At 30.0% G+C, this 57,671-nt stretch carries 50 protein-coding genes (1 of these 50 running past the window's edge); 10 read left to right on the forward strand and 40 right to left on the reverse strand.

The genetic code is table 11. The annotated features are described in order from the left end of the window. Nucleotides 1-275: transposase (locus tag CPJCM30710_RS06880; RefSeq protein WP_212903438.1), on the reverse strand; the 275-nt coding region annotated here is incomplete at its 3' end. Nucleotides 276-792: 517 nt separating this feature from the next. Between CPJCM30710_RS06880 and CPJCM30710_RS06885 the strand changes: the two genes are divergently transcribed. Then, nucleotides 793-1,557, forward strand: coding sequence for a hypothetical protein (locus CPJCM30710_RS06885; protein WP_212903439.1), 765 nt, complete (start codon nucleotides 793-795; stop codon nucleotides 1,555-1,557). Between the two features lie 160 nt (nucleotides 1,558-1,717). On the opposite strand, the gene wecB is transcribed toward CPJCM30710_RS06885, so the two are convergent. The 5 genes from wecB to CPJCM30710_RS06910 all read right to left on the reverse strand — a co-directional run bounded on the left by wecB (nucleotide 1,718) and on the right by CPJCM30710_RS06910 (nucleotide 7,340). Further along, nucleotides 1,718-2,845, reverse strand: coding sequence for a non-hydrolyzing UDP-N-acetylglucosamine 2-epimerase (gene wecB, locus CPJCM30710_RS06890; protein WP_212903440.1), 1,128 nt, complete (start codon nucleotides 2,843-2,845; stop codon nucleotides 1,718-1,720). Beyond that, complete coding sequence (locus CPJCM30710_RS06895) at nucleotides 2,842-3,960, reverse strand: polysaccharide biosynthesis C-terminal domain-containing protein (protein WP_212903441.1); 1,119 nt, start codon at nucleotides 3,958-3,960, stop codon at nucleotides 2,842-2,844. The genes wecB and CPJCM30710_RS06895 overlap by 4 nt, the downstream gene beginning before the upstream one ends. A 430-nt stretch (nucleotides 3,961-4,390) precedes the next feature. Continuing rightward, on the reverse strand, nucleotides 4,391-5,011 hold the full coding sequence (locus tag CPJCM30710_RS06900) for a response regulator transcription factor (RefSeq protein ID WP_212903442.1): 621 nt from the start codon (nucleotides 5,009-5,011) through the stop codon (nucleotides 4,391-4,393). A 336-nt stretch (nucleotides 5,012-5,347) separates the two neighbouring features. Further along, nucleotides 5,348-6,154: a sugar-phosphatase gene (gene yidA / locus CPJCM30710_RS06905; protein WP_212903443.1), complete on the reverse strand. Its 807-nt coding sequence runs from the start codon at nucleotides 6,152-6,154 to the stop codon at nucleotides 5,348-5,350. 559 nt (nucleotides 6,155-6,713) lie between these two features. Next, a complete protein-coding gene (locus tag CPJCM30710_RS06910; protein ID WP_212903444.1) occupies nucleotides 6,714-7,340 on the reverse strand; it encodes a hypothetical protein in 627 nt (208 codons plus the stop codon). 527 nt (nucleotides 7,341-7,867) lie between these two features. Between CPJCM30710_RS06910 and CPJCM30710_RS06915 the strand changes: the two genes are divergently transcribed. Next, nucleotides 7,868-9,460 (forward strand): peptide chain release factor 3, encoded by a 1,593-nt coding sequence (locus CPJCM30710_RS06915; protein ID WP_212903445.1) that lies wholly within the window; start codon nucleotides 7,868-7,870, stop codon nucleotides 9,458-9,460. A gap of 290 nt (nucleotides 9,461-9,750) precedes the next feature. Here the strand turns inward: CPJCM30710_RS06915 and CPJCM30710_RS06920 are convergent, their stop codons facing one another. The 3 genes from CPJCM30710_RS06920 to CPJCM30710_RS06930 form a co-directional block, all read right to left on the reverse strand. After that, nucleotides 9,751-10,743 carry an acyltransferase family protein gene (locus CPJCM30710_RS06920; RefSeq protein WP_212903446.1) on the reverse strand — a complete coding sequence of 331 codons (993 nt, stop codon included), beginning with the start codon at nucleotides 10,741-10,743 and terminating at the stop codon, nucleotides 9,751-9,753. A gap of 274 nt (nucleotides 10,744-11,017) precedes the next feature. After that, a complete protein-coding gene (locus CPJCM30710_RS06925; protein ID WP_212903447.1) occupies nucleotides 11,018-11,878 on the reverse strand; it encodes a Cof-type HAD-IIB family hydrolase in 861 nt (286 codons plus the stop codon). 463 nt (nucleotides 11,879-12,341) lie between these two features. Continuing rightward, entirely contained in the window at nucleotides 12,342-12,716 is a 375-nt protein-coding gene (locus tag CPJCM30710_RS06930; protein WP_212903448.1) for a desulfoferrodoxin, read from the reverse strand. A gap of 380 nt (nucleotides 12,717-13,096) precedes the next feature. On the opposite strand from CPJCM30710_RS06930, the gene CPJCM30710_RS06935 reads away from it, so the two are divergent. Then, on the forward strand, nucleotides 13,097-13,339 hold the full coding sequence (locus tag CPJCM30710_RS06935; RefSeq protein ID WP_212903449.1) for a hypothetical protein: 243 nt from the start codon (nucleotides 13,097-13,099) through the stop codon (nucleotides 13,337-13,339). 240 nt (nucleotides 13,340-13,579) lie between these two features. On the opposite strand, the gene CPJCM30710_RS06940 is transcribed toward CPJCM30710_RS06935, so the two are convergent. Next, entirely contained in the window at nucleotides 13,580-14,515 is a 936-nt protein-coding gene (locus CPJCM30710_RS06940) for an LCP family protein (protein ID WP_212903450.1), read from the reverse strand. A 308-nt stretch (nucleotides 14,516-14,823) separates the two neighbouring features. Next, nucleotides 14,824-17,118, reverse strand: coding sequence for a right-handed parallel beta-helix repeat-containing protein (locus tag CPJCM30710_RS06945; RefSeq protein WP_212903451.1), 2,295 nt, complete (start codon nucleotides 17,116-17,118; stop codon nucleotides 14,824-14,826). 404 nt (nucleotides 17,119-17,522) lie between these two features. On the opposite strand from CPJCM30710_RS06945, the gene CPJCM30710_RS06950 reads away from it, so the two are divergent. The 6 genes from CPJCM30710_RS06950 (at nucleotide 17,523) to CPJCM30710_RS06975 (ending at nucleotide 21,648) form a co-directional block, all read left to right on the forward strand. Further along, nucleotides 17,523-18,362, forward strand: coding sequence for a metallophosphoesterase (locus tag CPJCM30710_RS06950; RefSeq protein WP_212903452.1), 840 nt, complete (start codon nucleotides 17,523-17,525; stop codon nucleotides 18,360-18,362). A gap of 130 nt (nucleotides 18,363-18,492) precedes the next feature. Next, nucleotides 18,493-19,584 carry a radical SAM protein gene (locus CPJCM30710_RS06955; RefSeq protein ID WP_212903453.1) on the forward strand — a complete coding sequence of 364 codons (1,092 nt, stop codon included), beginning with the start codon at nucleotides 18,493-18,495 and terminating at the stop codon, nucleotides 19,582-19,584. A gap of 146 nt (nucleotides 19,585-19,730) precedes the next feature. Further along, entirely contained in the window at nucleotides 19,731-19,916 is a 186-nt protein-coding gene (locus CPJCM30710_RS06960; RefSeq protein WP_212903454.1) for a hypothetical protein, read from the forward strand. A 60-nt stretch (nucleotides 19,917-19,976) separates the two neighbouring features. Next, nucleotides 19,977-20,822, forward strand: a complete 846-nt coding sequence (locus CPJCM30710_RS06965; protein ID WP_212903455.1) for a hypothetical protein — start codon at nucleotides 19,977-19,979, stop codon at nucleotides 20,820-20,822. A gap of 49 nt (nucleotides 20,823-20,871) precedes the next feature. Then, nucleotides 20,872-21,135 carry a PqqD family protein gene (locus tag CPJCM30710_RS06970; RefSeq protein ID WP_212903456.1) on the forward strand — a complete coding sequence of 88 codons (264 nt, stop codon included), beginning with the start codon at nucleotides 20,872-20,874 and terminating at the stop codon, nucleotides 21,133-21,135. 51 nt (nucleotides 21,136-21,186) lie between these two features. After that, the gene (locus CPJCM30710_RS06975; protein ID WP_212903457.1) at nucleotides 21,187-21,648 is read left to right on the forward strand and encodes a S24/S26 family peptidase; all 462 of its coding nucleotides are present in this window, start codon (nucleotides 21,187-21,189) and stop codon (nucleotides 21,646-21,648) included. Nucleotides 21,649-21,856: 208 nt separating this feature from the next. Here the strand turns inward: CPJCM30710_RS06975 and CPJCM30710_RS06980 are convergent, their stop codons facing one another. The 5 genes from CPJCM30710_RS06980 to CPJCM30710_RS07000 all read right to left on the reverse strand — a co-directional run bounded on the left by CPJCM30710_RS06980 (nucleotide 21,857) and on the right by CPJCM30710_RS07000 (nucleotide 25,869). Beyond that, nucleotides 21,857-22,219, reverse strand: a complete 363-nt coding sequence (locus tag CPJCM30710_RS06980) for a lasso peptide biosynthesis B2 protein (RefSeq protein WP_246503483.1) — start codon at nucleotides 22,217-22,219, stop codon at nucleotides 21,857-21,859. 81 nt (nucleotides 22,220-22,300) lie between these two features. Further along, a complete protein-coding gene (locus CPJCM30710_RS06985; protein ID WP_246503484.1) occupies nucleotides 22,301-22,591 on the reverse strand; it encodes a lasso peptide biosynthesis PqqD family chaperone in 291 nt (96 codons plus the stop codon). A gap of 20 nt (nucleotides 22,592-22,611) precedes the next feature. Beyond that, nucleotides 22,612-23,562, reverse strand: coding sequence for a phosphoenolpyruvate carboxykinase (ATP) (locus tag CPJCM30710_RS06990; RefSeq protein ID WP_212903458.1), 951 nt, complete (start codon nucleotides 23,560-23,562; stop codon nucleotides 22,612-22,614). An 87-nt stretch (nucleotides 23,563-23,649) separates the two neighbouring features. Next, entirely contained in the window at nucleotides 23,650-23,802 is a 153-nt protein-coding gene (locus tag CPJCM30710_RS06995; RefSeq protein WP_212903459.1) for a hypothetical protein, read from the reverse strand. Nucleotides 23,803-23,913: 111 nt separating this feature from the next. Beyond that, on the reverse strand, nucleotides 23,914-25,869 hold the full coding sequence (locus tag CPJCM30710_RS07000) for an asparagine synthase-related protein (protein ID WP_212903460.1): 1,956 nt from the start codon (nucleotides 25,867-25,869) through the stop codon (nucleotides 23,914-23,916). Between the two features lie 387 nt (nucleotides 25,870-26,256). Here CPJCM30710_RS07000 and CPJCM30710_RS07005 point away from each other — a divergent pair, with 387 nt between their 5' ends. Continuing rightward, on the forward strand, nucleotides 26,257-27,945 hold the full coding sequence (locus tag CPJCM30710_RS07005; protein WP_212903461.1) for an ABC transporter ATP-binding protein: 1,689 nt from the start codon (nucleotides 26,257-26,259) through the stop codon (nucleotides 27,943-27,945). Nucleotides 27,946-28,103: 158 nt separating this feature from the next. Here the strand turns inward: CPJCM30710_RS07005 and CPJCM30710_RS07010 are convergent, their stop codons facing one another. The 24 genes from CPJCM30710_RS07010 to CPJCM30710_RS07125 form a co-directional block, all read right to left on the reverse strand. Further along, nucleotides 28,104-29,321, reverse strand: a complete 1,218-nt coding sequence (locus CPJCM30710_RS07010) for a nucleotidyltransferase domain-containing protein (RefSeq protein WP_212903462.1) — start codon at nucleotides 29,319-29,321, stop codon at nucleotides 28,104-28,106. Nucleotides 29,322-29,347: 26 nt separating this feature from the next. Continuing rightward, the gene (locus tag CPJCM30710_RS07015; RefSeq protein ID WP_246503485.1) at nucleotides 29,348-29,812 is read right to left on the reverse strand and encodes a DapH/DapD/GlmU-related protein; all 465 of its coding nucleotides are present in this window, start codon (nucleotides 29,810-29,812) and stop codon (nucleotides 29,348-29,350) included. Between the two features lie 85 nt (nucleotides 29,813-29,897). After that, entirely contained in the window at nucleotides 29,898-31,091 is a 1,194-nt protein-coding gene (locus CPJCM30710_RS07020) for a glycoside hydrolase family 88 protein (RefSeq protein WP_212903463.1), read from the reverse strand. Nucleotides 31,092-31,201: 110 nt separating this feature from the next. Continuing rightward, nucleotides 31,202-32,410: a glycosyltransferase gene (locus CPJCM30710_RS07025; RefSeq protein WP_212903464.1), complete on the reverse strand. Its 1,209-nt coding sequence runs from the start codon at nucleotides 32,408-32,410 to the stop codon at nucleotides 31,202-31,204. A 41-nt stretch (nucleotides 32,411-32,451) separates the two neighbouring features. Next, nucleotides 32,452-33,666: a glycosyltransferase gene (locus tag CPJCM30710_RS07030; RefSeq protein ID WP_212903465.1), complete on the reverse strand. Its 1,215-nt coding sequence runs from the start codon at nucleotides 33,664-33,666 to the stop codon at nucleotides 32,452-32,454. Nucleotides 33,667-33,688: 22 nt separating this feature from the next. Further along, the gene (locus CPJCM30710_RS07035) at nucleotides 33,689-34,849 is read right to left on the reverse strand and encodes a polysaccharide pyruvyl transferase family protein (RefSeq protein ID WP_212903466.1); all 1,161 of its coding nucleotides are present in this window, start codon (nucleotides 34,847-34,849) and stop codon (nucleotides 33,689-33,691) included. A 3-nt stretch (nucleotides 34,850-34,852) separates the two neighbouring features. Then, nucleotides 34,853-35,890 carry a glycosyltransferase family 2 protein gene (locus CPJCM30710_RS07040; RefSeq protein WP_212903467.1) on the reverse strand — a complete coding sequence of 346 codons (1,038 nt, stop codon included), beginning with the start codon at nucleotides 35,888-35,890 and terminating at the stop codon, nucleotides 34,853-34,855. Nucleotides 35,891-35,926: 36 nt separating this feature from the next. After that, nucleotides 35,927-37,186 (reverse strand): ABC transporter ATP-binding protein, encoded by a 1,260-nt coding sequence (locus tag CPJCM30710_RS07045; RefSeq protein WP_212903468.1) that lies wholly within the window; start codon nucleotides 37,184-37,186, stop codon nucleotides 35,927-35,929. A gap of 21 nt (nucleotides 37,187-37,207) precedes the next feature. Next, nucleotides 37,208-38,026: an ABC transporter permease gene (locus CPJCM30710_RS07050; protein WP_212903469.1), complete on the reverse strand. Its 819-nt coding sequence runs from the start codon at nucleotides 38,024-38,026 to the stop codon at nucleotides 37,208-37,210. 146 nt (nucleotides 38,027-38,172) lie between these two features. Further along, entirely contained in the window at nucleotides 38,173-38,781 is a 609-nt protein-coding gene (locus CPJCM30710_RS07055; RefSeq protein WP_246503486.1) for an acyltransferase, read from the reverse strand. A gap of 214 nt (nucleotides 38,782-38,995) precedes the next feature. Further along, on the reverse strand, nucleotides 38,996-40,189 hold the full coding sequence (locus tag CPJCM30710_RS07060; RefSeq protein ID WP_212903470.1) for a glycosyltransferase: 1,194 nt from the start codon (nucleotides 40,187-40,189) through the stop codon (nucleotides 38,996-38,998). 57 nt (nucleotides 40,190-40,246) lie between these two features. Beyond that, nucleotides 40,247-41,308 carry an EpsG family protein gene (locus CPJCM30710_RS07065; RefSeq protein ID WP_212903471.1) on the reverse strand — a complete coding sequence of 354 codons (1,062 nt, stop codon included), beginning with the start codon at nucleotides 41,306-41,308 and terminating at the stop codon, nucleotides 40,247-40,249. A 33-nt stretch (nucleotides 41,309-41,341) separates the two neighbouring features. Further along, nucleotides 41,342-42,496, reverse strand: coding sequence for a glycosyltransferase family 1 protein (locus tag CPJCM30710_RS07070; RefSeq protein ID WP_212903472.1), 1,155 nt, complete (start codon nucleotides 42,494-42,496; stop codon nucleotides 41,342-41,344). Nucleotides 42,497-42,533: 37 nt separating this feature from the next. Further along, on the reverse strand, nucleotides 42,534-43,442 hold the full coding sequence (locus CPJCM30710_RS07075) for a glycosyltransferase family 2 protein (RefSeq protein ID WP_212903473.1): 909 nt from the start codon (nucleotides 43,440-43,442) through the stop codon (nucleotides 42,534-42,536). Nucleotides 43,443-43,480: 38 nt separating this feature from the next. Further along, nucleotides 43,481-44,539, reverse strand: coding sequence for a glycosyltransferase (locus tag CPJCM30710_RS07080; RefSeq protein ID WP_212903474.1), 1,059 nt, complete (start codon nucleotides 44,537-44,539; stop codon nucleotides 43,481-43,483). A 69-nt stretch (nucleotides 44,540-44,608) separates the two neighbouring features. Continuing rightward, nucleotides 44,609-45,661: a glycosyltransferase gene (locus CPJCM30710_RS07085; protein WP_212903475.1), complete on the reverse strand. Its 1,053-nt coding sequence runs from the start codon at nucleotides 45,659-45,661 to the stop codon at nucleotides 44,609-44,611. 33 nt (nucleotides 45,662-45,694) lie between these two features. After that, nucleotides 45,695-46,825, reverse strand: coding sequence for a glycosyltransferase family 4 protein (locus CPJCM30710_RS07090; protein ID WP_212903476.1), 1,131 nt, complete (start codon nucleotides 46,823-46,825; stop codon nucleotides 45,695-45,697). A 204-nt stretch (nucleotides 46,826-47,029) separates the two neighbouring features. Further along, a complete protein-coding gene (locus CPJCM30710_RS07095; RefSeq protein WP_212903477.1) occupies nucleotides 47,030-47,725 on the reverse strand; it encodes an HAD family hydrolase in 696 nt (231 codons plus the stop codon). Continuing rightward, on the reverse strand, nucleotides 47,722-48,702 hold the full coding sequence (locus CPJCM30710_RS07100) for an ATP-grasp domain-containing protein (RefSeq protein WP_212903478.1): 981 nt from the start codon (nucleotides 48,700-48,702) through the stop codon (nucleotides 47,722-47,724). Before CPJCM30710_RS07100 ends, CPJCM30710_RS07095 begins: the two co-directional genes overlap by 4 nt. 17 nt (nucleotides 48,703-48,719) lie before the next feature. Continuing rightward, on the reverse strand, nucleotides 48,720-49,316 hold the full coding sequence (locus CPJCM30710_RS07105; RefSeq protein WP_212903518.1) for a sugar transferase: 597 nt from the start codon (nucleotides 49,314-49,316) through the stop codon (nucleotides 48,720-48,722). A gap of 19 nt (nucleotides 49,317-49,335) precedes the next feature. After that, nucleotides 49,336-50,481, reverse strand: coding sequence for a DegT/DnrJ/EryC1/StrS family aminotransferase (locus CPJCM30710_RS07110; protein ID WP_212903479.1), 1,146 nt, complete (start codon nucleotides 50,479-50,481; stop codon nucleotides 49,336-49,338). A 171-nt stretch (nucleotides 50,482-50,652) separates the two neighbouring features. After that, complete coding sequence (locus CPJCM30710_RS07115; RefSeq protein ID WP_212903480.1) at nucleotides 50,653-52,065, reverse strand: polysaccharide biosynthesis tyrosine autokinase; 1,413 nt, start codon at nucleotides 52,063-52,065, stop codon at nucleotides 50,653-50,655. Nucleotides 52,066-52,199: 134 nt separating this feature from the next. Next, on the reverse strand, nucleotides 52,200-54,116 hold the full coding sequence (locus CPJCM30710_RS07120; protein WP_212903481.1) for a polysaccharide biosynthesis protein: 1,917 nt from the start codon (nucleotides 54,114-54,116) through the stop codon (nucleotides 52,200-52,202). Between the two features lie 417 nt (nucleotides 54,117-54,533). Beyond that, nucleotides 54,534-57,671, reverse strand: partial view of a GH36-type glycosyl hydrolase domain-containing protein gene (locus tag CPJCM30710_RS07125; protein WP_212903482.1) — the final stretch only. 5,514 nt of this gene lie beyond the right edge of the window; 3,138 of the gene's 8,652 nt are visible here — the last part of the coding sequence; its start codon lies off the right edge, out of view; the stop codon is at nucleotides 54,534-54,536.

Here is a 57,671-nt window from a genome sequence, read left to right on the forward strand (position 1 = left end):
AACCATCTATAGGCTAAGTTGACTTCTATATCTCTCACTAGCTGCCTTTCGGAGCGTATGCCGTAAAGGTATCCTATAAAAAGTATCTTAAATAAAACAACAGGATCTACTCCTGGACGACCATTTGTATGACAATACAAATCGTTAGTTAAATCTCTAATAAATGAGAAATCTATGTATTTATCTATTTTTCTTAGCAAGTGATCTTGAGGAACTAATTGTTCAAGCATAACCACTTCAATCTCACATTGTGCTTCTTTTCTTTCTCGTATCATTTGAATAACTCCTATGAAATAAAATTCTATACTTTTAATTTTACTTCATAATTGAGTGAAAACAAAGACTGCTATTCAACAGTGTTTTTATATCTCTATTTTTTATTTCTTTATTTCTTATTTCTTACGTCTGCTCTTTCTTTCTTTTTCTCCATAATAATAGTAAGAATTATAACCATATCCTGCTTTAACATCTACTTTATTCAATACAACACCCAATATATTAGCATTTACTGAATCAACTACTCACCACCTACGCCAACTCTCACAGGTGGGAACTTGAAACTAATAAATATTAATATATTCTCCCACCCAAGCGTAAATTACACTAAGGCTATCTACTTATCTAGTACTATATACTTAATAACGTACAGAATCTAATTTACACAATATTACATAACTTCTTAATTTTCCAGTACGTAAATATAAATAAAATTAGAGGGGTAATATTTAACTTTTAGTAAATTTATACTATAATATAACATATCGACATATATACATAATTGGAGGGATTAATTTGTCAGACATAAATATTGATAGAATTTTAAGTGATTTTGAATCAAAAAAGAAAAAAGAAAGTGAACTGAAATTAAAAAATAAAAAGGAAACACTTGACAATTTAGATGAAATTAAAAACCTATTACATGACAATATACGTATAAATAACGTTTTGTCCGAATGTACAAAACTTAGTAAAGAACCTAACTTTGTTAGTGATTTCTTTGGTATGTTTTGGCCTATCCATTATACACTAATTTGGATTGTTATTAATTATAGTATATTTAGTATTTTAGATTTTAAATCTAAGCCTTTATTTATTGGATTAGTATTAATAGAGTATATTACATTTTATTTACTTGTAACCGTAAGAGGATATCGTAAAATAAACTTAGAAATTACAGAATTCTTTCAAGAATATGGAGAATCACTAAAAGATAATATACCATTGCTAGTACAACAAAAAATTTCTAATCAAAAAAGAATCTTCAATCTATTACCAGATGAATTTATAAGTCATATTAATTCTTACAATGACGACTTATATTATTTGTGTGTTAAGGACACATATTTAGGGAAGTATTTTAAAAAATCACACTTTTTAAAAGATGATATAGTTTTAAAGGAAGTTTCTTATTATGAGAACTTATATGTAGCTAATTTTGAAGAATGGCGACGTGAATTCAACCGAACAGTTACACAGATACAATCAGTGTTACATAAATCGAAAAAAAAGAGTGAGGTAGAAGAGAAATTACATAGTGAAAGAACTTTAGTGGGATAAATAACATATTTAAAATGTATAAGAAAAAAGCAGATTTATATTCTGCTTTTTTTATACAAAATTAATTTATTTCTTTCCCCAAATTGGATTATATCTATAAATTTACTAAATAAATAATCATTTAAATACTTTACAATACTGATAAATTATAAACATTGCATTAATCCTTTTTCCAGACTAATTCATTTATTATCTTTGTATAACTTTGAATAATTTTAACAACCTTAACAGATACATTCTCATCAATATAATCCTCAGCTAATACTGTCTTTTCATTGTTTTCATACATTGCTCTACTCAACTCTACAGCTTGCACTATATCTTTTTGAGTTATACCTCCAATTACAACAGTACCTTTATCAAGCACTTCTGGTCTTTCAGTACTTGTTCTTATTAATATTCCTGGGAATCCTAATATTGCTGATTCTTCACTTAAAGTTCCGCTGTCAGAAAGTACACAAAAGGCATTCATTTGAAGCTTGTTATAATCCAAGAATCCAAAGGGTTTTAATTGTCTTATCAGTGGATTGAATTTAATATTCTTATCTTCAATCCTCTTCCAGCTTCTTGGATGGGTTGAATATATTATAGGCATCTTATATGTTTCAGCCACTGTATTCAAGGCTTCTACTAATGAGAATAAATTCTTATCATTATCTATATTCTCTTCTCTATGAGCACTTACTAATATATAATTATCTTTTTGAAGGTTTAACTGTTGAAGCACATTAGACTTCTCTATCTTATCCATATTCTTTGTTAAAACCTCCTGCATAGGAGAACCAGTAACAAATATATGTTCCTTTCTAATTCCTTCACTCAAAAGATATCTTCTGCTGTGCTCTGTATATGCTAGGTTTATATCGCTGATATGATCTACTATCTTTCTATTGATTTCTTCTGGAACATTCTGATCAAAACACCTATTTCCAGCTTCCATATGAAAAATTGGTACCTTTAATCTCTTTGCAGAAATTGCACTTAGGCAGCTATTTGTATCCCCTAAAACCAATAATGCATCTGGTTGTTCTTTTTTTATTATCTTATAGGATTCGGCTATTATATTTCCCATGGTTTCTCCAAGATCTTTACCCACTACCCCTAAAAAGTGGTCAGGTTTTCTAAGCTCAAGATCTTGAAAAAAAATATCGTTTAACGTATAATCCCAATTCTGTCCTGTGTGCACAAGTATATGATCAAAGTATCTATCACAGGCTTTAATCACTTCTGATAATCTTATTATTTCCGGTCTTGTTCCTACAATGGTCATTACTTTGAGTTTTTTCACTGCTTAACCACCTCACTAAAATAAGTGTCTGGCTGTTCTTGGTTAAAAATTTCATTTGCCCAAAATAATGTTATAACTTCCTCTTCTCCAATATTCTCAATGGAATGAGTATATCCTGATGGTATATCTACAACTTCAGGACTTTCCCCAGTAACTCTATATTCAATTACTTTATCCTCATCAATTTTTCTAAATCTGATTATAGCCTCTCCCTGAACTACAATGAACTTTTCTACTTTTGTGTGATGATAGTGATTTCCTCTGATTATTCCCTTAAAAGTCTTTGAAACAAACATTTGCCCAAATTCCTTTGACTTAACTAACTCAGTTAGCCACCCTCGATTATCTGCCTTCTTATTCAACTTGTATGAAAAGTTATCTTCTTCTAGGTAAGATAGATATGTTGAATACAATACCTTTGTAAAGTCGTCTTTCATATTGGGTATTATTGAAGTATCTCTTATCTCTCTAAAACTTTTTATTTTACTTACAATCTCTCCTAATGTTGTCTTATATACAGTTTCTACAGAATAATAATAATTCTTTGACTCTTCATTACTATCTAAGCTTTTAATCAATGTACTCACTACATCATCTATATAAACTAAGGTTAACTCCTTATTTTCATCTGAGATCCAAACCTCTTTATCTCTTGCAATATTGTAACAAAATGTAGCAACTGCAGAATTATAGTTTGGTCTGCACCACTTTCCAAATACATTGGGTAATCTATAGATAAAAATCTTTGCTCCTGTTTTTTGTGAGTATTCCTTCAATCTTTCCTCAGCAGCCTTTTTGCTCTGACCATAAGGATTATCTAATTCTGCCTGTATGGAAGAAGTCATTAGTATAGGTGTTTTCATATTATTATCTATAAGAAACTGAGCTATCTCTCCTGTTAACTCCGAATTGCCTTGAAAAAATCCCTTCTCATCCTTAGGCCTATTAACTCCAGCTAAATGAAATATAAAATCTGCAGCTTTTATATATTTATAAAGTTCTTCCTTTGAGTTTTCCACATCATAAGTTATTATTTCATGCTGTCCATCCTCATTTAGCTTTGTCACAAAATTCTTTCCTATAAAACCTTTTGCACCTGTCACTAAAACTTTCATTATATTTCCTCTCAAACTTATGAAAACTTTACTTCTTATAATGTATATATTTTTTAAATAAATTTATTCCTATAGTTAATGAAAGTCACGTCCAAAAGACAAAATGAAAAGGCATAGAGCTCTTTTTCTTAGTGATTTTCACCTTGATGAAATGACAGCAAATAAGATGTTAAAATTCAAAGTGAAACTTAACAGCCTATGTAGCATATTTAGATAGCCTAATCTTTTCTAATTATTTTATAGACTCTAACAATAGTATTATAGATAAACAACCTCATAACTGAATTGACTAGGAATTAAAGTTATTTATCTTTAGTACTAAAAATATTATCTAATCTATTAAAATTCTTCTATATTTAAAATATTATTATCTTTAAGTCCTATAAATACTTACAGGGTAAATAATATGTTCTGCTTAAGAGTGGTTGTTTTAATTTCTTATAATATTTGCAGCATAGATAAAGTGTATTACTTGGCAGCGGTGGCTTAAATTGAGCTTTGTTAGTATGTTGCTTACATGTTTTTTCACTGTACTTTCTGATATCAAAAGGTTCTGACCTATTTCTTTATTGCTTAAGCCTTTGGCTAGTTCTACAACAATTTCCTTTTCTCTTTCTGTTAATTGATTAAACAACTTAATTGCCTTATTATTTCTACTGTGTGATATTATCCCACTATCATAATACTTCTTTCCTCGCAATATACACTTAACAGCATACAAAATCTCATCTCCATAAGCCTCTTTTAGTATATATCCATCAACTCCATATTCCTCAGCTTGTAAGAACTCCATTTCAGATATATACTCTGCTAATATGATATATTTACAATTCCTTAAAATTCGTTTTCCTTCTTTTATTAAATCCAAACCACTTTTCCCACCTAATTCTATATCTACTAATACTAAGTCTGGATTTTCTTTTCTTATAATAGATATGGCTTCAATGATATTTCCACTTTCAAAAACTTCGAAGTTTTCTTCACTACACTCCAACATTGCCTTTAATCCGTTTCTTATCATTGGTTGACTGTCAACAATTAATAACTTCATTTCCATTACCTCCCAGAGCTTCTTACAACTTTAATACGTAGAGATATGTGAAATTGAGAGGGTAATTTTATGATTTTAGTAAATATATTATAAAATTCTTTCTATTTTTCTTTAGCAAAATTACAGCATATAAAAAAATTGGCAGGCGAACTATATTTTATTTTTTACTCTTTAGGTATAGTAATTAAACTGACCGTCCTAAATTACATTTTGAATTCATCTATAATTATTCAATTTTATAACTGGTCTAAAGAGTAAAAAAACAACCTCTATACTACCTTTAAGATAATACAGAGATTGTATGTAACTTATAAATTCAACTATGAAGTTGTATGTCTAGCATGCTAAAACAAACTTTTTGATTACGTGAGCTACTCCATCATCTTCATTTGTCTTTGTGATATAATCTGCTGCTTCCTTTACTTCTGCAAAGGCATTACCCATAGCTACTCCTAAACCAGCAAATTGTATCATGTGAAGGTCGTTACCTGCATCTCCTATGCATATAACCTGCTCTTGCTTTATACCAAGATGTTCTGCTAGTGCCCTTACTCCTTCTCCTTTGTTGGCTTCTTTGTTCAAGAACTCTAAGAAGAATGGTGCACTTCTTACTACAGTGTATTTTTCATAGACTTCCTTAGGAAGATTTTTTATTGCCTCTTCTAATACTTCTGGTTCATCAACCATCATTATCTTTATGATGTCCTCATCTTCTTTTACATTGCTATAGTCTACCTCAAGTACTGGTATTCCATTTATTTCTCCTTCATGAAGAGAATACTTTGAAATTACTGGAGTTATGCAGCCATCATTTGAGAAACCATGTATGTTTACCCCAACCTCTTTACTTACATCATATAAATATTTTAAGTCACTACCTTTTAAAACATTTCTTGAGATTATTTCTTCTGTTTTTGAATTTTGAACTAGTGAACCATTAAAGCTTAATACATAGTCATTTTCATTTACCAAATCTAGTTCTTTTAGATATTTTGTAATCCCTGCTATTGGTCTTCCTGAAGCTAGAACTACTTTAACACCCTTTGTCTTTGCTCTATGAATAGCTTTTTTTGTTTCCTCAGAAATAGTCTTGTCCTCTTTTAATAAAGTTCCATCCATATCAACAGCTATTAATTTATACATACCCCTAACTCAACTCCTATATAATTACTTTTATTGAAAGTAAACAGGCTTGTCCTTAATGAATTTCAATTCATAAACTTATACCTTGCATACTCTCTAAAATTCTAAATTAATTTCAATATTAAAGATAAACAACTTTAATCCTTAATCAATTCTGGAAAATAGCCTCGACATGCAATGCTTTTTCCAGAATTATAGATTGGGTTATGAAGTTGTTTAGCTATATCTTTATTATAACATTTCAGAATTTTATAAATTTATTAAATATTATTTACCCAAAGTAATTATACCAAATTAACTTCAAAAGGCAACGTTTTCAGAGTTGTTTTTATATAAAGATAAACAACTTGAGTCTTTAAACAATTGATGTTAAATAAAATTTAATAGGCATCGAGCCTATTAAATTTGAGCCAGATTTTGCTTCGTGAAATGGCAGCAAATAGCCTCGACATGCAATACTTTTTCTAGGATATATAGTTATGAAGTTGTGTATCTATAATAAAAGAATAAGGCAGTACATTTTAGCACCACCTTACTCTTAATTTAACAATTCATGTTTTTATTGTACAAGTATGTTTTTTAAGGAATCTATTTGTTTTTGAATTGAAGTAGGTAATTTACTTTTATCTATATATGCAAATATACCTAAAACATCATCTTCAAAATCAACATTCTTAACCATTACATATGGATTTTTAACTGTTATTAGAGACTGATCTTCATCTATAGTTACATACTGACTTTCATGCTGCTTTAAAACACTCATCACTGTTTTATTGGCAAGCTTAACCCTTCCTAGATAAGCTTCATTAAGTTTTAAAATAAGATTATTTTGTTGTGGATATGCATCTAATATGAGCTTATATTGAGAAGGTACTATATCTAAAACCTTTGTATTTACATATAGATTTACTTTTTTATCTTTGATCTCTGACTTGAAATCCTTAACTTGGTTAGTTGATGCTATAAGTTCATCTAATCTATTCTCATCAATCCTAATTCTTGCTGATAAATCACTAATATTTACTTTTGCTGATTGAAATAGTATATCTTGTGCACTTCTATCTACAGTGCCACTATAAGGTTCAACCTTCTTTTCTGGAGTCAACATAAGCAATGCCCCCCCTATCAATAAGATAATTAAACCTAAAATAATCAAAAATATTATACTGCCTTTTCTTTTCATACTTACCACCTTACTTAAATATTTTCCATATTATTGTCTACCTTTATTTTTTTTATATTCCTAAACTATAAAAAAATAATCATCTTAATATAATTATACAACTTTATAATCGAATATTAAATTCAGGATGCACAAGTTCATATTAAATTAAAAACTTAGAAAAAATATTGATTGCTGAGGCTAAATGCCCTTTCAGTGCTATTTTTCTAAATTTTATTAAAGATTAAAGTTACTTATCTTTAATAAGTATAATTCTTACAGCCTCCTAATCCTTGAAATATAAACTGTTACTTGCTATAATTAGTTTGTTTTGATTCTTATTATTATGTTTACAACTTAATGATATTGAAGATAAATTTATTGAGCATAATAAAATTGAATAAGTGCATATCATATTTAATTTTAGCCAGATTTCACTTTGTGAAATGAAAGCAAATAAATCTTACAATATTAAATATAATTATGATTCTACGGTTAGGTCTGCCTATCGCAGACCTTTTTTAACATTTAAAAAGGAGGAATTGGGATTGGTTGATTTAAGACAAGAGATAGAAAAAAGAAGAACCTTTGCTATAATATCTCACCCCGATGCTGGTAAGACAACACTTACTGAAAAGCTGTTATTATACGGAGGTGCAATTAGACTTGCAGGTTCTGTTAAGGCTCGAAAGGCTTCAAAACATGCTGTTTCTGACTGGATGGAAATAGAAAAGCAAAGAGGTATTTCTGTTACTTCATCTGTAATGCAATTTAACTATGATGGCTACTGTATAAACATACTTGATACTCCTGGACACCAGGACTTCTCAGAAGATACATATAGAACTCTTATGGCTGCTGATAGTGCCGTGATGGTTATTGATGGTGCAAAAGGAGTTGAGGAACAGACAAGAAAGCTGTTCCACGTTTGTGCTTTAAGAGGTATTCCAATATTTACCTTTGTAAACAAGATGGATAGAGAAGCTCAAGATCCATTTTCGCTTTTAGAAGATATTGAAAGAGAACTTGGAATTAAATCATATCCAATGAACTGGCCAATAGGTTCCGGTAAAGACTTTAAGGGAGTTTTTGAAAGAAATAATCATACAGTTCAAGTATTTGGTGGCGGAAACCACGGACAAACTGAAGTTAGCTCAACGGAAGGCGATGTTTCTGACCCAATCTTCAAGGATTTACTTGGAGAAACACTTCATTCAAAACTTATGGATGATGTTGAACTTTTAGATATAGCTGGTGATGATTTCGACTTAGAAAAGGTAAGACATGGTGAACTTACTCCAGTATTCTTCGGTTCAGCCCTTACAAACTTTGGTGTAGAACCGTTCCTTAAGGATTTCTTAGGGCTTACATCATCACCACTTCCAAGACAATCAGATCAAGGAGAAGTTGATACCTTTGAAGAAGGCTTTTCAGCTTTTGTATTCAAAATTCAAGCTAATATGAACAAAGCTCACAGAGATAGAATTGCCTTTATGAGAATATGTTCAGGTAAGTTTGAAAAGGGTATGGAAGTTAACCACATACAAGGTGGAAAGAAGCTTAAACTTGCTCAACCTCAACAATTCCTTGCTCAAGATAGAGAAATCGTTGATGAAGCTTTTGCAGGAGATATCATAGGTGTATTTGATCCTGGTATATTCTCCATTGGTGATACCCTATGCTTGAGTCCTAAGAAGTTTAAGTTTGAAGGAATACCTACTTTCGCACCTGAACACTTTGCTAGAGTTAGACCAGTTGACACAATGAAGAGAAAGCAATTTGTTAAAGGGGTAACTCAAATTGCTCAAGAAGGTGCTATTCAGGTATTTAAAGAACTTCATGTTGGTATGGAAGAAATCATTGTTGGAGTTGTTGGTGTACTTCAATTTGAAGTTCTTGAATATAGATTAAAGAGTGAATACAACGTTGATATTAAGATGGATAGACTTCAATATAGATATGTTAGATGGATTGAAAATGAAGATATCGATGTAAACAGCTTAAACTTAACTTCTGATACTAAGAAAGTTAAGGACTTTAAGGATAGAAATCTTTTAATATTCCAAAATGATTGGGGTATAAGCTGGGCTCTTGATCACAATAAGGGCTTAGTTCTTTCTGATATAGGCAAAACTGAGTAATAATAAAAACCTGATGGCTTGTGCCATCAGGTTTTTCATATTCATTACTAAAGATAAAATTTTATCCTTTATTGATAAAATACGTATTAGTTATTATAGTTATAAAGATAACCAGCTTCAATCCTTAATGAATTCAATTATGAAGTGGTTTATCTGTAATACAGCTTTGTCATAATAAAAAGTTGATACTTTCTTTATTAAAAAGATATATAATCAATAGAACATAGCATTTTACATATTATCTGCTATTTGCTATGACAAAGCTGCAGTATTATCAAATGAAATTGTAGTTAGGCATATCTAACCTTAATACCTTTTCCTTTAAAGACAAGCTGCGCAATCTTATGTCTATCTACTATAATCAATGAGAATAGTACAGGAATTAATGTACCTATTATAGTGTACGTAATATATCCAAAATTAACTTTGCTTAATAAGAAAGACTCTAATGGTTTATGGAGATACATTACTATCAATGAATTTTTACCAGTGTATAATAGAAATCTTCTCAGCCTTCCTTCTACTAGTATACTACTGAAGGATATTATACATATTGTAAATATAAGTGGTACAACCAAGTCTAGTACAACAAACTTAAACTCTGAAAACTTTAAGTTTAAGAAGTAGTATATACCAAGTTTTAAGTTTAGTTCATAAAATACTACACATAGTATTAGACTTATTAAGAATGTACTCTTTTTTGTTATAATAGATATACAATCATTCATAACATAACCTATTGCATAATATGGTATAGCAACCATAAGTACGTCAATGTTCCATGGTAAATACATACTAGTCGTTATATTCTCAACAGCATCTGGTATTACCTTCAATGAGTAAGCATGACCAGCCAAGTAAAGAAGGACAATAAGAGCTGTGAAATATGGTTTTTTAATATACTTTTTACCATAGTTGAAAATAACTTTTGTTAAAAACAAACAAGGGACGAACCAAAAAACTCCCGGTATTGCTTTTCCGCTGTAAATATGCCTCCACCCATAGAGTATTACATTCTCCAATGATAAATCTTGTGGATATGCTAAAAAAGTAAATGCCATATCAACTAGTGAAAAAGTAAGATACGGAAGAAAGAATTTCTTTATTTGCGCTTCTAAATTAAGACCATCCTTAAAAAGCATACCACTTATTATAAAGAAAGCTGGCATATGGAACCAATAAATCATAGGTGCGTATTCAAACTCACTATGAGACAGCACCACTGAAATAATCAAAAACCCCTTAGCGATATCTAAATAATCAATTCTTTTTAAAGATCCCATCTTTAAAACCTCCTATCTAAATCTAGTCTTCCTAAATTTATATGTAGTTTATGTAATCTGCAGCTAAATACTTTATGAATTTTTAAAACATTGACTAACATCACTAAACCTAAAAGGAGTTACCCCTTATTTAAAAATATAACAAAGTAACCTTAAGATTACCTTAAAGAATTGTGACTTAAAAATTAACTTTAAGGACACATACGCTCAAAAAAGGCATCTGCAAAAATACAGACACCTAAAATATATATATTAGTTTAACATATTAATAGTATTATAGTAATACTATTTCTTCTTTTTTATTATTTTCCTCTAATATAAACTTATTAATTGCTTTTGCAACTCCTGCATTAGTATTCTTATCTGTTATATAATCTGCTGCCTTTTTAATTTCCTCTGAGGCATTTCCCATAGCTACTCCTAACCCTGCATATTCTATCATGGAGAGATCATTTTCACTATCTCCTATACATATAACTTCTTCCCTCTTTATACCTAATACTTCTGCTAATCTTTTTACTGCTGCACCCTTTGAAGTTCCTGCACTCATCACCTCAAAGTTATCTGGACCAGAGCTTACAACCTCAAGGTCATGATATTGTCTTAACTCCATTTTAGCCTTCTGCAGCTTTTCTGTATCCTCATGTTCTATACATATTACCTTTAATATATTTCCCTCATACTTTTCAAAGCCTTCTCTAAGATCTATACCTTCATCAAATTTAATTTTATATTCTTCTGCACTGTGTTTATTGGTTATTTTATAACTATTCTCTTCATTTATAACTATTTCCGAGATAACGGTATCAAAAGTATTTAAATATGTTAGTAGCCCATGTTTCTTAACAACGTTATATATTTTAACAAATTGATCTTTGTTTAAAACTGATTGATAAATTACTTCTTCTTTATCCTTCTCTCTTATATATGCACCATTAGAGGATATAATAGGAGCCTTTACACCAGTAAGATGTGAGTAATACTTTGCTGAAGTAAATAATCTTCCTGTAGTTATTGCAATTTTCACTCCCATTTCTGTAGCTTTTTTTAAAGCTTGTTTGTTTTCTTCACTTACTGTATGAATATCGCTTAAAAGAGTACCATCCATATCTATACAAATTAATTTATATTTCATACGTTCTCATCCTTTCGAAAATATTTTATCTCTAAAGTTATGTAGGCTTAAATTCTAATAAATTTAGCTTTTTCTTGAATATATTAGCTGTAAAGTGCTTTATATTTATTATTATATCAAAACAACTGAAATTTTACCCAACCTTTAAGGAAATTAATGTTAACATATTGTTACTTCTAACTTAGCCACTTAAAAAGTAAACTCTGACTAAAGATAAACAACTTCAATCTTTAAACAATTCATGAAAATAGCCTCGACATGCAATGCTTTTTCAGGAATTATAAGTTTAATTATGAAGTTGTATATCTATAAAACAATAACTACACAACTTTATAACTGAATTTATAATTTAAGTTTAATACCTTGGTAGTTTATTACTTTATATTTATTTTATAATTTAAATTTAAAAGACCAGTATTGAGCATTATGTTGATAGCTCAATACTGGTTTTTCTAACTAAAGGTTATGCTTTCCACAATCCATGTAGATTGCAGTATTCTCTTACTGATATAATTCCGTCTTCAATTGGAAAGAATGCTTGTGGCTTTTCACCTGGTTTTAAGTTCTTTTTATAAACTCTATTAGTAGTTATAACTTCAATCCATTCAATAAAGTGTTCTGCAACCATTGGGTGTTCCACTGATCCAACTTTGACAATTATACCGCCTTCAACTTTATCTATAACGGGTACATGTTTTTCTTTTGCACCATCAGATGTATTCTCTACCTTAAGGGTCATTGGCTGACCACAACAATATAATGTTCCGCCAGCTTCATGAGCAACTTCAACGATATTTCCACATTTATCACATTTATAAACTTGATTTATTTGAGTCATCATTCTCCCCCCTAAATCTTTATAAACATATTCGTAATTATTATCAAACGATAACAATTACTTACAATATATTATATACTATGCAATTTATATTAACAATATATTTTCTGAAAATTGAAATAATAACTATAGATGCTTTTATCGTATTTCTCTCATTTATATTGATTCAGTACTCTATTTATGCATGTTTTTATGTTTTTATGTTCTTATGTTTTTATGTTTTTATGTTTTTATGAAGATTAAATATAATCGACCATTATGTATTCTAAGGTACGCAACTTTAATCCTTAACTAATTCAGTTATGAAGCTGTGTATCTATGGAAGCTATTCTCTATGGTTGAGTTATATTTTTAAGTACTATTTTGAAAGGAGTATTATTATGACAAAAGAAAAAAATAAACCAAAAGAAGCTCTTATCCCTAATAAGCCTACTTTACCAAATGAACCTTATCTCCCTGATGAGAGAGACTTCTATAAACCTGATGAACATTCATTAAAGTCTAAATCTAAAGTTGACGATTCATACAGTCCCTTACCAAGTCCAGTTGAAGATGATATAGTGAGCCAGAATATTGCATATAATGAATTTGATTATACTGATAAAACTCTATGGAAAGATTAGAGCAATTTTTAAAAAAGTCACTTTTTTAATGTTTTCTACAGTAAACTAATTTGCTGATGGAGCAAAACTTAGTTGAACTTAACAATAAAAACAACCCACTTGTGTTTATTAATTTTCAGAGAAAACTACAAGTGGGCTATTATTTTATGTTTAATCGTATTTTTATAATTTAATTTTTTAGTAAAACTTTGAAGAACCTTATATTTTATAACTTTATTCTATTAAAATGCATTAATAATTTTAAGAATCACCATAAATAAATTCATGCAACCTTTTTATATTTTGTTCTTTATCCCATTGCAAATAATAAACTCCATTAATAGTAGAATCCTGCCAAGTACCATCTATAGGTAACCTTAATTCCTTAATATTTTTATCTTTCATCAAAAGTATTTTATTAAGCAATATCATTAATTCATTAGAATTAAGACTTGTTTCTACATAAGACGTGGCTGTTGATACTAGTTGAGGGTACTGTATACTGTTGCTAGTTTTAAGTTTATTGTATATTGATGATATAACATTTCTTTGTCTATTGGTTCTATTAAAATCACTATCAATACTTCTAATTCTAGAATATGCTAAAGCCTCAGTTCCATTAAGTAGTTGTAATCCTGGTGTTGTTACAGGCTTGTGCTTATGATTTTTATCTCTTTTACTTAATCCTGAATTTATATATTGTATTTCTTCTTTATTAATATTAATCTCTACTCCACCTAACAAATCAATAATTTGTACTAAACCAGTAAAATCAATTTTAATAAAATCTTTTATATCTAAATTGTAGTTGCTGTTTATAACCTTAATACTCTCAACAGGACCACCATAGTGATATGCATAATTAATTTTGTTAACTTTATCTTCTCTAAAATTAATATAGCTATCTCTAAGAATTGATGTAAGTTTTATCTTATCATTTTTTTCATCTATTGATAATACCATTATTGTGTCAGAAGCCAATTCTTCCTTATCAATTCCAAGCAAAAGGATATTCGTAACTTTTTTCTCCTCACTTTTACGTTCTATTTTTTCATTAATTTTTAGATTATCTTCACTAACTTGAATTGGAGAATACTTCACTTTATTTATTTTTTTATAGAAATAATAGGATAACGACATTGCAGTTGCAATAATCAATAAAATTCCAATAAATAATATCTTTTTGTTTTTCTTCATAACAAATAATCCTTATTTATTCATTTACTATAGTTTTTGATACATGTATATTATATTTGACATATCAGTTATTCCAATAAATTATTGCTTGGATTAAAATTTGGATCAGGAGTGTCATTCATAACTTACCAATAATACTAAAAATCGCTCTAAGCTTAGAATAGAATTTGATAGGTAGGAGCCTATTAAATTCGAGCCAGATTTCGCTTCGTGAAATAGCAGAAAATAAAACCTAAAGATTAATAGACTACATACCTATTAATCTTTAGGTTTTATTAATATTTACGGATTGAAATGTTTTAGCTTTACTATGGGATTATAACGTTATGCTGGTTAACATCAGTTGGTTTTAAATTTAAGTTACCACTTTTAATAACATTATTTACAATAGTTGCTATGCTATCTGCACTAGAACTCATTGTATTTATAGATGAATTTTCAAATAAACAATTTAACACTGTTAGAACTTTATTTGTTGACGAAGTAGTTAAACTGGTGCCTATAAAGTGACAATTTAAAAAATTACATTTATCAATTGAAAGAGGCAAATAACTTTTTGCATCAAAATAACAATTTCTGAATTCAGTTTTACCATGACCAATATAATTATTAATATTTATATCTTCTCCAATTCTATCTGGTGCATTACCTTTAATAAAATTACAATTACTATATATTGCCCCTGGCAAAGAAACCATGAAATAATTTACTACTGTCATATTTTCCACTATTGTAGGTTTTCCCGTATATCCTAGCTCATTGGTAGCATTAATTCCGTAACCGTACCCTTGTATATACACATTTCTTATAACCCCACCACGCATCAACAATGAAATAGCAGTTGATGTTGTATCTGCTTTTTCTCTGTAAAAAAGAAGTCCATCTATAGTAACACCACTATAGCTACTCCTAGTAACACACCAACCACTACCTGCGTTGGTAATAGTTATAGGAGTTCCTTTTTTCATTAGTGATAATTGAAAAGTATCATTGGTTCGATTCACTACATAATATATCTTTGTTTCCGATAATTCTGGTGGTAAAGTTCCCGATCCTTTCTCTACTACAACTTCCGCATCATTGCCCATATCATGATTTTTTATAGTAAATATACTACTATTAACATTAACAGTAGGTTGACCAACCCAACCACTTGATGTTGTTCCATATAGCATACCACCATAAAATATACAGTTCGAAATAAGCGCTCTCTTAGATCCTCTGAAATTAAAATTTGCACTAACAAGAATATTATTACTTACTATTAGATCCTCGATACTAGATTCTGTCCACAAACTTGTTCCTTTATCAAATATATTATTAGATATTATCATTTTCTTTCCAAATCCACTAACTGTTGCCAAAGATGGCGACTTAAAATGGTTATTTGTTATAAATACATTCCATCCATCTGGATTAGTAATGTCCCCTCTAGCGTTATTATAAAATATATTATTGTTTATAAATATATCTTCGTTTACTCTTAAAAATGGCGCACTGGGATCAAGTGGATCTGGAGCTCTTCTTATATTCATTGTACCTTCCATAACTTCTAAATCAATACCATAGGAAGGTAAAGTGCCATTAATATGATGAATTTTATTATTCAGTATATGAACGTTGTTACCGCCTGTTACAGAAATACCTTGTCTTCTACAATTATATATATCACAATTTTGTATAACTGTATGCTCAGAAGCCTCATCAAAGCTGTATTTTTCGCCTAAATCAAAATTTTTATAAATATATGATACATCAAAACCATCACCAGTCATGTCGCATACTTCAACATTATCAATGCAAATATTTTTTGATGCATACATTCCAAATCCATGACCAGATTCATGGGTATAATACTGATTATCTATGGTTATATAAGGTCTATTAACATTAGTAGGATCACTCCAGGTAGGGTCAATAGCTTGTACACTAACTACAATAATCATTTTATTTACTTCATCAATTGTTCCAAACCACCCTCTGCCACTTGGAGAATTAAAATCACCATTAGTTCTAAAATTAACAAACTTCATATTGTTATCATACTGATAAAAAGAATATACTGATGTTTTTATATGACTACTTGGATGAGCTCTCCAGAATGATAGAAGACCTATATTATCTCTTCTATTAATAATTGTTGAACGTATTTTTGTTGGATCATTGTTTAATGTGCCATCTGCATTAACTCCTCCAGGCTCCATAAAAACTTTTAATTCAGTAGCATGCTCATTCCTATCTCCAACAACTTTGCCACCACGCACCGTAATATCGTGAGTATATTTAAACCCAAATATTAGATACCAAGGACTTGTATTTGGCTGCATCTTTACAACGGTATCTTTTCCCATTTTAAAAACCATATTACTGGGAATTTGTATACTACCAGAAGCAAATGTGCCGTTTCTTTCATATTGAACATCAACTAGATATACCCCGCTGGATAATATCACCTCATTATAACCATTTTGTGAAGCCCAGTTTAATGCATTATTTATACCAGCTCTAGTTTGTACCGCATTAGTACCATCATTGAAGATTCCCCATCTAGTTAGTTCTATTTCATATGCATTTCCAACATTATTATTTGAAGTTGTAGTCACATGAATTCACACCCTTATTATTTATCTTTTATATTATATTGTTTTTTTGTCCTATTATTTAAGGTCAATATTATCTTATTATTTTACTTATAATCATGTGACATTTTTTTTCATATTTCAACAAAACAAATGTTTAAGCTTACTATTTTTCTTTCATTCTGGATTTTTACCAACATAAAGTATGTAATACTATGAATAAATTAATCACCCTTTTATTTATATCCAACAAATTTCATATTACATCTTTAATATCATATATAATATTTTTCAATATCCATGTTAAAATATTATATATAAGTTTATTGGTAATATTAACCAAAACCAATTCACTTGCCTTATATATAAAATATACTTTAACCTAAATATTTTATTTACAAGTGTTAAGTAAAAACAAGGAGTATGTTATGAAAATGCTAAAAGCATTCTTTTTTGTCACACTTTTAATAATTTTTCTATACTTACAAAATAATTTACTAAAGATTACACGTATTAAATTATCGTTTGATAAACTTCCAAAAAGTTTTAATGGATATAAAATAGTTCACTTATCAGATTTGCACGGAAAAACTTTTGGTAGAAGTAATAATAAATTGATATCTACAATAAACAAAGAAAAGCCTGACTTAATAGTCATTACTGGAGATTTGGTGGATGTCCGATATTTTAATGATAATGAAACAATAAATTTCTTAGATCAAATAAAACAGATAGCTCCGATATATTACGTAACAGGCAATCATGAACTTGCCAAAGGAAGGTTCACTCAATTAGAAAAAATCCTAAAGAAAAAGGGTGTAAAAATTTTAAGAAACTCTACTGATATGATTAAAAAGAACACTGAAGTTATTGCCTTAATAGGCATAGATGATCCCATTTTAACTGATGTAACTGATAATAATATTAATCGTAAACTCTTATCTATGAAACTTGAAAAATTACTAAAATCAACTCAACAATCTACTTTTAAGGTATTACTTTCACATAGACCTGAACAATTCTCATTGTATGCTGAATATAATATTGACTTAACCTTTACGGGGCACGCTCATGGTGGACAAATAAGATTACCTTTTACAGATGGTCTAATTGCACCCAATCAAGGTTTTTTACCTAAATACACAAGTGGCAAATATACGCTTAATAATTCTACTATGATTGTAAGTAGAGGTCTAGGTAATGGTTCAATTCCAATAAGACTTTTCAATAGACCTGAAGTTATCGTTACAACATTATACCGTAGATAAATGAAAGAATAAAATACATGCATATCTCAGAATATCAGAGAGTATAAATGTTAAGAACTTTAAAAACAGCTAGATTAGAATAGTGTTTACCAACGAGAATAAATATGTTTAAGAAAGGATTGGTTAAATAATGAGTACAACATGGGGTCAGCTTGGTAACAAACTAATAAATCAGGCAAAATCAAAAAAAATACCTATTGCTGGTCAGTTTGAGCTAACTTCTCGCTGTAATCTTAAATGTAAAATGTGTTATGTTGCTAGACCTATAAATGATAAAGAGGCAATGCATAGTGAACGCTCTGCTGAAGAATGGATACGCCTTGCTCATGAGGCTCGTGATGAGGGTATGCTGTACTTACTACTTACTGGTGGAGAAATATTTATACGCCCTGATTTTAAAAGAATTTATGAAGAAACTTCTATGATGGGTTTTAATATAGAGCTCTATACCAATGCAACAATGATAACTCCTGAGATAGCAAAATGGCTTAGCCGTATACCACCCTCGAGGATAGGGATTACAATGTATGGCGCTTCTCCTGAAACTTATGGAAAAGTATGTGGTAATGCTAACGGCTTTGAGTCTGCAGTTCGTGGAATTGATTTGCTTCTATCGAAAGATATAAATCTATGGTTAAAAACAACTGTAATACAGGATAATGCTAAGGATTTTGATGAACTTGCTGAATTTGCTGAAAAACGCGGTGTAGAATTTGGTATTGTTAATTATATTTCTCCAAGACGTGAAGACTGTAGCACTTGCCCTGAATCCCACCGTTTATCTCCTAAAGAATTAATTGAGTATGAGCTATATGTGGACAAGTATTTTAGAGATAAACCAAAAGAAACACTAAATAAGAAACAAGCTGATGAGTGTTCTAATATAACTGATGTTACTGATAAGAAACTAATTGAAAATAAAAATGATGCTTTTAAATGTCCATCTGGTAAATGTGCCTTTTGGGTAACCTGGGATGGAAAAATGACTCCTTGTGCGCTGATGAATAACCCACACTCCTCTCCATTCGAAAAAGGGTTTTCAGCAGCCTGGAATGAACTACAAGATCTTTGTTCCTCTGTTCCGATCTGTAGAGAGTGCGATCAATGTTCTTTAAAAGACTACTGCATGTCCTGCCCTGCACGACTTCAAGTAGAAACAGGATTTTATGATAAACCAGCCCAATATCTTTGTGAGCTAGCTAAAATAAGGAAAAACTTATAAATTACTTATTGTTTTATAAATTCAATAACAACACAAAGATAGTCTAAATGTATCACTAATAGTACTATTTTCAAATTTATTTATAATCAAATTCAAGTGAAGCATAAATAAAAAATTTAAAAATATATAGAAAGGGGAATATTTTAATGAAAAAATATGTTAAACCTACCTTTGAATTTGTTGAGCTTAGAATTGAGGAAAGAGTAGCTCGCTGTGTTAATGACCCTCTACCACCTAGCGGTAACGGAGATACCAATTATTTTGGATACGGTAATAGCTCTGAACTTCCAGGTAATCATCCTGGATGTGTATACCACTGCCCACAGTGTTAAATCATATTTTGTTTTTAATGAAAAATTATAAAAAATAATGAACAAAGAGGTGATTTTTAAATGTTTAGATATGATATTGGAGATATACCTATTGAAATGACAGCTTCTGATCCGTGTATATTAGACAGCTTTAATTCATTTTTATCATCTCGTATAGAAAATCCTGATTTGAAAATTCACCTTAATAATTGTACTAAAATTAATAAACCTGAAGGCAAGATATTGATGAATGAGTGGATAACATGGTGTCAAAGCCCTTATGATAATGAATTCTTTATTTACATTTGTGAGGAAAGACCTGATGAAATTACGTATATGCTTAATGTAAATAATAATTGGAATAATGCTACTATTACGTTTCTAAAAAATAAACTTAATAGTAAATATATTATCACAGGTGCTTTTGGTGAAATTGTATTCCGCAACCGAATTTTGTTTCATCAGGGTATTGTAATACATGCCTCTGCCATTGAATTGGAAGGTAGCGGTGTTCTGTTTTCTGCTCCATCAGAAACTGGAAAATCTACTCATGCAAACCTATGGAAGATACACAGGGGTGCAAAAATTATCAATGGAGACCGCCCTGCAGTAAGAGTAAAGGATGGTATTCCCTATGTATATGGTACTCCTTGGAGTGGTTCATCAAATGAATTTATAAATACACATGTTCCTCTTACAGCTATTGTAATGCTGGAGCAAGCTCCCCAAAACTCTATCCGACGTCTTGATAATCATGAAGCAGTACTCCGACTTATGCCAAGGTGTTTCTTACCCTATTATGATGATAAACTAATGGATATCGCAATAGATAATTTAGAAAAGATTATTACTTCAACTCCTGTTTATTTATTGAAATGTACACCAGATAAGGAAGCAATGGAGCTGGTTTATCATAGCATATTTTAAATTATCCTCTTATTTATATTAAGTATATTATATTTTGAGGAGTGATTTTATGAGAATAAAAAAAGGATTTATACTCCGTGAGGTAGCTGACTCGTGGATAGTAGTCCCTATCGGAGAGAGAGTAGTAGAATTTAATGGATTGATGACTCTAAGTGAGAGTGGTGCATTACTATGGCGTAATCTAGAAAAAGGTTCTGATATAAACGAATTGGTATCGTCTATTTTAGAAGAATATGATATTGATGAAGCGACTACAAGAGCCGATGTACAAGAGTTTATTTCTGCAATACAAGAGAAAGGACTATTAGAATAAAAATTTATTATAATGAAGACCTGACAGTCAATCAATGGAGTTGGTATAATAATGGCTAAGGTAGTAAAACAAGTAAAATCAGAATTAATATTTCCTATTATAAAAGAGATATTAGACACAGGAAAAAGTACGCGGATAACTGTAACAGGCCTGAGTATGTACCCTTTTTTGAGAGAGCATATCGACAGTGTAGAATTATCTAATACAAGTTTTATCAATATACATCGTGGTGATATCGTAATGATATTAAGAGACTCTAATGAGTATGTAATGCATAGAGTATACAGAAAAGAAATAGATTGTTTTTATATAGTTGGTGACGCCCAACAGTGGATTGAGGGGCCCCTTCGTCCTGACCAGTTAGTTGCCATAATCATTGCAGTTTGGCGAGAAAATAAAAGAATAGAATGTATAAACATTTGGTGGAGACTGCTTTCCTCAGTATGGTTACTGCTTCTTCCTCTCAGATGTTTTATCATAAGAACCTATCCTAAAATACGTAAGTTAATATAATCTTTATAATAATAATTAAAGGAACAGATGACTGTTCCTTTTTATAATTTATCTACAAATATCCTTCTTATCACCTGACAGAACTACTATTGCATCACATTTTTTAATACTTTCATTAACAACTAATAATCTTCCCGAATTATGAAATGAAAAAATCTCCAAAAATAGTAAAAAATTATGACTATACAACATTGCTGTATAATCATAATTAAGTTAACACATCATTAGAAAATTTAGCCACCTCTTTAAAATCTTCACGTCTATATCCACCAGTTACAATCACTTGTCCACACCTAAGCCACGCATGGGCATTTATATTTTTGCTTCCCTTCTTGGCTACACCAAGGTATAAAGTACTATATATTTTACGTCTTTTGAGCATATTCTGAGCCGTAAGGGCCTGCACCAGACATTTACTTTCCCATGGAGTATATTTACTGGCCTGATTTACAGCCCAGGCTACTTTTTTAATTGTCTTATAATGTAAAACATCTATTTCATGAGGAGATTCTTTCATATATATACCGATATAACCCTTTATTTTATTAAAAGGCATCATTTTGATAATCATACGAGCCATACCACACAGTAAGAAAGCCTCAAAAAACAACACTTTCTCTTTAAATTAATTTTTATAAAGGTTCTTACTTTTCTACTTAATTGTGATAAATTCAGCATTATTCAATTCTTCTAAAAACTTAAGAGTACTATGTTCACAAGTTGCAGCATCTACATCGTACTCCTTCATTAGGTGTGAAACTATCTCTCTTACAGAACATGGCTCAGATATAATATCCCATATGCTGCTTCCAACTTCATTTAAAATAAAATACCGCCCGTTATCTAAGTCCATCATTGCCTTTTCTCCATCAATATCAGTTGTGTCAATACCTGACTTTTTAACTACTACTGTGTCTATATCTAAATTTGGCCTTATCATCATACTTAGCCTCCCTTTTATACTTATATAGATTTTCTATTGATAGATCTTAATGTTTTAGTTATAAGTTCAATTTGTTGTTCAACAGAAAAGCTATTTTTGGGCCTTATAACCCTATATAAAGGTATCTTTTTTACAATATCAATACAATTTTTGAAATAAGATGGACTCATTCCAACATAGCTAGTTAATTCAATACGATATATATTTTTAAGAAGTACTTTTAATTTTTCACTTCCGACAATCTCGTTAATACTCACATTATTTACTTCTCCAACAGTCAATTCAAACACAGCTCCTAGAGATACTGCTTCTTTAAAAAAATCATTACATACAGGTATAGCATATTTATCTCTATCACTATCTATCATAATAAACTTATCCGTATCATAACCCATTTTTTCCATAGCATCCTTACATAGTTTTTGCTGAGGATAACCTGGATTAATTATAGAGACTCCATCAATTCCTTTTGATGTAACAGAAACGTCATCAGCCAGAAAAGCATAACCTTTCTCCCTAAAAGCAGCGGTTAATGTTGATTTACCTGTACCGCTTTCCCCTGTAAATATTACACCTTGTCCATCCACTATAACTGTGCTACCATGTATAGCAACCATATCTCTTTGAATTAACAGCATACCAAAAGCACTTCCGAGTAGAAATATTTTTATATATTCCATATTACCATTAAGATAAGGCTCTACTATAATAGTATTGCCATTATATATATAGTAGTTGGCAACCTCTTTTATACTAAACCACATTTCATTTTTTCTAAACCTATACATTTGACCATTTTCTAATTCATGTCTTATATCTTTAGGCATTACCCCATAAGAAATAGTTACATCGGCATAGTCATCTTCTTTATTACTTACTGGTAACAGCTCTGGCAGGAAAATCTCAGACTTAATATCCATTCCATAAACTTTATAAGTATATTTTCTTACTATTTCATTATCCAGAATCATCAGCAATTCTCCATTATTAAATATTATAGAAATGTCTCAAAAGGCATCTTACTGCCTTTTGAGACATAAATTTCATGTAATTAATATCTAGGAATGCTTTTGCCAATCATGAGGATCGCCATTTTCATCATATACTTGAGTCCAAATTCCATCATGATCGTCAGTTTGTTTCCATGTTGATTCTGTGTTTTGAATCCTTAAATCCCATATTTCAGGATTACTCCAGTTTTTCTTTTCCATAAATCCCCCTCCCTTCAATAAATAATATTTATATTTTTCTTTATTATAAAGTCACATTATTAATATTAAATAATATGACATCATAAGAAAGAAAATGTCCTATTGTTAGCATTAAGTATACTTATAAAAATCCTTAAGAAAATATGAAAAAATAAAACTAATTATAATCATACGTATTGAGTACCATTTCTTTTCATCCGGTATATCTCTTATAGAGGATAATTCTTTTTTTAGTTTGTCTACATCTATATATGCATTAATATTACTATCACTTAAACATGCCTCTAATTTATCATATATATGTTCCCATTCGGGTATAAGTCTCTGAATCCAGTCTGCACTTTGTAGCCCTCTAGTAGATCTATTAAGTCTTACTTTATCAGGTAATATTCCCTCCATAGATCTACGTATTAGATATCTTTCGTGACCATTTCTTACAAACTGTTCAGTAGGTAAGCTAAGACAAAATTCTATAACTCGTTTATCTCTTGTAGGATCTCTCTTAACTATTCCATTAGCTAAAGAAAGTTTTGTTTCCATTGTACCAATATGAGAGAAGGCTACTGGATTAACAATCTGCTTATGAGTTTCATATAAATCATAATATCGCTGTGTACGCTGGTTTAAATTTTCTTCATCAAATCTCTTCTCTACATTCCACTTTTTAGCTAACTGAGAATTTACAGGTACTTTAGAAAATCTATCATAATTTTTATTCAATTTATTACTTACTGCTTTTCTAAATTTATAAGGTAAAATCATTTTGGTTACAGCTTTACTTACTATATACGGATGTATATTCTTCAATTTACTGTAAGATCTTATTTCCTTTAATAGTGTTAAAATTCTTCCCTCTCTGTATAATGTAAGTGCATGAATAAAAAAATCTCCATAGGAAATAGTACAATTTCCATACTGTCCATCCAATAAAACCTTACATCCATTTTTTGATGCGGTTTCTATAATTTCATTGTACCAAAACAAATTTTCAATAGTCTTATAGGGTTGTTCCAATATATTTATAAAGGACTCTATATTTGTCAATGAATGCTTTCCTTCACTTCTGCAATAGGTCACATCTATATTATCAACACTATTACTAATAGCTTCTATAAAATCACTTTCATCTGCAGTATAGCATTTAGATAAATTATCTTTATATTTCAACATAGGAATGGAACTAAAAGCTTTTAATTTTTTGCCTTCCTGCGACAGCTTGTTTGCTGCTATACATGCAACTGAACCAGAATCTAATCCTCCACTTAACATTATTCCTACTTCATTGCTGCTGCGTAAGCGACAGTGTACAGCTTCGAAAAAAACCTTTTTGAAAGCCTCATCATATTCCTCATCAGAATTTAATCGCAATGGTTGTACTTCTTTTAAGGGATTCCAGTACTGATTTTTCTTAATTCCTTCGCTATCTAAGGTAATGGTATATGCTGGTGGTAACTGATAAATATCTTTATATATAGTCTCACTGCATTCAGATTCATGAAGCACCCCTTGTAAAGCTAGAAAATCTGTAACCCATCTTTCATTTAAATTTACATCCTTATCATAGACAACAAATAATGGCTTAATTACAGTGCAAAAGGCAAAGATATTATTTGAGTAATAATAATAAAAAGTTCTTTTACCTACATGATCTCTTGCACAAAAAAGTTTCTTCTTTTTTTCATCCCATATAGCAAAAGCAAAATCCCCCAATAAAAACTTTGGGCAATCTTGCCCCCATTTTTTATAAGCTAATAGTATTAGTTCACTATCAGTTATACATTTATTAGGTTCCTCTGATATATCAAGTAATGCAAATAGTTCAGTACGGTTATCAATAATTGCATCTGCTGTAATAGTGAGGCCAGTACTTTCATCAAACAATGGCAACTTTTCTTTCTCTGATTCAATAGTAATATATTGAATGCCACAACCAAAAAATACTTGATTTCTAAAACATATATCCTTTGAATCTAATTTATATATATCTAACTTATCTATCATAGCTTTTCCATTTTCTAATGAAACAGGTTTACCATCCATATGTATAATTCCGCATACTGCACTCATTAGTTACCCCCCTCTGAATTAAAAAGTATCTAGTAATATCTTAAAGTCACTATAATTATTAAAAATTATTGTAACAATGTATTGTACATAATTTATTAATAAATTATTCCTAATTTGCTTATATTTTTTAAAATAATTTAAACAAGAAATTATAGTAATAATACATTAATTTACAAATAAGTTGTAAATAGTCTATTTATATTTTTAGTAATCTTATTTTATAAATTATATATATTTTGTGTATAAAACTTGATATGTAAAAACAATCCCATGTTTTAAATTTTTTACATATAAGTTCATAACAGCTAATATATTTCTATTGATGAAAATTTCTAATTATTAATGTATTTAATGTTGCCAACTTATAACATAAGGAGGATATTAAATTTGAAAGATATTTTTTATAAAATAAGATGGATAGCAAAATATATGCGTCCATTCATTCCTCATATTATAGTAATAATAACTCTTGGAGCTATATTATCACTGAATAACATATACTTGGCGCTTGTGTCAAAACAGTTGATTGATTCTGCTACACATGCACAATCAGATAAAATGGTACAATCTTTAATAATTCTTGCAACTATTTTAATTGTAGATGTAGGTACTCAAGCCTTAGTTTCAATACTATCAACACATACCTATATGAAAATGTGCAGCAATATACAAAAGAGACTTTATACTTGTCTTACAGATACTAAATGGATGGAGTTATCAAATTACCATAGTGGAGATATTCTAACAAGAATGACCAATGATGTTGATACATTAGCAAACGTACTTGTTAGAACATTTCCAAATATTATATCACTAATAGTATTATTGATTGGATCCTTTGTAACCCTCTTATCTTTTGATCCATCTTTGGCTATCCTTGCTTTAATACTTGCACCTGTACCAATTTTGTTTAGCCGCTTTTACGGACGTAAACTAAAAAATCTGTATATAAAGACACAACAAATAGAAACTAAATACCGTTCTTTCATTCAAGAATCCATTCAAAATATGGTGATTATTAAATCCTTTTGCCAAGAACAAAACAATATTTTAAAGCTAAATACTTTGCAAAAAGATAGACTAAAATTAGTGTTATCACGAAACAGTCTAAGTACAATTTCAACCTCTATATTTTCACTAGGTTCCTGGGTGATTTTTTTTCTAGTATTTAGTTGGGGATCAGTAAATATTTCTAAAGGTATTATTACCTTTGGTGAACTTACTGCCCTCTTACAACTTGCTTCAAAAATACAGTATCCTTTTTCTGGGCTTGCCTCTTCATTACCACAATTAGTTTCAACCTTTGCTTCATCAGAAAGGTTGATGGAACTTGAAAATCTTAATCGTGATTTTAGCGGTTTTATATCTCCTAATTTAAGCTCTGCTGGTATTCATTTTGAAAATGTTACCTTCGATTATAAAAAAAATCAGCCTGTATTAAAGAATCTATCTTTCATAATAAATCCAGGTGAAGTAGTAGCCCTTATAGGACCATCTGGAGAAGGCAAGACCACGTTAATAAGATTGCTACTTTCACTTATATATCCTGAAAAAGGTTATGCGTATATTACAAATTCCTCAAAAAAGTTTGAAATCAATGCTTCAATTAGAAATCTGATTTCATATGTACCTCAAGGTAATACACTATTCTCCGGCACAATAGCAGATAATCTACGTTTCGGTTGCCCTGAAGCAACTGACATAGAACTTGAAACTGCTGCACGTGCAGCTTGCGCATTGGAATTTATTCAAAATCTACAAGATGGATTTAATACATTAATAGGTGAGCGAGGATTAGGACTATCTGAAGGACAGGCTCAAAGACTTGCAATTGCCCGTGCTCTACTACACAAAACTCCTATATTGGTGTTAGATGAGGCAACCTCAGCGCTTGATACAGATACAGAAATTAAAGTACTTGAAGCTGTTCGAAGTTTAAAGCCATCTCCAACCAGTCTAATAATAACGCACAGATTGACTGCTTTAGATATATGTAATAGGGTATTTAAACTAGAAAATGGCAGCATAGTAGAACAATATGATCATATTTCTATTAATAAACAATGTAACCTATAACATTGAACGTGATACAATATTTGAACGACATAATGTATTTATTATTTATTTAAGATGGGCTAAAAGACCCATTCTTTTATTTACTGCTATTTCATAAAATGAAATCTGGCTAAAACTTAAATTACCTCGGCTATTTTTATAATAACCGAGGTTAATTTCTACAATTCCAACCACTTAATTAATTTGCTACGTTTTTGTGATATTTTAACAGAAAATAGGAAAAACTTTATTTTTTGAAGAAAAGAATACTGTTCGTTAAAGACACCAGCTATAAAGTGATGCATCCAAGCAATAGGAAGTAATATTTTATGCTTTTGGGCATAAGAATATTTAGGTGGTAGATTATCAATAGAAGGAAAAATTATATCTATAAAACTATTTAAATGTTTGTAATAATCTTCAGAATTATGCTCTGTCATATTTACTAATTCATTACCATACATACGAGCAAGATTTCTTTTTCCAAAGATTCCACCTGAAAAAATATCTTCAATGAGAAGTTTTATACTGGCTTGTGTTATATTATTTGTATTTAACTTTTGTGGTATATTCATGCCAAATAACTCATTACAAACAATAAATATTGTCGTAGTAAACTTATAAAGTCCATTCTTTTTTAGTTTCTCACAAAAATAATCCCAGTCTATTATTGCACCTTTTTTCTCAACAAGAAGCACTAAATCACAAAGCTGACGAAGACCAAATCCACTACTTACAGTATGAACTGCCATATGTAGGCATAAGTGAAAGAGTAAATCCTCTACAGAAAGTGATAAAACCGATACCTCTCCAATTTTAAATTCCATTGCATTTTGCCATATTTTATTCTCAAAATCAGACATATTCCAAATATAGCGTTCATCTGCTAAAGTCCAGTGTACCTCTATTGGAAGATATTTTTTATGATCAAATCTTATATGGGCTGGAGTAGTTTCTGCTTCACTATACCCTAGCTGTAAAAGTAAGCTCTTAACTTTGTCTATATCTTCCCTATATATCAATATATCTGAATCAGACATAGTTCTCAGTTCTGGTTTAGGATATAATTCTCTTACAACAAGCCCTTTAAGTATTATTACTGGTATTTTATTAGCATTGAACTCCATAAAGACTCTTTTTACCTGTTCAATATGCTGAATCTGATGTATGGCAGTAAGCAGCGTTGTTTTTTTTAACATATTTAACACACTATCATCAATATTATCTATGTGTTGGCAATTATATAGTGAAGAATATAATAATGCTTTTACATCGTGTGCATCTGCTTCTTCTACAAGCAGCTCCCAATCTATATCTTTATTTAATTCTGTATTTATTTTATTTCCACGAATAGCAGCTGAAATATGTTTAATTAATTGTTTTTGATTTTTATTCATTAACACTGCTCCTTCAATTTATCATATTACTCTACATACCCTATACCATATTTCAATTTCTCATACATAATCTCTTTTTGATAGTCGCTGATATTATATGCTATCGTCCAGCTCTTATCAAAAACAGGTCTTTCTTTCATATCATTTTTATGTTTATAGATGTATTCATCTGTACTGCATATTACTTTTGCAGGATTACCTGCTGCGACGGTATTGGGCGGAATATCTCTAGTCACAACACTTCCCGCACCAATTATAGAGTTTTCTCCAATTTTAACACCTGGTAAAACTATTGAACCTGCACCAATAAATACATTATCACCTATATTAACTAGTCCAATTTTTGTATAACCTAAATATTTTTTTGTACTAGCATCATGAGCCAATATGTGCACTCTTGGTGCCAAAGTCACATTATTACCAATAGTAATCAGCCAACAATGACCAATATCAATAATACATTCACCCTGTCTACTAAAGTTATTCCCCACTTTCAATCCTTTTTTTATTAAATATTCTGTCGAACTCTCTTTTATAAATTTACTTCTGATATATGACTTAAGCATAGAAATCATATTAGCCCTCGCTTTGCCTTATTAAATTAATCAATCTAACAGCATATCCTTGAGTAAATGGAGATATATTGAATAATTGTGAGTATACCCCTATATCTTTTGTATCTCCCTGAGAAAAGTCTATTGAACCATCTTTTCTAGTTACTTTCATAAGATAGGATATAGCATTTTTACAAGCCTCTAAGCATTGCTTGTTTATATCTTCAATCATAGCTGCATTAATCAAAAACCAACCTAATGCAGCAGTAGTTGATGAATCTAGTCTAGTCTCCTTCCTAGTTATACTCCAAGTCCAACCTCCATTTTCACATTGAAATTCAATAATACTTAAAGCCAGCTTCTTAATACTTTCAGCTAATTGTTTTTTGTATATATGTTCATCAGGTAGTTCATTATATGCATCAATTAAACCTATAGCATACCAGGCTACCCCTCTTCCCCATCCATATAAACCTAATGGGACATGGGTATTTACATCATATGCATGACAAGGTATAACTTGATTTATTAACATACCATATTTTTCGTAATGTTGTATCTGCTTTACCGCTAATTCAATACATTCTAACTTATTATACTTTACCCCATACCTTACTAAAAATGGACATATGAATCCTATAGTATCGACATATCTAGTATATGGCATGCTTTTTCTATAAAGTACTGTGCCATCTTCACCTATATGATCTTTTATTAACTTCCAAGTATAATCTAAGGCTTGTTTATTTTTACTGCAGTACGCTTCGTTCAAATTCATAATAGCATAAGATAATATAGCTGCATCAACATACTTAGGTTTACTTTTCCAGTCACCTTTCTCATCAAGTTTACTTTTTAAAAATAAATCCACCGATTCTTCTAACTTCTTATCTCTATCGTGTTTCATGTATTGAGAAAGCCCTAATAATAGTGCAGCTTCTTGCCAATACTGTATGGCATCATTTTTATAGTTTCTCTTAATCATATCTATAAATATTAATCTAGTATTGTCAGTTACCTTAATAGTAGGAGTTTTAATCAACCATTTTGATGCTCTATTAGTTATAGTTCTATTCCATAAAGAAGTATCATTATATCTTCCTATATGAATTCTACCTAACCAGTCCTTAAGCATAGGAATTACATCTATTAATATTCCTATACTAAAAATAAGTAGTATTGATATACTTATATAATTAAAAATCTGGAATAACATTTTTTATACCCTTTCAAGATAACTCACTTATTATTTTTTGAGATTTTAAATATCTCTTTATTCTAAAAAATAAAGCATATCCTAATGGAAAGAATAAAAGATATAAAATTTTATCTCTTATTCTTTTTACAATTTGAGTTAATTAACTGATATAGTTTATTTATTTCATTTTCTGTTCCAAGATATGATTTTTCTAAATTATCAATAAATTTGTTTGATAATTCTTTATCATTTATTAATTTTTCTATTGCTTCAGCTACAGAAATAGGATTAATTTGTGTAATAAATCCATTAATATTATGATCTATTTGATTTTTAGCACTTGTAAAATTAGTTGTTACTATTGGTTTGCATAATATTTTGGCTTCATCTAATGCTATGGATTTTCCTTCAAATATAGATGTTTGAACATAAATATCAGCCTGTCTTATATATGGATAAGGATTCTCTTTTAATCCTAATAATATAAAGCTATCTTGAAGATTTTTTTCCCTTATCATTTTCTCTAAATTCCCTCTTAATCCACCTTCTCCCACAACATACCACTTAAGAGAGTATCCCTTTCTTATAAGTATATTGCATGCTTCAACAGCTATTTCAAATCCTTTTGCTTCAACTAATCTTCCCATGGAAATTATTGAAATGTTATTATTATTTTTTAAGTCTATTTGCTCTAATAACATTTTATTTATTATTTTAGGAGACACAATATTATGGATCATATTGAATTTATGACTTTCACTTGGAAACATATTCTTTAAAATCCCAAGTAATTCATTGGATACAGTTATTATAAAATCTAACTTTTTAAAATAAGGTTTTTCTATCTTAATATCTATACCTATTTTGCTGTAATCAGTATGTATCCAACCTATTTTTTCTTCTGCATTTACCTTATCAACAGTAAAATATATAGGATTTTTTTCTTGAAACCCTATAGCTACATCATATTTTTTTTCTATATTTTTAAGCCCTAACCGTAGATATTTCCACACTCTTTGCTCTGATCTAGTTATATTTTTTTCTGTTTTAAATATATATCCTGCTAAAATTCTAAAAAAAGCTAATTTTAAATTTCGATCTTTAACTAATTCTATTAGTGCCTTTTTTATAGGCATATTAAAGTATTTATAGTTTTCCGGTTCAGGCAATAAATTAACTTCTTTAGGAATTTTACTCATAAATATACCTTTATGGTCTAATAAAAATAAATCTACATCATACAATGAATAATTTATAGTTTCTAACATTGATATAAGAGCCTTTTGAGATCCACCACAATTTAAGTCATTCATTACAAATAATATGTTTTTCTTCATATACATATTCTCCTAACTTATTTAAGAGTAGTACTTATCTTTTAACTCCTAATATTATCACTTTTATCTATTAATAAATCATATAATTTATCTATTTCTGCTTCTGTTCCAAGACTTAATTTAGATAAATTAGAAGATAATTTTTTTCTTATAGATTCATCTTTTATTAACAATTCAACTCCATTGGCTATCTCTTTAGGATCCATATCTACAATTATTCCATTCTCACCGTTAGTGATTTGGTCTTTTGCGGTACTGAAATTAGTAACTACTATAGGTTTGCATAAAATTTTAGCTTCATCTATTGCTATTGACTTTCCTTCAAATCTAGAGGGTTGTACATATATATCTGTTTGTTTTATATATGGATAAGGATTTGGTTTTAATCCTAATAATACAAAATTATCCTCAAGATGTTTTTCCTTTATTAATTTTTGTAAACTATTTCTTTCTTCTCCCTCTCCGATTACATACCATCTTATGTTATATCCTTTATTCATCAACAAACTACAGGCCTCTATAGCCATTTCTAAACCTTTTTGATAATGTAACCTTCCTATAGTTAACAGCATTATTTCCTCTTCACTTTTTTTATTTATATCTAAATTTTCTAATGCCAGTTTATTTATAGTAGCTGCAGAGTTAATATTGTATATAACTTTTATTTTTTTCTCTTCTTTTGGGAATATTTTTTTCAATACGTTAGCGCACTCTTCAGACACGGTTATTATATTGTCTAATTTAGAAAAGTAAGATATGTCAAAATTCGGGTCCATCCCTAACTTATCATAATCAATATGAACCCATCCTATTTTTTTCTTTGCTTTAACTTTTTCTACACAAAAATATGTTGATGTTTTTTCTAAATATCCTATGGCAACATCATACTCTTTATTTAATTCATCTAGTGCTTTACTTAAGTATTTCCATGTATACTGTTCTTTTTGGGATATGTTATTTGATGTTCTATTTTTCAAACTAAACATAAATCTATTGTAAGCTAAAGTTATATTACCTTTTGTTAGAAATGATATAATAGATGTATTTAGCGGGAGTTTAAATATCCTAAATTTTTCTAGAAGTGGTACTACATTTACTTCCCTTGGGATAAATTCCATAAACATACCATTATGATTTAATAAAAATAAATCTACATTATATAACTTATAATCTATTTCATTTAAAAGATTCAATAGACTTCTTTCTCCTCCACCAGCACATAAGCTAGGGATAATAAATAATATATTTTTTTTCATAACTCTCCTCAAAATATAATTATTACTTTACTATTTCTTTTAAATATTCAACGACTTTATAGGATCTTTCCTTTATAATTGGAATTACTTTTTCTAATTTTTCTCTTATTTCTTTTTCCTGTATTACCATTTCATCAAATTTATTTATAAGTTTATCACTTTGAGATATCTCTTTTATTCCTAAAACTAACTTTTCTTCTCCAAATAAATCCATTGCTATTCCTTTAGATTTAATACTATATCCTAATACCATTGTTGGTACACAACTTGAATATGCTGCTATTGTTGCATGAGTTCTTGCACCAATAAAAAATCTCATTCTAGCTATATATCCTTTATATTGTATAGAAGTTAAATTGTCTGGTAATATTATCATTCTTCCTGTATCCTTAAACTCTTTATAGTATTTATTAAGTAATTCAAAGTCATTATTTCCTGGTTCTATAACATGTGGTGTCAATGCTATAGTTAAATCTGTTACGTTTAATATATGTTTTATCAAATCTCTAAATGCTGTTTCAGACTCTTTATTTCTACTTGCTACCAAAGGACTGAAATTTAATCCCACCACATTCCCTTCTGTCCAACCTTTTGGTAATGGTAACTCTTCCTTTTCCATTGTAAATGCTGGATCTGCACATAACTTCACATTATTTAAACCTTTTTGTGTAAGCATATTATAAGTTAAACTTTCACGCGCTAATATTAAATCAAAAGCTTTTAAATCATCTAATTTTCTGTGGGACATATCTTCTTCACCTATAGATGCACTCCATAAAACTAATTTTTTCCCTACCGCTTTTATTCTTTTATCTATTTCATACATCCAGTATTGTTCCCCATAACAGTAGGCATCTCCCCCTATAGACAAACATACATCCATTTCTTTTATATTATCTATAGTTTTTTTATACATTCTTCTTAATGCATATGACTCATCTTTTAATACTTTTTGTAATACAGCAGATATTATATAGTGATATGAATACTTTTTTATATCTACACTTCTTCCATCTATTATTTTATCAACATTATTTATCACTTTATCAGTTTCTGGTCTTAACGAGGCTACATAAACCATAGATTCTTTTATAGTGTCTTTAATAATTTTACTTGAGGATCTTACTATCGCTTCACATCCTCTATTTGAACTTCCACTGTGTCCAAACATCATTATATTCATTTCTTACCCCCTATTGTTTCTAATCTTACTATATCCCGTTATTAATACTAAACCTACCATGAATCTATGCCTTAACATTACTAATAACATTTTCTCATACCATCCACTAGTGTTATATATATCATCCCAGTAAATATTTAAAGCCTCCTTTACCTTCTCATGTTTAATCATATTTTTTACATATTTATATCTTTCAACAAACTTCATTGCAGAATCTGAATGGAGATAAATATATGCATAACTTTTTACATAGTTTAAAAACTTTACTGCTTTTAATTTCTTTATGATCTTCTCATCAATATTCCACTTTTCAGTTTCTTTAATGTTATTTTCATATATATTTAATGCTTGTCTAAAATAATCTTTTCTTAATATATCATGAGTTGCACTGCCTTTAACTTCTCTGTAATAATAACCAGTATAATTTATATAAAGCATTGTACGTATATAAGTAAAAAATCTTAAGTTAAATACATGATCTTCACCTAATTCAACTCCATTAGGAAAAAATATATTGTATTTTTTTATAATTTCATTTTTATATAGTTTTGTGCAAACAGTATTTAAATTTTCTTCTTTTATAAAGTAAGGCAATACTTGTTCATCAATTTCTTTTCTTTTCATAACTGTATCTCGTGAAAATGGATATTCAATTATACTTTTTATGCCTTCAAGTTCTGATTCAAAATTAGAAACTACTACATCACAACTGTTAACTTTAGCTGAGTTGTATAGTATTTCATACATGTCTGGCTCTATCCAATCATCAGCATCCATAAAACCTATATACTCACCTGCTGCAACTTTTAATCCTTCATTTCTTGCAGCACTTACTCCTCTATTTTGTTGACTTATAATTTTTATACGTCTGTCCTTTTTACAATATTGTTCTAGTATTTCATAGCTTTTATCTACAGAACCATCATTAACAAATATGAATTCACATTCTCTTATTGTTTGACATAAAAGAGATTCTACAGCTTGTGAAAGATATTTTTCACTATTATAAACAGGCATTATTACACTTACTTTTATACACATTTAAATTTCTCCTCTGAAATTTTTAAGCATACTTATTTAATTCTGTACAATTATCTCTGGCAACTTTACATGTCCCCACCAACGATGGAGCCATGTTATATTATTGTTAAAACTTGGAGTTTCAACTGTTTCAAAGGAAAATGCTGATATTACTTTATCAAGATTTTCATATGTTCCAAATTCATTTACATTATAAAGAGCAATATTTACTTGATATTTACCAGGAGCAAGATTATTAACATTTAACGTGAAAGTATTTTCTATAATCTGATCACTTAAAGCACTAGCAAATGACTTTGAATTTGTCATACCAGCCGGCGTATTATCAGCATAAATAACTTCCATTCTCATACAAACCTCTTTTATATCACGATTAGCACGCCAACGAAGCTTTAATTTCATAGTTTCATCACTCTTGAATATACAGTCCTCTTTATCAAGGAGTTCAACATCTAGCATAGTAACATAATTATTAACGTTATATGGTCTTTTCATTTCTTCAAGGTTTGTGTATATCTGCATATTACGGTTATTTTCCATATAGATTTTTATTGCGTCATCTACAGCACCATCGTATTTGACTTGTCCATAATCCATTACGATTGCTCTGTTACACAACTGCTGAACTGTAGCCATACTGTGACTAACATATAGAACAGTTCGTCCTTCACCTGATACCTCACTCATTTTTCCAAGGCATTTTTGTTGAAACTTCATATCTCCTACTGCCAAAACTTCATCAACAATCAATATATCAGGATCAAGATGAGCGGCAACCGCAAAAGCAAGTCTAACATACATACCACTAGAATATCGTTTTACAGGTGTATCAAGAAATTGACCTATTTCTGAGAATTCAACAATATCATTAAACTTACGATTAATCTCAGTACGTGTCATTCCAAGTATTGCACCATTAAGATATATATTTTCTCTTCCAGTAAGTTCTGGATGAAATCCTGTTCCTACTTCTAATAATGATGAAACTCTTCCCTTAATTTCGATACTGCCTTCTGTTGGCGCAGTTATTCTGGAAAATACTTTTAGAAGCGTAGATTTTCCCGCCCCGTTATGTCCAATAATTCCAATACGATCTCCCTTATTAACATCAAAGCTTACATTTTTAAGAGCCCAAAACTCTTCTGTTTTTGAATGAGAAATATTATTTCTTTTGGTGAAAAGGCTTTTAAAAGAATTAGAGATAAGTCCAGAAAAAGTATCCTCCTTTAGAGAATTATTATTTATAAGGCTGTACTTTTTTCCGAGATTTGACACACGTATAATTGAATTACTCATAGTATTATTCCTTTCTCAACTTTAAATAATATCAGCAAATGATTGTTCAAATTTGTTAAAGAAACGTACTCCAAGAAATAATAAAATTACACTTACAATAGCAGATATAAATATTGATGGTAGATATAATTCAGCATAAGGTATAAAACACCAACGAAATCCATCAATAACACCGACCAATGGATTTAAAGAATATAGCAATTTAAACTTTTCTGGAATAACATTACTTGAATATCCTACTGGGGATATATACATGCCAAACTGTACAATAAAGGGTACTATATATTTTATATCACGATACTTTACGTTCATTGTTGCAACAAATAAGCCTGCTCCTAATGTAATGCAAAAAGCCATAATAAAAAATATTGGCATTAATAAAAAACGAATGGGAGGCATATATCTGTACCCTATCATCATTACAAGTAAAATTGCTAACGAAACTATTGCGTCTATAAAGGATGTAACAACTGCGCTTGTAGGTAAAGCTAAGCGAGGAAAATAAACTTTGGTTAGTAGATTACTGTTGCCGATAAGACTATTAGCGGTATTGGCAAATCCACTAGAAAAAAGATACCAAGGTATCATAGCTGAATACACTAATATTGGATATGGAACTCCATTTGATGGAAGCTTTGCTACGTTGCCAAAAATAAAGGTCATTATCAACATGGATAAAAGAGGTTGTATTATTGCCCAAAACACTCCCAATACAGTTTGTTTATACCTTACAACAATATCTTTCCATGCAAGATAATAGAATACTTCGCGATATTTCCACAACTCTTTCAATTTTTGTCCTTTCATAGTTTTTCCACTTATAACTGTAATATCATTCATAATCACTAGTCCTTTCTTTTTATTATATTTACTTAAATCTTTTTCTAGTTTTAACTTATATGATTTCTTACTCTTCACTTATGCAAGGACTTTATGATCTAATAACTTTTTATATTTTTATAAATTATGATTATGCGTATTTTAAGTTAAAATTGCAAAATTTCATTATTTCTTTTATTAAAGAATACAGAGTTTTCAGGAACATCACCTTTAACTATACTACCGGCTGCTATTACTGCGTTATCACCTATTTTAGTATTTCTTAAAATAACAACATTAGAACCAATCCATACATTTTCACCAATAACTACTTCTCCTTTAATAAGCCTATCTGTGCCTATTGCCTTATAGTTATGGTCGTGATCGTAAATACATACATTCTGTCCAATTTTCGTATAATTTCCAATTGATATTTTCTTTACACAATTAATATTACAATTATCATTAATAAAAACTTTTTCACCAATTATTAACTCACAATCAAAATCTAATCGTATTGTGGCATTTTTTCTTATAAAAGCAAATTTATTAATAATTATCTTTGATTTTTTATTAAAAACGTCAAATCTACTTCTTTGCCCTAGAAAGAAAACTGATGCTTTAATATTTTTTAAATATAAAAGTCTATAAAACATTCCCCTAAGTATTGCAAAGAAATTTGAAAAATATATCATAAAAAAATAATAAAATCCTCTTTGCTTACATTCGTTGTATAGACTCTTAATAAATTTACTAATTTTTTTTATTGTAATCATTTAAATTCCCCCTGAAAGTTCTTAAATTTGCTTTCTTTACTATATTAACTTTCTAAGGTCTTAAGATTTATTTAATTAATAGTGTAAAAAGTTATATATATTAAATATTAGAGTTACAGGTGCACAGTTTCATAACTAAACATATAACTCAAAAAAAGGTATTGCATATCGAGACCATTTTCCTGAATTGATTAAAGCTTAAAGTTGTTTATCTTTATTCAATTAGATAATATAACTTCTCTATCTCACTACTATTACAATAATTCGAATTTATTGTATTGTATTGCAGAGTATTCCTTATTTCAGGATTATCAATCAACTTTTTAATACCAGATACTATACCATCTACCCCTAAATCTGTAATGATACCATCAAATCCATCTTTCACCTGACTTATCGCTGTATTATAGTTCGTAAGTAAAACTGGTTTTCCTAATATTTGTGCCTCTGTAACAGTAACAGCCTTACCTTCATAACGAGATGGTTGAACATATATATCACAGGCTTTTACATAGGGGTAAGGATTTATTTTCTTACCTAGTAAAATAAAGTTATTCTCAACCTTTAAATTATTTATTAATTCCTTAATATTTTTTTCTTCATTTCCATATCCAACAACATACCAAACTATGTTATATCCCTCATCTAATAGTCGCCTACATGCCTTTACTGCATCATCAATTCCCTTTGCATATGCTAATCGCGCCACTGTAATTATATTAATGTTGTTATTCTTAAATTTTAACTCACTAGTACAATTATCTTCAGCCATTTTTTTTATAAAATTAGTTGAAGATATATTCTCAATAACTACTGTCCGTTCCTCAAACTGCGGATATTTTTTTAAAAATGACAATCTACAACTTTCAGAAACAGCAACTATATAATCGAATCTTTCCCACATTTGTGCATCTATCTTATTATCAATTTCAAGGTATGAATAATCTGTGTGTATCCAAGCAATCTTTTTTTTTGCATTAACTTTTTCACCTACAAAATAATGAGGCCATAAATAGCTAATAGCAATATCGTATTTTTTTTCGATAGGAGGAAGTACTGGCAGAGCAAGCTTCCATGCAAGCTGCATAGGGATAAGTCCTAATTCTTTAAATCCTTTATACATAGAAACAAGTTGTCCAATATATTTGGCTAAGAGTCTTGAAACTGCGGCTCTATACTGTCCTTCTTTAATAATCTCCAAAATTGACTTCCTAAACGTTGTATATTCAGGTATTTCTCTCAATAAATTTATTTCTTTAGGTAGCATTGGCATAAATTCACCCTGTTGTCTATATAGCATTAAATCAATATCATATTTATCATAGTCAAAACTCTCTAGTAAACCGATAAGACTTCTTTCAACACCACCAATTGACATATCAAAAGAAGAAATAAGAATTTGCTTCATATCAATCACCTCAACCATGTAAAATAAACTTTAAGTTGTATTGATGAAACATTTAAATTATGAAACCAAAACATTCCTATAATAGTCATTCCATAAACTGACTTGATACCAACTAAATATAAAATAAAATGTTATAATACCTGTATATAGTAGCATCTTTGTTTTCTTATCATAAAAGTGTACCAGTCTTGATATTAATATCAAATTATATAGTTCAAAATAAATACACAACCTATAAAAATAAAGATATTGAGTACTAAATAACATAAATATACAGTTAAATAAAGACATGTAGATAAAGACACTGCTTTCAGGCCATTGATTTCTTACTTTATCTTTAACTAAATAAGCTAAGACAATAGGAACAAATGTAACGGAAAGTCTTATAAGATTTACCGATGAGGAATTGTTTGCCATATCACGACCATAGTTACTATACTGAGTAGTTTCTAGAAACTTCACAATGATTCCCAGCATAGGTCTAAATGCTACCACTAGCATTACTGAAATAAAAAATACTGCCCAAAAGGTCCTATTCCATACTTCTTTTCTAACCAAAAAGTATAATGGTAAGAATATTACTGCTGATCCATGAAGTGTTGATACTAAAATTACAATAATAAAGTATGTTTTCCATTGATTATTAATAACATATCTAACTGCCCAAAAAAGTATAGCTGCAGCCATAGATTGCCTTATTCCATTCATTGTTACATAGTATAATACAGTTCCAAAATATAAGTAAATTCCTAATGCAAATGGTTTAGCATATTTGTATAACGCTAAAATAATAAATAGGTTAGTTATAAAAGCTGTAAAAAAAATAAGTATTTGCGGATTCCTTGATATTTTATTTAAAAGAATCATTATTAATGTAAAACCATAATCTTTACTATTGTCTAATAAATGTGGATTTACATTAATTAGTCTATATGTGTAAGTATAAGTTCCTGTATCACCAATACTATTAGGTGATCTAAATCCTGAGATAAGTATAATAATTGTTAAAATAATAAACGTACTAAATCTAGATAATGTTAATGATCTATATTTATTGTTATTTACCATAAGGGCAAGTATGAAAACTATAAACATAGTTGTAAAATATACATATTTCATTTTTTTACCCTTCTCTAAAAGTATATTTTTATATCAAATAGACAATTGATAAATATCAATTAACGTTTTTACAGTAGTGTCAAGATTATATCCATTTTTCAAAATTACACCAGTGGTGATTGAAGATGATATTCTTTTTGTTTTAGAACTATTTAATATTGCATTAAGCCAACTATCTAACTTAGCATTCAGACTTAGCATATTTATAAGTCCTAATCCCATATCACACTCCTTTGGTATAGTGTCAGAGATAACGCAAGGTGTGCCTGCTGCTTGGGCTTCTATCAATACAATGCCTAACCCTTCATATAGCGAAGGAAGTACAAAAACATCAAACATACGCATGTAAAGAGGTATATTAGTTTGTACTCCTAAAAATTTAACATGTTCATTTAACTGTTTTTCTTCAATCATAGCTTCAATTTGTTTTTTAAGATCTCCTTGTCCAATTAATATGAGTTTAAAATCAACTTCCTTATCTCTTAAATACTCTGCCAACCTAACTAAAAAAATATGATTCTTCTGTTCACCAAATTTACCAACATGACCAATTACTAATGTATCTTCATTAATTCCTAATTTTTTACGCATGCTTCTTACCGCATTTAAGTCAATATATTTATAAGGAGTTAAATCTATAGCATTAGGTAATACCGTAAACATTTGTTTTCTTATCGACCTCTTTCCAAATAAAAACTTCCCAGCAGCTTTTGTACAAGAAACATTTTTATTAGAATTTAACTTAATTAAAACTCTCATAAAAGCAAAATAAATTTTTCTTATTAATATATGACCATAGTCTCCCAAAGTGTTGTGAGAATGACAAATCCTTAGTTTAATTCCAGCTAATCGTGCAGCTAATAAGGCCAATCCTGAATTAAAAAGCGTATGGGCATGAACAGCATGATATGGACCATATTGCTTAATTACTCTATACAAATCTACTATAAACTTAAATAGATTTGTCTTTTTAGGAGATGGAACATAAAAGATACGACCACCTAATGCTTTTATTTCATCATCATAATGACACTTAGCATCTGTAAATGAAATAAAATCAAATTGCACTTTGCTTTTATCAATTGTTCTATAAAGGTGCATTATCATCGTTTCAGCTCCCCCGGTATTCATACCTCCAGTAATTTGAAGAATTCTAGGTATTTTATCATCTTTATTATGTTTAATCATTTAAATTTCACCACCTTTTTGACAAATGTAAAATTGCTTACTGTAGTTTTAAATTTTTATAAACTTTTTTAGAAGTTTTTTTGATATAAAAATAAAGAATAGTACCTAATGGAAGAGCTAACAATGTTGTAAATTTACACGGTGATTCTTTTAAAAAATTAATATTTTTAATCATCAAATTGCTTGATACATAATGTACACAATTGCGAAACTTTTCCTTAAAATTTGGTGCTAATTTCATAGCAACTTTTCTAAAAACAATAAAACCCTTGGGGTTTTTCCTATATTGATTAAAAATATTTAATGAAGACCCATCTTCAAGATATTCTACGTAACAAACTATTTCGTTCATTAATAAAAGTTCATACTCTTGATCAATCATGATATATTTATAACTTAAAGGAACATATTTTTCTTCAGTAAAAATAGGATAAGAAGGATACTTTCTTGTTAATTCTGAACGATAAATTAGTTTTTTATCACCTTTAACATTAAATCTGGTATAAAGTTCCCACAACTTTGAACTTCGAATTCCCTTTGGTAGAGCCGTTCCTAATATTGTCCCATTTCTTTTTGCATTAAGTGCTACAATACCTGCATACCTTTCATTTCCATTTAAATTCCAGAAGTTAATAATTTTTTCTACAGCATCATCTGCCATAAAATCATCAGAATCAATACAAACATTTAGTTCTGTATCAATAAGCCTATATGCAGCATTGTGTGCACCGTGCATACCTTGATTTTCTTGATAATAATAATGTATATCTACTATATTCTCGCTTCTCCACTTTTCAACTAATTCTTTTGTATTGTCTGTAGAACCATCATCTATTATTAGCCAAACAAAATCTTTACAAGTTTGACGTTTTAAACTTTCATAGCATAAATGTAGTGTATACCCTCTGTTATATGTTGGTGTAAATATTGTTAATTTGCGAAGCATAATTATCACAACCTTTTAAGTTATTCAATTACAATTATTTAGTTCGTGTCATTAAAACACTGCATGTACACATTATTGACTTTATCCAAATAACTTCTAATACTTAAATTTTTATCAACGTAATCTTTAACACCTTCTGAAAGAGTATCATAATATCTTTCATTAGTTAAAATTTCAATTATCTTATGAATAAACTCCTTATCAGTGTCACATAAGACTCCTCTTGAATTATTTACAATTATTTTATTACCACCTACTGGCGTTGCAATAACTGGCTTGTTTAAAGACATCGCCTCTAATAATGCCATTGGCAAACCCTCAAACTTAGAAACTGATACCACTACCTTAGTATTCTTTAATATATAGAATGGATTTACCATGAATCCACACATATCTACATTATCTTTAAGCTCATTTTTTTCAATATATAATTCACAATCCTGTTTTAAGTCACCATCGCCAATCATTACAACCTTGATGTTAGGTAAATATTTCTTTGTCTCTTTTATAATACTCAAAAATCTTAAGGGATCTTTTTGATAATTTAACCTCCCAAATAATGCGACATCATAACTTTTGTTACACTTACCCATCCTTGATAATTCCTTGATTTTATCACTATCAACAACATTATTAATTGTAATTACTTTATCAAGTAAATATTTGTTGAATACATCCTGTTCAGTAATTGTAGAAGTACAAGAAATAACTTTTCTAGAACGCATAGACACGTAAAAGTGGATTAATGACAAAGGATTAATTTTTCTTATCCAATCCGGATCATTATGCAGATGAAAAATAACAGGAATTTTTAAACCTGCAGTTACACTCATACCTGCCATGCGGCAACCATGAGCATGTACAAGGTCGGCACCCCACTCACAGGAGGCTCTTGCTATCTCATAAGGTGTCCTGGATTTTATGGGGATAAACTGTACGTTATACATTTTACACGTATCAATTATAGGTCCAGGTTGTGAGCAATATGCTGCTTCATATTTATCTGATAAACCTTTAATGATTTGTATTGCAACATTTTCAGCTCCTGAATAACTTCGGCTTGGAAGAACATGAAGTATCTTAAACTTTTTATACATATTATGAATCCTCCTTTGAAGTGTAACTTTGTACTTTTTAGAGGTATTATAACTGTACTTCTTTGCACATTATTTCATAGATACCTTATAAAGATTTGCTATATTAGACATATATAAATCTATGTTGAAAACATTAGAACTATAACTTAATGCTCCCTGACAAATCTCGTTATAATAATTTGAATCATTCAAAACCATTAAAATATGTTTTATAAACTCACTGTCATCCCTACATATAGCTCCTTCTTTATTGCTTATTACATCATTAAGCCCAGAGGTATCAGATGCAAAAACAGGTTTCCCAAGAGATAACGCCTCTAAAGCTACCATAGGCATACCTTCACCTTTTGATGTCATAACAAGTACTTTAGCTTTTTTTAAAATAGGGAATGGATTGCGCAAATATCCAGTAACCTTTATTGTATCTGATAGATTATTTACTTTAATTTTTTTACAACATTCCTCAAGCAATTCACCATCACCAATCATTACTGCCCGTACATTTGAGTTTACTTCATGTACTTTTTTCATAATTTCTATAAAACGTAAAGGGTCTTTTCTATCAGTAATCCTGCCAATAAATACGAAGTCATATTCATCTTTATACTCACTCTCATTAGCAAGTTTATATATCCTTTTAATGTCAATTACGTTTTGCAATAATTCAGCTTTTCCTCTAATAAATGATGAAAAAATAGATTTTTCTAATATACGTCGTTCTACAGCTACAACTCTCTTATATATAGGGCATATCACAGTATAGGCTATAGAATCTATGTTTATTCTTGAAAGCCATTCATGATAGTTGTGTAGATGAGATATTATGGGTATACCTGAACAAGCCAAAGCAGAACTAATACTTGACCTATACCCGTGAGCATGTATCACATCAGGATTAAAACTATTAATAATCGATTTTAAACTTCTAGGGTTACATTGTTCAAACTGAAAATATGGTACTTGAAATTTACCGATAGTACTGCTAACCTCCTCCACTATGTTTGGAAGTGCTGCATACCCAAAATCATAATTATTATGGAGCCTGCGAATTATCTCCAAAATAACTGTTTCACCGCCACCATATACATTGTTATTAATTATATGAAGTATCCTTTTTTTCATTTAGACAACTCCCTTTAACAACATTTATACCAATTACATCCCGCCCATAAATTTAATATATAAATTAGTCATTTCATTCATTACACTGTTAATATCATAAGTATCTAAAATATACTCTCGAGCATTCTTTTCTATAGATTTTATTAGATCCCTAGATCTTTTTAAATTTATAATATATTCACTCATCAAATATGTGGAATTATTTGAAACTAACCATCCATTTAAACCATCTACAACTAATTCCCTATGACCTCTATTGTTAGTAGCAATAACAGGTTTCCCACAGGCCATTGCTTCCATTATGTTGACAGGTAATCCTTCTCTAAGACTACTGGCAACTGCAACATCACTCATCTTTGAAATTTCATCAACATCTTTTCTAAAACCTAGAAAATCAACAATATCATCAATATTTAATTCTTTTGTCAGAGATTTATAGAAATTCATTAAATTACCTTCACCAACCAACAAAAGATGTACGTTAGGGATTTCTTTTCTAACTTTTGATATAACTTTAATCAGTAATTGCTGATTTTTATTTTTATTTAGTTCAGCAACATAATAAAGCAAGAAGTCATCCGTTTTATATCCATGTTTTTCTCTTAACATATCCTGCTCACTCTTACTTACAGGTTTGAATTTTTCTGTATCGACCCCAACTCCATGAATACGTTCTATTTTTTTAGCTCTAAAATGATGATTTACTGCAAGATTATAATCTTCATTATTTATAGTTATAAGACAATCAGTATACCGTGCTAACCATCTTTCTAAAGGATAATAGAGTATCCAATTTAATAAAGGTGCTCCTTTACAAAAGTGAAAGCCATGGGCTGTATAAAAAACCTTTGTCCCTTTATTTCTAGCTGCTTTTGCAGCAAGTCTAGCTAATACACCACCCATAGGAGTATGGCAATGAATTATACTATATTGATTGTTGTAAATAATTTTCTTAATTTCTTTACATGCTTTAAAATTACTTAAGTTAAGTGGTGAACGTTCTATTGGTATATTATATTTCTTATCACAATAGGGTAGATCTATATCGCCCTTCGCAGCAACATGAACTTCCCAACCTTGTTCTTGAAACCATTTCATATATGGCAGATGAAATGCCATAAAATGATTATCTACAGTTGCACAGTACAAGATTTTTTTAGACACATTCATCACCTCTTTCTTAAATAATTTTTATATTACAAATTAACAATATTCTTTAAATTGTATAGATATATAACCTCATAACTTAATCGACAATTCAGCAAAAAGAATTTCATATCGAGGCTATATGCTGCCATTTCACGAAGTGAAATCTGGCTCAAAATTAATAGGCTCGATGCCTATTAATTTTTATTTAATATAAATTCATTAGGATTGAATTTGTTTATCTTTATTAATTATCCTTTTTAAATCTATCAAAGTATTAATATTATATTTTGCATAATATAACTCATCTTTAACTGTATCAATATATATGCCATCTTCTCTTTTAATAAGCACCGTTAATACACCTAACCTATTAGCTGTAATAAAGTCTTTCTCAACATTGTCACCAACATAAATAATCTCATTAAAATTTACACCTAATTTCTCAGACATTAGTTTATATGGTTTCTCTGATGGCTTCCAAAAATCTTTACCTAATTCATCAGTAATGATAATGTAGTTAAAATAGTCTTTAATTTTTATTGCATCTATTTTTCTTGTTTGTGTTTCTTTATATCCATCAGTTATAATTCCTAGTTTAAGACCTGTTTGTTTTAGGTACTTAATTATTGGAATAACATCATCATATAAATCAATAATAGGATTATGCTTTCTATAAGTTGTAATCAATTCATCAATATATTTAATATCATATTTTATTTTTAATTCATCTAGAGTTTTATTAAAAAGCATTTTTGAAGAAGTAGTAAAAATTTGATTCATTTTTTCAAGAACTTCTTGTTGTGTAATAAAAAAATCCGTGCTTATCTTCCTTGCAACTGTCCTGAAACCGCTTAATACATATTGTTTTTCAGAAATTAACGTATCATCTAAATCAAAGACAACAGCTTTAATCATAATACCGACATCCCAAAACTATCTAAAAATATTGAGTTGTCAAATCTTAGACATATAATGTTATCTTCATAGTCTTCATTGTAATAAAGTTTTTCTCCACTTAAAATCTTGTAAAGATTCATTGATGAATTAGCACCTACTTTAATACTCATTGGAGCTCCACCTCCAAATCGTGGATTAATTTCGATGAATTTTATTCCAGTTTCAGTTTTTATGCATTGTATTGTTATTTGACCTATAGGTTTTAAAACAGACAAAAGTCTTTTAACTTCCTCTATGATTTCTCTATCTTTACTTATTAGTCCCTTTAAAACTTCACCACTTCTAACAGCTAACCTTTTTCTAGGAACTATTGTTATTGGATTACCTTCAAAATCAAGAAATGCATCAACTGTAAATTCTTCACCTTGTATAAATTCTTGAATAATAGGATTTTGTACATAATCTATAAAAAATTCTAATTCCTTTTTAGAATTTATCTTAAATGCATTTATACTTGAACTTCCATTAACAGGCTTAATAAATAGCGGAAACTTATAATTATTTTCTTTTATATCTTCTTTTGTTATTAACTTTGGAGCTCCAAATTTATTTTCTTCAAAAAATTTATTAGTGTTAAATTTATTTCTGCAAACATTTATAACATTAATATCAGAAATAAGTACTTTTGCATCTGTATCTCTCTCTATTCTCATTTTATTTTCCGCAATTACTAAAAGCTCAGTATCTATTGTTGGTATAATTAGTTTTATATCTTCTTTTCTACATATATTTATTAAACTATCAACATAATTTTTTTCTTCAATTCTAGGGATTATATAATATTTATCTGCAAAATAAATTGCAGGTGCTGTATTCGATATATCTACTGCTATTATCTTACTTTCTGTATCAATAGCTTTAGCTGCTTCTTTAAAACACTTTATTAGCTCAACTCTTCTTCCCGCACTTAAAATTAATGTGTTACAAATAGCCATTCCAAACTCCCCTAAATTTAGTTTTTTCCATTGAACCATTCCATCGTAACATTTCCGTCTTGGCTTATTCCTTCCCTTTTAAAGACTTTAACTATGGTGATAAAGAATATCTTAATATCTAATCTCAATGACCAATTATCTACATACCAAACATCTAATTCAAACTTTTCTGCCCATGATATTGAGTTTCTTCCATTTATTTGTGCCCATCCTGTAATTCCAGGTCTTACTTCATGTCTTCTTATCTGACTTTCATTATATAAAGGTAGATACTCAACTAATAAAGGTCTTGGTCCTACTATACTCATATCCCCCTTTAGTACATTAAAAAACTCTGGAAGCTCATCCAAACTTGAACTTCTTAAAAACTTACCAAAGGATGTGAGTCTTTCTTCATCAGAAAGTAGAGCACCATTTTTATCAGTGATATTAAGCATCGTCCTAAATTTTATCATCCTAAAAATTTTATTATTTTGACCTATTCTTTCCTGAGTGAAAAAAATAGGTCTACCTAATTTAAATAAAATGAGTATTGATATAACTAAATAAACAGGTAATAAGCATATGACTGCTATTAGACTTAAAAATATATCTAATAATCTTTTAATAATCATCATTCATCTCCACCATATATTAATTAAAGAGCTGCTTGATTATTGATATAACTTTATTAATCTCTTCATCAGTCATCTTAGTGTCTGATGGCAAACAAACTCCTCTATTAAATATGTCTTCTGCTATGCTTGCTTCTCCATCATTATGAGAGTAAAATCTATATTTCTGATAATATGGTTGAATATGCATAGGCTTCCAAATAGGTCTTGATTCAATATTTTCTTTATCAAGTGCTAAAATTATATCTATTGGTTTTACGTTACTTTCTTCTTTTACAGTAATAGCTGAAAGCCAATAGTTTGGATCGCCATACCCACAGATAGGTATCATTTCTATTTCTTCAATATCATTAAACGCTTTTTGATAATCATTAAATATCTTTTTCTTTTGGCATATTCGTTCCTTAAGAACTATAAGTTGTCCTCTTCCTATACCGGCTAAAACATTACTAATTCTGTAATTGTAGCCTAGTTCGCTATGCTGATAGTGTCTTGCTTCGTCTCTTGCTTGAGTAGCCCAAAATCTTATCTTATCTATGGCATCCTCGTCATTAGACACTAACATACCTCCACCTGAGGTAGTTATTATTTTATTTCCATTAAATGAATATATACCGAATCTTCCTAATGTTCCACTGCATATCCCCTTGTAGGTTGCTCCTAGTGATTCTGCTGCATCTTCAATTATTGGAACTTTAAATATTTCACATATTTCTCTTAATCCATCAACATCTGCACTTTGACCATAAAGATTAACAACTATCACTGCCTTTGGAAGCTTTCCTTCCTTCTTACAATCTATAAATGCTTTTAAAAGTGCCTTAGGGGACATATTCCAGCTTTCAGGCTCAGAATCAATAAAAACAGGTGTTGCTCCTTCATATATAATTGGATTACAGCTTGCTGCAAAAGTAAGAGAAGAACAAAATACTACATCTCCTCTTCTTATACCTAGATATTTTAGTGCCATATGAATAGCTGCTGTTCCTGATGAAAGTGCTACTGCCGCTTTTACTCCTACTAATTCTGTAATTTCTTTCTCAAAAGCATCAACATTTGGTCCTAGGGGAGCTATCCAGTTTGAATTAAAAGCCTCTCTTATAAATTGTTCTTCTAATCCACACATATGTGGAGAAGATAAATAAATTCTTTTACTGTTAGACATAACATCACCTCAAGCTTAACTAATATAATTAACTGATAGAGACAACATTTCTATTTACAGTATAATTTTCTTTTTCAATCTTCTAATAAGCTAACCACATAAATAATAACCTCATAGATTACACTTATATTTCTGTAGGATATTTAACTCAAATTCCATATTTCTTTATATCTATTTATTGATTTTACATTTTATCTTTTTAATAAACCTACTAAATACATTTTTTTCAACTCTTTCATAATTACTTCCATAATTATCACCAGTAGAATCTTTAATCTTATTTAATAAAACTCCAAGTATTCTTCCATTTGCATACTGGATGAGTTCTTTAGCTTTTATTGTGTCTTTTCTTACTGCTTCACCAGAAGAAACTACAAGAAGATAACCATCTACAAACTGTGAGAGAACCTGAGCATCTGTCACTATGCCTACTGGAGGCGTATCAAGTATAATATAATCGAATTCACCTTTAAGTACCTCCATAAATTCCTTCATCTTTATAGAAGAAAGAAGTTCTGATGAATTAGGAGGCTTAACTCCTGCAGTTAGAATAAACAGGTTTTCTATTTCACTTTTATGCACAGCATCCATCCAATTTACCTCTCCAAGAAGGATGTTAGTCAACCCTATCTCATTAGAAAAATTAAATACTTCGTGAATATTTGATTTTCTCAAATTGCAGTCAATCAAAAGTGTCTTTTTACCATTAAGGGCCATCAGCACTGATAGCATTGATGCTGTTGCAGTTTTCCCTTCATCAGGTTTTCCACTAGTTACTACAATAGATCTTACATCCTTATAAATTGAAGTAAAATATATATTTGTTCTTAATGTTCTATATGCTTCCATAACAGAGTAATTCAACTTTGATAAAAACTCTAAACCAATATTATGAATTTTTTTCCTTTCCTTAGGTATTTCTCCAATTACTAAAAGTTTTAGATATTTTTCAATATCTTCTTTACTCTTTAAAGTATTATCCAAAAATTCTAATGCAAATATTATTAAAAGAGAAATCATGATGCCTCCAAAAAGTCCTAAAACAATGTACAGCTTCTTACTTGAAGATATAACCAATTGAGGCTGTTTTACTTTTTCCATTATCTTAATGTTACAGGTTGGATAAATGCTCTTTGCTTCCTCTATAAATGCTTTAGTAAAAGCATTTAATATATTTACAGCATCTTGAGAGTTTGTCCAATTCAGTTGTAAATCCATAAACTGAGTTCCTTGTTGTGGTATAACTATTATGGAATTTTTAAGTAACTCTGGTGAAACATTCAACTTTAAGATCTTTATAGTTTTCTCCGATACAACAGTAGTTTTAGCTATGGCACTATAGGTAGCCATAAACTCTTCATATGTTCTCACATCATCAATACGAAATTTTGTTCCTTCTTTATCTATAGAATTTCCTATTATTACACTAGTTTCTACTTTATATAAAGGTTTGATTCTAGAATTACTATAATATATTGATAGCAACAATACTGGAATGGTTATAAATATAACTATATAGAATCTCTTTCTTATTGTCCTTAAAACATCTTTAAGCTCAATATCAACTACATGTTCTTCGCCCAATCTTCTCTCCTCCCACTACTATTTAAATTAGTCTCTGTTATGGATAGATACACAACTTCATAACTAAAATTTATTAAGGATTGAAGTTGTGTAGCTTACTACTATTACTTAGTTTATTAGTATCCACATAATATTTATCGTAATGTTGCAGATACTTGACTTATAATGTCATCTTCACTATATTTTTCATCAACTAGCTTTTCTGTATTATCAAGATGATATTCAACTCTTTTATATGTCACCACTAACTCCTGTATCTTTCTTATAAGCTCTTCCTGACTTTCATGCTCAACAATAAATCTTATCTCCTTAAAATACTTCTTCAACTTATTCATATCTACAAAAGTCGGTCTTCCAATAAATATCTTTTCATGTCTCGTTTCTTTAAGCCCTTCCTCAGCCATTAATAATTCTTCATACAGTTTTTCACCTGGTCTTAACCCTGTAAACTTTATTTCTATATCTTTATTAGGTTCATATCCCGATAACCTTATAAGCTCACAAGCAAGATCATAAATCTTGACTGGCTCCCCCATATCTAGTACAAATATTTCACCACCCCTTGCAAAGGTTCCAGCCTGTAATACAAGCTGTACCGCCTCTGGTATAAGCATAAAATATCTAGTTATTTCAGGATGCGTAACAGTAACAGGTCCTCCCTCCTCTATTTGTTTCTTAAATAAAGGAATTACTGAACCATTGCTCCCCAAAACGTTTCCAAATCTCACTGCCACAAACTCCGTACTACTTATCTTATTCATCGCTTGAATAATCATCTCACATATTCTCTTTGTGGCTCCCATAATATTTGTTGGATTTACTGCCTTATCAGTAGAAATTAATACAAATTTTTTTACCCCATATTTTCCAGAGCATTCAGCTACGTTTAATGTTCCAAAAACATTATTTTTTACTGCTTCTATAGGATTGAATTCCATCAATGGAACATGCTTATGAGCTGCAGCATGAAAAACAACTTGTGGCTTGTACTGTTGGAATATCTTTTCAATTCTCCTTCTATCTCTCACAGATGCAATAAGTACCTTATGATTTAAACAAGGATATTTTCTTGAAAGCTCATTTTGAATTTCGTAAGCACTATTTTCATAGATATCTAATATTAATAATTCACTTGGGTTATAAGATGCTATTTGTCTGCAAAGTTCTGAGCCTATAGAACCGCCTCCACCAGTAACTAATACAACTTTTCCTTTTATATACTCTGATATTCCTTCTACATCAAGTTTTACTGGCTCTCTTCCAAGAAGGTCCTTAAGATCCACATCTCTCATATTTGTAAGATGTGTTTTTTCATCAATTAACTCATACACACCTGGGATTATTTTGACTTTTGCCTTTGTTTCGCTACAGAGCTTAATTAACTCCTTCTTTCCTTCTACTTTAAGGCTAGGTATCGCTACTACTATTAAATCTATATTTTTCTCTTCAACAACTTTTTTTATTTCACTTCTTGATCCTAAAACTTTTGCTCCTGAAATTGATGTTCCTACTTTTTCAAGGTTATCATCTATTATTGCAACAGGATTATACTTCATCTCTGGATGCTTCCTCATTTCGTTTATTACCATATTTCCTATTGAACCAGCTCCCACTATAAGTACTCTTTGAAAATTTCTCTTATCTAAGCTGCTTACCCCAACTACTATTCTTCTATATATCCTAAAACTCATTCTAAACCCTACCACTAGCATTACATTTAATATTCCTGCCATTATTGTTACGAGTAGTGGTATTCGATCAATTATCATAATTGATATTATAAGATTAACCCCACTACCTACGACACAACCAGCAACACCTAACATAAATTCATCTATACTGGCTATCGTCCAGAGACTTTCGTATAATTTAAATAAATAAAAACATATAATATAAACTGATAAAATAAGAGGCATTCGCCTAAGATAAATGTTAATGTATTCATTATTAATTATTGTGGAAAATCTAAAATAGAAACTTATTAAATATGAAATATTAATCAGTGCCAAGTCAATTAATACAAGAAAAATGAATTTGTATTTTTTCCCCATCATCTAAGTCCCCTTTAAATATGTCTTTTAAATTTTGGATTTTCTTCAATTAATCATTTATCTAAAATCAATCTTCCTTAACATATGTATTTTTCGTAAACGAAAATTATTACTACGATTACTACTATTTATCACTTTACTTTACTACTTTAGTTCTAGTAAGATTTCACTTTGTGAAACGGCAGAAAATAAACGGGACTGAGACAAAAGTAGCCCATCTTACAATTTTATATATTATGCATTCATTTTATAACTAAAAAGACCAGTATTGAGCATTATATTGATATCTCAATACTAATCTTTTTAACTGAATTTAATGTTTTTGCAAGTGACTTAGCTAAAGTTTATCTGAAATTATTTTTGTCATGACCTCTTATTATGGAACAGCGTTTTTAGCTGCTCTGTATTCTTCTATTCTTATATTATTACTATTACCTCATGCTCTCCTTCTTCAAAAGGTATGTAATCTTTATCTAATTCCTTACCATCAACAAGTATCATCTTAATTTTAGCGTTTGTATTTATTGCTCCTTCAACTCCTGAAACATCTTTACCCTGAACAAGAGCTGTATCAATAGAAGCTGCAACCTCCATTTCATCACTTAACATACTTCCTTCTCTTTTAACTACAATATGATATTTGATATTATCTTCTTTATAAGTAATCTCATAGCTCTTCCACTGTTCAGGAATGCATGGAGTTATAGTAAAGCCTTTACCATAATACTTATTGAAGCCTAATATATTTTCCACTGCAGTCTTATACATCCATCCTGAAGCTCCTGTATACCAGCTCCAACCTCCTCTTCCTCCATGAGGCTCTTTAACATAAATATCTGCGGTCATTACGTAAGGTTCAACCTTATAAATATTACACTGGAGTTCCGAAGAGCTGTGATTTATTGGATTTATCATATTAAAATATCTCCATGCCTTATCTCCTAATTCTAATTTGGTGAAGGCTAATACTGCCCATATAGCTGCATGGGTATACTGTCCTCCATTTTCTCTTACGCCTGGTACATAACCCTTGATATATCCTGGTTCAAGCCTTGAGTTATTAAAAGGAGGTGATAATAATAAAATTATTCCCTTATCCTCTTTTACTAAGTGCTTTTCAAGAGCTTCCATTGCTTCTTTTACTCTTGAAGGCTTACCTCCACCAGTTATAGCAGCCCAGCTTTGTGCTAAGGAATCTATCTGACATTCATCATTTTTCATAGAACCTAAAGGAGTGCCATCATCGAAGTATGCCCTTCTGTACCATCCTCCATCCCAAGCATTTTTTTCAAGGTTTTCTCTTATAAACTCTCTCTTTTCTTCATATTGAACAGATTTTTCTTCATCCTTTTTATAAGAACATATTCCTTGAAACTCGCCTAGAATGTCATAGAGGAACCATCCCAGCCATATGCTTTCTCCTTTTCCTTCGTTGCCTACAGTACTCATTCCGTCATTCCAGTCACCACTGCCCATAAGAGGAATATTGTTTTTCCCAAATCTTAATCCTCTATTAAGAGCTCTAATACAGTGGTCATATATGGTTCCTTTTGTTCTCATCTCGTTGACCTCACCATATCGCTCATCTTCACCTTCGCTTAGTGGAGCATCAAAAAGATATGGAGCTTCTTCTTCAAGGATACCCCAATCGCCAGTAGCTTTTATGTATTTTGCTACTACATAAGGAAGCCATAATAAATCATCACTGAATCTTGTTCTTATACCACTATTTACTATAGGGTGCCACCAGTGCTGAACATCGCCTTCTTCATACTGTCTTGAAGCGCTCTTTAAAATCTGTTCTCTTGTGATAGCTGGATTTAATATTCCTAAAGACATAGAATCCTGAAGTTGATCTCTAAAACCATATGCTCCTCCTGATTGATAGAAGGCTGTTCTTGCCCAATATCTACAGGATAATGTTTGGTACATAAGCCATCCATTTACCATATAGTCTAAAGACTTATCTGGAGTTTTAACTTGAAGCTTTCCTAAGAAGTTCTTCCAATAATCCTTTGTTTCCTCAAGAGCTTCATCTACCTGCTGTGGATTAGAGTATTTTCTTAAAACTTCTCTAATTTCTTCAAGACTTTCATCTTGCCCTAAAGCTATAACAACGGTTTTACTGCTGTTAGGAGGTATACTAACCTTAATACAGGAAGCAAGACAAGGATCAAGTCCTCCTCCAATAAGATTAGAGAGTTTTTCCTTCTTCAATGCTAATGGACAGTTTATGTCTTCCCTTCTTCCTACAAATTCTCTTCTATCTCCTGTGAAGCTTTCATCTTCTCCTCCTATTAACTTTAGGTAAGCTTTTAAGTTGCCAAAATGAGTAGAGTATGGGTTTTGAGCCCAAATAAATCTACTTTGCTTGCTTTCTATATCTTGAGAGCTGCTATATCCCTCTTGTGATTTCTTATTTTCATCCTGTTGTGACACAGAATCAATATAACTGCTGATGTATTGAGCAGTATGCTGAGGTACTACTCCTAAAACCATTTGAGCATAGTAGTATAGTGACAGTTCTCTTGTTTCCTCACTTTTATTTGTAAGAACAATTTTATAAAGCTTCACATTATCTTTCATAGGACAAAAAGCTGTGAGTTCTCCATCAACACTATGATAGTTATGAGTAAATCTTGAGTATCCAAAACCATGTTCTATTACATATTCTCCTTCATCTCTTAATGGTTTTGGTGTTAAACTCCATGCTTCACCTTTTTTATTATCTCTTATATAAAGAGCTTCGCCTAAGGAGTCCATTACCCAATCATTATTCCATGGGGTAATTTTATTTTCTCTAGAATTTCCACACCAAGTATAGGATGAACCGCTTTCTGAAATGTGGAAACCAAAGTTACCATTTGAAATAACATTAATCCATGGTGTTGGAGTTTCCTTAGAATCTCTTAATATTATCACATAGCCACTACCATCCTTTTTAAAACCGCCATATCCATTAAAAAAGTCTAAGCTTTTCACATCATAGTTATATTTTTCACTATGATTCCACTTATTGAATTCCTTCCACTTCAATCCTTCTTCTAGGATTTCCTTACCCTCTACTGACTTAGCTGCTATAGCTGTTCTCCTCCTTGGTTTATCACAACATTTAAGTTCCTTAAGCCTCAAATAGCTCTGCCTTTGAAGCTTCTTCTCCTTCTCTTCCCATTCCTTAAGCTGATTAATAAGAGTTCCTTTTTCAGAGTTTATAACAACTCTTGCTATACCAAGTAAAAAGTTCTTCATATCCTCTCCAATAGTTGAAATACTGTGAAGATATATTCCTCCTGGTTTATTCCAAAAGTCCCTAGATGCTGAGGTATTTATCTGTTCAGTTATACTTCTCTGAACTGGTTGATCATATGATGTCTCTTCATCATTGTAGATTACTAGGTCAGCTTTAACCCCTTTACTTCTCCAATAGTAGTGTAGAGTTACAACCTGCCTCACAATATCCATATCATCCTCTGCCTTTACAAGAAGAAGGACTATAGGCAAATCACCAGATATACCATAAGGCCATAAATCTCTCTGATGCTTATTAATCTTTTT

Origin of the sequence: Clostridium polyendosporum, from assembly GCF_018332455.1 — a bacterium.
Classification (GTDB): Bacteria; Bacillota; Clostridia; order Clostridiales; family Clostridiaceae; genus Clostridium_AY; species Clostridium_AY polyendosporum.

Excerpts from the sequence above, each read along its gene's own strand:
- CPJCM30710_RS07105 (WP_212903518.1), bottom strand. The coding sequence starts at position 49,316 with ATGATTATTAAAAGATTATTAGATATATTTTTAAGTCTAATAGCAGTC.
- CPJCM30710_RS07010 (WP_212903462.1), bottom strand. The coding sequence starts at position 29,321 with ATGAATAAAAATCAAAAACAATTAATTAAACATATTTCAGCTGCTATT.
- CPJCM30710_RS07050 (WP_212903469.1), bottom strand. The coding sequence starts at position 38,026 with ATGAATGATATTACAGTTATAAGTGGAAAAACTATGAAAGGACAAAAA.
- CPJCM30710_RS06930 (WP_212903448.1), bottom strand. The coding sequence starts at position 12,716 with ATGACTCAAATAAATCAAGTTTATAAATGTGATAAATGTGGAAATATC.
- CPJCM30710_RS06920 (WP_212903446.1), bottom strand. The coding sequence starts at position 10,743 with ATGGGATCTTTAAAAAGAATTGATTATTTAGATATCGCTAAGGGGTTT.
- CPJCM30710_RS07100 (WP_212903478.1), bottom strand. The coding sequence starts at position 48,702 with ATGGCTATTTGTAACACATTAATTTTAAGTGCGGGAAGAAGAGTTGAG.
- CPJCM30710_RS06950 (WP_212903452.1), top strand. The coding sequence starts at position 17,523 with ATGAAAATGCTAAAAGCATTCTTTTTTGTCACACTTTTAATAATTTTT.
- CPJCM30710_RS07085 (WP_212903475.1), bottom strand. The coding sequence starts at position 45,661 with ATGAAAAAAAGGATACTTCATATAATTAATAACAATGTATATGGTGGC.
- CPJCM30710_RS06910 (WP_212903444.1), bottom strand. The coding sequence starts at position 7,340 with ATGAAAAGAAAAGGCAGTATAATATTTTTGATTATTTTAGGTTTAATT.
- CPJCM30710_RS07080 (WP_212903474.1), bottom strand. The coding sequence starts at position 44,539 with ATGTATAAAAAGTTTAAGATACTTCATGTTCTTCCAAGCCGAAGTTAT.
- CPJCM30710_RS07060 (WP_212903470.1), bottom strand. The coding sequence starts at position 40,189 with ATGAAGCAAATTCTTATTTCTTCTTTTGATATGTCAATTGGTGGTGTT.
- CPJCM30710_RS06975 (WP_212903457.1), top strand. The coding sequence starts at position 21,187 with ATGGCTAAGGTAGTAAAACAAGTAAAATCAGAATTAATATTTCCTATT.
- CPJCM30710_RS07075 (WP_212903473.1), bottom strand. The coding sequence starts at position 43,442 with ATGCTTCGCAAATTAACAATATTTACACCAACATATAACAGAGGGTAT.
- CPJCM30710_RS06935 (WP_212903449.1), top strand. The coding sequence starts at position 13,097 with ATGACAAAAGAAAAAAATAAACCAAAAGAAGCTCTTATCCCTAATAAG.
- CPJCM30710_RS07020 (WP_212903463.1), bottom strand. The coding sequence starts at position 31,091 with ATGTTATTCCAGATTTTTAATTATATAAGTATATCAATACTACTTATT.
- CPJCM30710_RS06965 (WP_212903455.1), top strand. The coding sequence starts at position 19,977 with ATGTTTAGATATGATATTGGAGATATACCTATTGAAATGACAGCTTCT.
- CPJCM30710_RS06995 (WP_212903459.1), bottom strand. The coding sequence starts at position 23,802 with ATGGAAAAGAAAAACTGGAGTAATCCTGAAATATGGGATTTAAGGATT.
- CPJCM30710_RS06980 (WP_246503483.1), bottom strand. The coding sequence starts at position 22,219 with ATGATTATCAAAATGATGCCTTTTAATAAAATAAAGGGTTATATCGGT.
- CPJCM30710_RS06925 (WP_212903447.1), bottom strand. The coding sequence starts at position 11,878 with ATGAAATATAAATTAATTTGTATAGATATGGATGGTACTCTTTTAAGC.
- CPJCM30710_RS06970 (WP_212903456.1), top strand. The coding sequence starts at position 20,872 with ATGAGAATAAAAAAAGGATTTATACTCCGTGAGGTAGCTGACTCGTGG.
- CPJCM30710_RS07030 (WP_212903465.1), bottom strand. The coding sequence starts at position 33,666 with ATGAAAAAAAATATATTATTTATTATCCCTAGCTTATGTGCTGGTGGA.
- CPJCM30710_RS07110 (WP_212903479.1), bottom strand. The coding sequence starts at position 50,481 with ATGTCTAACAGTAAAAGAATTTATTTATCTTCTCCACATATGTGTGGA.
- CPJCM30710_RS06960 (WP_212903454.1), top strand. The coding sequence starts at position 19,731 with ATGAAAAAATATGTTAAACCTACCTTTGAATTTGTTGAGCTTAGAATT.
- CPJCM30710_RS06940 (WP_212903450.1), bottom strand. The coding sequence starts at position 14,515 with ATGAAGAAAAACAAAAAGATATTATTTATTGGAATTTTATTGATTATT.
- CPJCM30710_RS07055 (WP_246503486.1), bottom strand. The coding sequence starts at position 38,781 with ATGATTACAATAAAAAAAATTAGTAAATTTATTAAGAGTCTATACAAC.
- CPJCM30710_RS06895 (WP_212903441.1), bottom strand. The coding sequence starts at position 3,960 with ATGAAAGTTTTAGTGACAGGTGCAAAAGGTTTTATAGGAAAGAATTTT.
- CPJCM30710_RS07065 (WP_212903471.1), bottom strand. The coding sequence starts at position 41,308 with ATGAAATATGTATATTTTACAACTATGTTTATAGTTTTCATACTTGCC.
- CPJCM30710_RS06985 (WP_246503484.1), bottom strand. The coding sequence starts at position 22,591 with ATGATGATAAGGCCAAATTTAGATATAGACACAGTAGTAGTTAAAAAG.
- CPJCM30710_RS07000 (WP_212903460.1), bottom strand. The coding sequence starts at position 25,869 with ATGAGTGCAGTATGCGGAATTATACATATGGATGGTAAACCTGTTTCA.
- CPJCM30710_RS07095 (WP_212903477.1), bottom strand. The coding sequence starts at position 47,725 with ATGATTAAAGCTGTTGTCTTTGATTTAGATGATACGTTAATTTCTGAA.
- CPJCM30710_RS07040 (WP_212903467.1), bottom strand. The coding sequence starts at position 35,890 with ATGTGTATAAAAGTAAGTGTAATAATGCCTGTTTATAATAGTGAAAAA.
- CPJCM30710_RS07070 (WP_212903472.1), bottom strand. The coding sequence starts at position 42,496 with ATGATTAAACATAATAAAGATGATAAAATACCTAGAATTCTTCAAATT.
- CPJCM30710_RS07045 (WP_212903468.1), bottom strand. The coding sequence starts at position 37,186 with ATGAGTAATTCAATTATACGTGTGTCAAATCTCGGAAAAAAGTACAGC.
- CPJCM30710_RS06990 (WP_212903458.1), bottom strand. The coding sequence starts at position 23,562 with ATGATTCTGGATAATGAAATAGTAAGAAAATATACTTATAAAGTTTAT.
- CPJCM30710_RS06955 (WP_212903453.1), top strand. The coding sequence starts at position 18,493 with ATGAGTACAACATGGGGTCAGCTTGGTAACAAACTAATAAATCAGGCA.
- yidA (WP_212903443.1), bottom strand. The coding sequence starts at position 6,154 with ATGTATAAATTAATAGCTGTTGATATGGATGGAACTTTATTAAAAGAG.
- CPJCM30710_RS06900 (WP_212903442.1), bottom strand. The coding sequence starts at position 5,011 with ATGAAGTTATTAATTGTTGACAGTCAACCAATGATAAGAAACGGATTA.
- CPJCM30710_RS07035 (WP_212903466.1), bottom strand. The coding sequence starts at position 34,849 with ATGAATATAATGATGTTTGGACACAGTGGAAGTTCAAATAGAGGATGT.
- CPJCM30710_RS07025 (WP_212903464.1), bottom strand. The coding sequence starts at position 32,410 with ATGAAGAAAAACATATTATTTGTAATGAATGACTTAAATTGTGGTGGA.
- CPJCM30710_RS07120 (WP_212903481.1), bottom strand. The coding sequence starts at position 54,116 with ATGGGGAAAAAATACAAATTCATTTTTCTTGTATTAATTGACTTGGCA.